We start from the raw sequence: 57,671 nt of genomic DNA on the forward strand, positions 1-57,671 counted from the left end.
GAATAAGAGAGGCTGTTTTATGTACCTATGGGAATAAGGATGGTTACGCTTGTTTTAAGGTATCCTTGTGAGATATAAAATAAAAAAATATAATATTCAAATACTTATGTTTTTAGTGTTGCATTTTGATGTCAGATCTATGTCATAAAAATGCATAAAATATGCTCGCCGTCATATTATTCGTATTAAAAATTAAGTCGTGATTGATATTTTTCTCTGCGTATTTAGTCTGGAGGTGTGGTTACACGAAATGTGTAAGCAGCGGGGTGAAAACATGACATGAATGTTTATGTTTTCGAATCGGTTTTGCACTCGATAAAACTTAATAACCCAACGGGGCAAGACCTCATCTTGCAGGCAGCAGGAGTATTTCATGAACAAAGTTTTTAAACACACACTTTTGGGCACACTGGTCGCTATTGGTTCAACAGGCGCGATAGCAGCTGATCATGACAATGTGGTTGGCGTGTTGAGTGATTATAATGTTGATATCTATGGTGTTGCTGCAATTTCCGCATTTTATCAAGAGGATAACAACGGTTACGATTACGAGAATGAGTCTCGAATTGGATTCCGGGCGGGAAAAGACTTCAATGAAGATGTTTATATCTTTATGCAAATTGAGTCAGGTTATGTGGGTGAAGATGGTACAGGCTCGACACTTGGCGGACGTGATACCTTTATCGGTATGAAAGGCGATTGGGGTCAGGTGCGCTTTGGTCGAATGCTTACGCCTTTGTATGAAGTGGTGGACTGGCCCTATTCAAACCCAGGGTTAGGCCGTGTCTTCGACTGGGGTGCGGACACTAAGTCGCATTATGATCGTAAAGGCGATATCGCACGCTATGACTCACCAGACTTCGATGGTTTTAGTTTCGATGTGTCTGTTGGACGTGGCGATAAAGATGTCAACGGCTCAAACCATTTTGGCGCTGCGGCACACTATACTGTGGCAGAGGCCTTTACGTTGCACGGCGGTTACGAATACAACTCGAACTACTCTGATGACATTGATACTCAAGCCTATTTAGCCGGGGTTGAGATCCCACTTCCTGGCGGATTTAAGGTGTCTGCAGCCTATAAATACAATGATGGTGTATACAAGACAGATGGTGTCAACAAAGATACTGAGGCAGAACAAGAACAAGTGTCAGTAGTCGGTGAATACTGGAGTGGTCCATGGGGCTATCGTCTTGGTTATGCAGCGAATGGTGACTCCGATCTTGATAATAACGCGAATGTTGATGACAGCGAATCAGTGATTGCGGGTCAATTAATGTATTCTCATAACGGTTTCTTACCGTATTTACGCGTTGGTCAACATGATGCCTATAACGCCGACGAGAAAAGTGCCTTTGCCCGTGTGGGGATTGAATACAACTTTTAGTCTACAGCTTTGCCTTTCTATTTTTCGCCGGCCAGGAAGGCCGGCTTTTTTGCTTCCAATAAGGGTGGTTTATGAACATTTATTTACGTCTGATTACTGCTTCTAGTTGTTTATTGATGGTTGGTTGCGCGAGCTACGATTCGTCTAGTGAGTTTGACGATGTGGTGAAATCAATCAAAGAGCGGCACCACTATGTACAAATCGCAACAAAATCGATCACGCCAGATACGCAAGCGTTGGTAGGTGCCGATATTGTTAAAGCAGCGTCCCATTATGTGGGTAATTACGCTACCGGCGATGTGGATAAAGCTGAACTAGCTTCTTCAAAACTCATCACAGAAGTATCTTTTTTTAAAAATTATCAAGAGTTTAATTCGGTAACGATCAACGGAGAAGCCATTCAACTAGAAAATATGCGTGTAACATCAGAGTCTTGCACCGAACATTGTGTAACCACGCAATATGTCGCGTTCCCATTGTCTCCCGAAACCGTGGCGAACTGGCCTGAGTCAAACGTACGCTTTATCTTTAACAGTTCAGGCGGTGGTAATCGTGTGCAGTTTTCTATCCCTAAAGCGTATTTTACCGCCGCGAATCAAGAAGCGGCGCGGGTAGTGGGAAAAAGGATTAATCCGTCCTTGGTTGCTAGTGGTGCTGAAACGAGCGAAAAAGTGGCACAGAAGCCTGAAGCGATGATTGATTATTGGTATCAAAAAGCCAATGAATCTGACCGTAACGCATTTGCCGATTGGGCGTTTGCTAATCGTGATGGTAGTGGCACACTGCCAACCACCCAGAGTCAGCCTTTGCAGATGATGGGGTACTGGTATCAACAAGCGACACCCACCTCACGCAAAGCGATCCTCACTTGGTTGCTTAACCAGTCTTAGCTTTTTATCAAACCTTGAATGTGCTGTGCAATCAAATCGCACAAGGTTGCCAGCGCATTTTGATGAGCATGATCGAGCGGGTAAGACGCATTGAGCCGAAAGCAATGCGCAAACTGTGCGTGCGTGGCAAACATATTACCCGGTGCGATACTGATATGATGTTTGAGCGCAAGGTGGTACAGCGCGGTGGTATTACTGCCTTTGGGCAATGCAATCCATAAAAAGTATCCGCCTTGACTGTTGACTACCTCAACATCTCGGGGCAAGTGGTCAATAAGAAATTGATATGTCGCTTTTTTTCGCTTGGCGAGTGTGCGGCGCAGTTGCTTTAAGTGGTGCTCGTAGTTTCGGTTGTGTAAGTAGTGCGCGACGGCAAGCTGAATCGGGACGCTGGTGGTCACTGTGCTCATCAGTTGGAGCTTTTGTAGCTTCTGGGCTTGATCACCTGCCGCAACCCAGCCGAGGCGAAAGGCATCGACCAGCGTTTTTGAAAACGATGAGCAGTGCAAGACATGGCCACTGCTATCGAAGACATGGCCACTGCTATCGAATGCTTTGGTGGGCAGTGGTTTGTGCTCACCCTCGTAGAGCTCGCCATATACATCATCTTCGATTAAGTAAACCTGATAGCGTTTAACTAGATCGGCTAGACGCGCTTTCTTCTCGTTTGACAGCGAATAACCCAACGGGTTTTGATGATTGCTCATTAACCAGCAAGCGCGAATCGGGTGAGTTTGCAAGACGCGTTCTAAGGCATCAAGGTCAATGCCTTCGGTGGGATGCGTTCTGATCGCCATCGCTTTCAGCCCCCTATTTTCAAGTGCTTGTAACGCGCCGTAAAACGCGGGGCTTTCTACCGCGACCCAGTCACCAGGCTGAGTGACCGCGCGTAAGCTAAGGTTGAGTGCATCTAGCCCGCCGGCGGTAATCACTATCTCATCGGGAGAGACTTGCATCCCCTGTGCCGCATAGCGCTGGGCAATCAGGTGGCGCAGTTGAGCATTGCCCGGAGGGAGATTATCGACCACGCTGTGAATGGACATAAAGCGTACCGCGGTGGTGAGCGAACGGTTTACTTGGTGGCGGGGAGCAAGCAGGGGATCGACATACGCATGCCCATAACTCGCCATGCCGGGGGAGCGGCTGGCTTGCAACACATCGAAAATGTAGTCATTAATATCCACCGATTCAGTAGGATGGATGGCACTGTCTGACCCATTCTGGGTAAGCTCGGCATGGGGGGCGACGCGGTAGCCTGAGCGGGACTGAGAAACAATCCAACCTTGGCTTTCTAGCAGTTGATAGGCTTGTAGCACTGTCATCATACTCAAACCTGAATAAGCGGCCTGTTTTCTAAGAGAGGGGAGCTTTTCTCCAACGTGCCAAATGCCGGTCTGAATTTGTTGTTTTATCTGTTCACTAAGCTGTTGATACTTAGACACGTTTTCACCATAGGGACGGCTGACTTACTGAGACTATAACACTGCATAAAGTAGACTGTTATAGTTTAATCTGATACGTCTGTATATGGGCACATTGATCGTGGGCTTCTACCATGCGCGTTAGTCTAATCACTAAAGTGGACTTCACGTATGTTTGGTCTTGATGCATTTATGTTGGCCCGTATTCAATTTGCGTTTACGGTTTCTTTTCACATTATTTTCCCCGCGATTACCATTGGTCTCGCCTGCTATCTCGCGGTGCTCGAGGGGTTGTGGCTTAAAACGCGCGAGCGTGAGTATAAAACGCTTTACCTTTTCTGGTCGAAAATCTTCGCAGTAAATTTCGGGATGGGCGTGGTGTCTGGGTTGGTCATGGCGTACCAATTTGGCACGAACTGGAGTGGCTTCTCGGAATTTGCGGGCAGCATCACCGGCCCACTGCTGACCTATGAGGTGCTGACGGCTTTCTTTCTCGAAGCCGGCTTTCTTGGTGTCATGCTATTTGGCTGGCAGCGTGTTGGCGATCGTTTGCACTTTTTTGCCACCTCGATGGTCGCGCTGGGGACCGTGATCTCTGCCTTCTGGATTTTAGCCTCCAACAGTTGGATGCACACCCCACAAGGGCATGAAGTGGTTAATGGTCAAGTAGTGCCTGTGGATTGGTTCGCGGTGGTCTTTAATCCCTCTTTTCCTTATCGCTTGGCGCACATGGTCGTCGCGGCGTTTTTATCCAGTGCGTTATTTGTTGGCGCGTCGGCGGCGTGGCACCTGCTCAAAGGGCAGCGCAGCCCAGCCGTGAAGCGGATGTTTTCGATGTCGATGTGGATGCTGTTATTCACCGCGCCCATTCAAGCCTTTATCGGAGATTTACACGGCTTGAATACCTTGGAATATCAGCCCGCTAAGATTGCAGCGATGGAAGGGCATTGGGACAACAGTCATGGAGAACCCACGCCTCTCATTTTGTTTGGCCTGCCGGATATGGAAGATGAAACCACCCACTATAAAGTGGAAATCCCCTATCTGGGCAGTCTGATCTTACAGCATAGTTTGACCGAGCAAATTCCTGCGCTAAAAGAATTTCCTACTGAAGACCGGCCTAACTCCCCGGTAGTTTTCTGGGCTTTTCGCCTGATGGTAGGTTTAGGGCTATTGATGATCACGCTTGGCATATTAGGGGCGTGGCAGCGCTATAAAGGACACCTGTTTGAACATCAGGGATTGCTTCGTTTCGCGTTCTATATGGGGCCAGCAGGCCTAATCGCCATTCTTTCCGGCTGGGTGACCACCGAGGTCGGACGCCAACCTTGGGTTGTGCATGGTCTGCTACGCACCCAGGATGCGGTCTCTGCGCACGGTGATTTGCATATGAGTATCAGCTTGATCAGCTTCTTTGTTGTGTATGGCTTAGTCTTTGGGTTGGGGTATATCTATATGATCCATCAAATTAAATTAGGCCCGGATCAACATGATGACACGCCCCATGAACCGTTAACTGTCTCTGGCCGTGTGTAAGGGGGAAACATGGATTTAGCAATGATTTGGTTTGGCATTATCGTGTTTGCTACCTTGATGTACATCGTGATGGACGGGTTTGATCTGGGTATCGGGATTCTGATGCCGTTTGTCAGTTATCGAGAAGAGCGCGACTTGATGGTGAATAGTGTAGCACCCGTGTGGGATGGCAATGAAACCTGGTTGGTTCTGGGGGGCGCCGCACTATTTGGAGCCTTCCCGTTGGCGTATGCGGTCATTGTTGATGCGTTAACGATCCCACTTACCTTAATGCTGGTGGCACTCATTTTTCGCGGTGTGGCGTTTGAATTCCGTTTCAAGGCATTGCCCGGGCACCATGGTTTTTGGGATACCGCTTTTATGGCTGGGTCTATTTTTGCCACTTTCTTTCAAGGGGTCACCGTGGGTGCAGTGATTGAAGGCTTCCCCGTAGAGGGACGCACCTTTGCCGGTGGCGGACTCGATTGGCTGGCTCCGTTTCCGATTTTCTGTGGTGTTGGGTTAGTCATTGCTTATGGCCTGTTGGGTGCCACTTGGCTCATCATGAAAACTGAACACCAACTACAACTGCGTATGTATCATCTGAGCCGTCGATTAGTGGCGCTGATGGCATTATGCATCGCGATAGTAAGTGTTTGGACACCGTTGGCGTATCCGGGGATTGCAGACCGTTGGTTTAGTATGCCGAACCTTTTTGCGCTCTCACCGGTTCCTCTTTTTACCGCTTTTTGTTTGTTGCGGTTATGGCGTGCGCGTCCTGAGCATGCCCATCACCGTCCTTTTTTAATGGCGTTGTGTATTACTTTACTCGGATTTATTGGCCTGGGAATTAGTATTTGGCCGCACATTATTCCACCCAGCATTACGATCTGGCAGGCAGCCTCACCACAACAAAGCTTGCAGTTTATGCTAGTCGGCGCGGTGTTTATCATCCCTGTTATTTTGATGTACACCTACTGGAGTTACCGCGTATTTAGCGGCAAAGTGAATCCCGATGAGGCTTATCACTAATGGCTGACACCACAAAACCCACTTGGCAGCGATGGCTTTGGTTGGTCGGCATCTGGGTAGCAAGCGTAGCTGCGCTCGGAGCTGTTTCTTGGTTATTTAGGGTCTTGATGCAAGCGGCAGGATTCCAAAGCTAACGGCTCAAGGGAACTACCATGCAGCGAACCAGGGTGTTCTGCACCTTATAAACAGCACTAGACAGCAACCAAGATGGTTCTAATTCGCCCTAGGCTGAAGGTACATATGGCACAGTGGGATGATTTGTGTGTACGAATGCCGATGGTACTATACGCGAGTAGCTTGGCACAGTGACTCGTGAGGCTCCGGTGCCAAGTTACAAGCGTTCATCGGCTTTTCTTTCTTCGCTAAGGTACATTATGATCACACTCGAGCCTTACCAATTAATCGACGCCAACTTCTTCCCATGGAGACCAATCTATTTGGACGTAGCCCAAGCGCTCTCTACCCAGATTTCTACATCTCGCATTGATGTGCTGCATTTTGGTTCAACGTCTGCCAAAGTTGGCGGTAAAGGGATCATTGATTTATCGATTCTGTATTATCCGGGAGAGCGCGAGAACGCTGTGGATCACCTCTACGCGTTAGGCTTCCAAGATCAGCACAGTGATCAGCCTTTTCCAGCGCACCGTCCTCGTAAAGATGCGTCAGTGACTTATCAAGGTGAACGTTTTTTGATACATGCACATGTGATTGAAAAAGACAGTGAAGAGTATCATCGCCAACTCGCGTACAAGCAACACTTGCTCGACAACCCAGATGTCCGGATTAAGTACGAAAACACCAAACATGCAATACTAGCCCAAGGAGTGCGCGATCAAGATGTTTATGTGAAGCATAAAGCACCCTATGTCAAAGATGTATTGGCTAAGTTAAACGTAAAGTGAGTGAAATTTAACCGGCTTGGGTGAATTATCTACACTTGACACGGCACAAGAAAAAAAAGATTGATTTATATTGGAAAATCATTAAATTAGACCGCGTCTATGAGGTGCGCCCCGGTGGTGGAATTGGTAGACACAAGGGATTTAAAATCCCTCGACGTTCGCGTTGTGCCGGTTCAAGTCCGGCCCGGGGCACCATAGCACTCATAGCCTGTGACATCATCATGTCACATCCCTTCCAAGTTCCATTTCTGTTTTATTGAAGCACTCATTCATATTAAGCAACAAATCAGCTGTATTGCCATGATGTTAATAGGCCATTAATTGTGCTTCTTATTCGCTTTTATCGTTCCTTATTGCTCCATTTTCTCCCGTAAACTAGTTAAAAAGAATCCTCATGCGCTCATTAAGCGATATATTCTATTTTTTCTATCATAATCGGCACCGCTGTCTAGATTGCTGACTAATATTGATATGTTGGTTAGTAGTGATAATAAAAAGGGACAGTGTATGCGTTGGCAAACTCTTTCAATCAGAAAGCGGATTTATATCGTTCTCTCCACCATTTTAGTGCTCAGCACGCTGATTGCGATGGTGCAACAAGCGATGTTATCAGCAAACAAACAGCTTGATGATTTAAAAAATATCATTCTGCCTAGTCAGTTACGTGGGTTGGCATTTGAGATCAGTAATGAACTGCAGCCAGCAATTACGGGCTCTAACTTTCTTGCTCATCATTCGGGGTTAATCGATTGGGTGGATAATGGCGGAGACTTATCTAATCTCGCGCCAATTCATCAGGCACTTTCCAACGCGAAAACGCGTCTTGGTGCAGATAATGCGTTTGCGACGATAGACACAGAGCAAGGCAAGTATATTTTTACCTATGATGGTGAGCATCGGAGCAGCTCGATGCAGACCTACCCTTATCGTGATTTCTACCCCAATTTTTTGAATAAAAATCAACCTTATGAGCTGAATATGAATCGCGATGTGAATAACAGCGAATATGTGATTTTTATTAATTATCGGAGTGTCCCTGTCAACGCTGCTACCGGTCAGCCTTATGTGGTGGCGGGTGTCGGCTTTAATGTCAGCAGTTTGGTTAATCTCGTGCAGGGTTTTCGCATTGGAGAGCAAGGGCGTGCGATGTTAGCCGCGCGCGACGGCAGCGTAGAGGTGGCACCAACGGACTCCGCACTGAATGCAGACAACGCCAATCGCTTTCAGCAAGCGGTGACGAAAGGAGCCAATAAACCGGTTATTAGCGAAGTAACTATTGATGATAAAGCATTTTTTGTTGGATCTTACTGGCTAGCAGACTTAGATCGCTTTGTGGTGGTTGAAATCCCCAAAGCACAAATAACGCAACCCATCTTGAATCAGTTTATCCAGTCTTTGTTAGTAACCTTGGTGTTTATTGCCATTGCGTTGCTTGTCACGCACTGGGTGATCAGTAATTTGACCCAACCGATCAAGCAACTCTCAGGTGAAGTCGATGAAATTGCCAATAAACTCGATTTGGGTCATCAGATATCAGTAAAAGATCAGGCCGAAGTCGGACGTCTTGCCAATAAAATTAACGGTCTATTAGCGCGTATTCGTGACGCATTGCAGGCAGTGAACCATACCGTTGACGAGTCGCAATCCGCATTTGGGGTACTAAAACAGCAAGCCCACGAAGTGAATCAGGCAGGGATGGTGCAGCAACAATCGCTGCAAACTATCTCTGCGGCCAGCCAAGATATTACTGAAATTACCACTGAGGTGACGGATTCGGCAAATCACGCCGGCGAGCTGTCTCAGGCTGGGAATGCGGCGCTTAAAGAGGCCTTGAGTGGTATGCATACCAGTTTGCGGCATATTGAGCAACTGGGTGAAAACATGACCTCGAGCCAAACTAGCTTGGATGAGCTCAACCACCATATTGAGAATATTCTTCGCGTGCTTGAAGTGATTAGTGCCATTTCCGAACAAACCAATTTACTGGCACTTAACGCGGCGATAGAAGCCGCACGCGCGGGGGAGCATGGCCGCGGCTTTGCGGTGGTTGCTGATGAAGTGCGCTCGCTGTCACAACGTACCGGTGAGTCGACCAGTGAGATCCAAGAAATCATCAATCAGCTTCGTGCTGCATCCGACAATGTAACCGGACAAATTAATCAAGTGAGCCAAGATAGTCAGAATAGTCTTGATACTCACCAAAAAGCGGTTGCGAATATGGACACCTTGGATAGCAACCTACAAACATTATTTGAGCACAATGCGCGGATCGCTGATGGTGCTAATCGACAAAGCAGCGCCGTGAATGAGATTAATCAAAGTATTGAAGAGTTAGCGCAGCAGGGAAGCCGCACCCAAGAGGTATTTGAACAAAGTGAACAAGCAGTGACCAGCTTTGATCAACGCATGAAGGAGTTAACCCAAAAAGTCAGTGCTTTTAATGGGTTGAGCAAGTAACTATACGAGGTGTCGCACACAAATGCTAACGCCTTTATTGCTTGTGTCTTTGCCGTGCTCCGGTAGGATAGCGCGAGGAGGGCGGCATGAATCTAACCCAAATTGATGCGTTTTGTGCAGTGGCAGACACCGGATCAGTGTCTGAAGCAGCACGTCAACTGGATGTGAATCGCTCACGTTTAAGTATGGCGATTAAAGCGCTAGAACAATCACTTAACGCCGAATTGTTCTATCGCACCGGTAACCGCCTAACACTGTCGGAAATCGGCAAAGCTGTGTACAAAGATTTCGAGAGCATATCGGTCACGGCGGCGCGTATTCGCCGTACTTGCGAGCAAGCGAACGCGGGATTTAATGCCGAAGTATGGATCGCGCGTGATGATGCCATTCCCGATCAACTTTGGCAGGATTGGGCCCATCAGCTTAACAAGCGCTTTACCGCGACCTCCTTTAACCTTGTGCTGGCCTCGAGCGGTGATTTGGCCAACTTGGTTGAAACCCAACAAGTCGACTTTGCGTTTGGGGTCGATTACGAGCGTATTGACGACCCTCGTATCAACTACCAACCGCTGGGTAAAATTCGCATGATGTCTGTATGTAACAGTGAGCATCCGTTGAGTCGACTACGTCGGGTCAGTGATGATCAACTACGTAACGCCATGCAAGCGGTAATGGTCTACCTCAACGAAAAAGACAATCCCGAGCTTCAACCCTTCTCACGCCGCTATATTGGCTTTTCTAGCTTTGAATATATGCTCAATACCATTTTGCAAGAAGAGGCATGGGGCGTGCTACCTGAGCCGCTGATCCGCAAACACCTCCGCGAGCAGCGCTTGGCTGTGATCAAGCATACTTACGGCCTCACGCAAGAAGACTATTGCCTGTTTACGGCGTCTGGTATGGCCGAACACCCTGGGATCCAATGGCTGAACGATAGCATTACTAACTATTTGTTTGATTTCTAGATCTTGTTTAATTTCTAAATCGTCTATTAAAAGTGATTTATATCATTGTCTTAGGCTGCTTTTTCGGGCGTTTTTAACTGACWCGAAAAAGTTTAAGATTTTCTGAGCGCACACATAGCGCTAGAATGCTTGCACTTGATTTCATCAACCCGGCTGATTGTCATCGAGCTTACTTGTTTTCATCGAGCCTACTTATTTTCATCTAGCCCACTTATTTGTCATCGAGCCTAATTATGACTACCTATCTTCGTTATCTGCCTTTTTCTCTCGCGGTCCTCGCGTGCTTAACCCCCTGGGTCACTTCGCCCATCGCTTTAGTACTCGGTTTTTTACTTACGTCTTTGGGCGGGGTACCCAGCGGATTACCGCTCACTAAGATCACTAAAAAGCTCCTCGCGTACTCTATCGTTGGACTGGGGTTTGGTATTCCTTTGCAAGAGGCGTTGGCGGTTACCGGCGACGGGATAGGGCTGATTATTGCCACCATTACGGGCACTCTGGTGTTTGGCACGATACTGGCCAAGCTGATCGGGTTGGATCGAAAAACGGGTCATTTAATTGCCTCGGGAACAGCTATTTGTGGCGGCAGTGCCATCGCGGCCGTCTCGCCCGCCATCAATGCCGATGATGAACAAATTGGCCTCGCGCTGGGCACCGTGTTTGTACTGAACTCGCTAGCGCTGTTTGTATTTCCGATGATTGGGCATGCGTTAGGGCTTGATCAGCATACCTTTGGGACTTGGGCGGCGATCGCGATTCACGATACATCATCGGTGGTGGGGGCGGCGTCTGCCTATGGTGAGCAAGCATTAACCACCGCCACGACACTCAAGCTTGCACGTGCATTATGGATTGTGCCTGTCGCCTTTGTCAGTGCACTGATGTTTCGTAGTCACGCCAAAAAAATCACTATTCCATTTTTTATTGTCTTTTATTGCTTAGCTATCGGCATCAGTGATGTGTTTGTGCAAGCACAACCGATTTACGATGTGATTTTCGCGGTGGCTAAGCAAGTGTTGGTGGTGTGCTTGTTCTTGATAGGCTGCAGTATCTCTATCGCCCAGCTACGTGCCGCAGGCCCCAAGCCCCTGTTTTTTGGCATTGCGCTATGGGTGATTATCTCTTGTTCGTCGCTTGCTTGGCTGCTCTTTACTGCTTAGTTGTCCGGTTTTGCTTCAGGATCACTCGTGCGGTGTGTCCTGAGGCAAACGGAGTACCGCGACCAATAAAAAAGCACTGAGTGCCGCAGCAAACTGCCACCATCCCGTGCTGGTCATTGCGAGAAAAAGCTGCAAGGTAATGGCAGCAAGCAAAATACCTTTCCTCATCTTCTTAGTCCATAAAGAATCTAAATGTGCGCTTAGTATGCGCAATAGTTATATAAGAGCAAAATGCGATTTTGCGCTATCTCATAACTAAAATGTGTTTAGGACACTGAGTGTCAAAAATACTGACAGTTGATTTTTGTTATAAATTATTGAAATTAAATGCCTTTCATTTTCCACCTAACGGGATGATGAAAACGCCAGCAAGTTCGCATTTGTAAAGCGGCGCAGTAGCACCAAGAATGTGTGCGTGTTTTCTACTTTTGGTGTTTTATGTCTCCTCAAAACGTGATCAATGAAAAGTCAGTCTTAGTGTTTTCGGCCCTTCTCGCATTGGGGTTTGCCATCGCTGGCCTGGCGGTCGGGTGGTTTGCTGGCTCTTTAGTGATTATGTTCGACGGTATCTACTCGTTGATTAGCCTAGTGTTAACTTTGTTGTCACTGGGCGCGTCATGGTATATCCACTCGCGCTATGCGAGGCCGATCACACGTGCGCTGCTCACTCCGCTTGTTGTCGCCATTAAAGGTGCCGTGATTATGCTGTTGGTGAGTTATTCCCTTTACGAAGCGGTATCATCCTTGGTCGAGGGCGGACGTGCGGTTAATCCGTCATTGGCGGTGTTATTTGGTATCGTCAACGTGGTGGGTTGCGGTTACGGATGGTGGATGATTGCGCGTAAAAATCAAGCAGGGCAAAGCCAGTTGGTGGAGGCGGAATCGCGCCAGTGGCAAATGGACACCTTATTAAGTCTCGCAGTCACCTTAGGCTTTTTAGGTGCTTGGTTAGTGGCGCATTCACCTTGGTCGGATTATGCGGTTTATGCGGACCCTATGATGATGGTATTGATGTCGTTCTACTTTATCAAAGTGCCGTTCATCATGGTGCGTAACGCGTTAAAAGAGCTCGCACCTGTCACGGTAAAGTGGTATCGCACCCGAACGATGGCAGTTTGACTGCAATACATATGGCGGCATTTAGCCGCCTCTTTATGCCATCTAGGCGGTATATCTATCGCACCGTTATCAACAGCCTGTCGTGCACCCGTCCGAATAGCCAAGTCACTACAACGCGAGTTTAGTGAGGTAGTGATGGCTTAACGTCAGTGAGCGTGCCAGCGGCTTGGGTAGGGTGTCGATTTCGAGGCTATCAAGCAGGTTTTTCACATGCAGCCCGAGTTCGGTATCACCACTGATACTGAGTTGGCGCTGGAAAAACAGCGTATCCGGATCGCAATAGTGAGTCGCCATTTTCAAAAACGCTAACCAACCTCCCTCGATACTGGCGTCTTCCTCCCCAGACAAGCGCACCAATAATTGGTTGTCTTCGTTGAGCGACACGAACCAATTCGCTTTGAGATCGCGCAAACCAATGCGAATGGTACGGCCAGCAAGAAAGTCGAACTCTTCCTCCGCCAGCGGCACGGCAAAAGCGGTATTCATCAATTTAGTCAACACCTGGGCCTGTAGCCCTTGTGGTAACTGAGTGATCGCTTTTAGGCCTGGTGTAATCAGATTGGGCTGAGGCAGTGGCAGAGCAAGGGGTTGTTGTGTGATTGGGTTAACGAGCATTTGGCTTTCCTTTGGTGCCAATGGTTGAGTACCACTAGAGTAGCGAGGTTGGAGGCGCTGCCATTGGATCCGAGTCAAAAATGAGGAGGATTTTTGTGGCAACAGCGTCATTTATCGCGATTTTTATCCTCATGGGGAAGTGAGCTTGATACATATCAACCCCCCACACTGGCAACGCCCTTATCTTAGCCGGACAATCATAAAATGGAATGCAATGTTATGGAGCTCCTTTGTCCGGCGGGCAATATTCCGGCGGTTAAAAAAGCGATCGAGCATGGCGCCGATGCGGTGTATGTCGGCTTAAAAGATGATACCAATGCGCGCCATTTTGCTGGGCTGAACTTCACCGACAGCAAATTGCAGCGTGCCAGTCAGTATGTGCATGACCACGGCAAAGACTTGCACGTTGCCATTAACACCTTTGCTCACCCCGACGGTTGGCACCGCTGGCAATATGCGATTGATAGCGCCGCCGGAAATGGCGCTGATGCACTGATCCTTGCTGATATGGCCTGTTTAGATTACGCCGCCAACACCTATCCCGATTTGGATATACACCTTTCTGTTCAAGCATCCGCCACTAACGCTGGGGCGATCCGTTTCTATCAGCAGCAATATGGCGTTAAGCGAGTAGTATTGCCGCGGGTGCTGTCTATTCATCAGGTTAAACAACTAGCACGCGATACCGATGTTGACTTAGAGGTATTTGCCTTCGGCAGCCTGTGCATTATGGCCGAAGGGCGCTGCTATTTATCGTCTTATCTTACCGGCCAGTCGCCCAATACCGTGGGCGCTTGCTCACCGGCGGCATTCGTGCGCTGGCAAGATACTGAGCAAGGGCTGGAGTCGCGCTTAAATGGTGTCTTGATTGATCGGTATCAAGCCGACGAAAAAGCGGGGTATCCCACCCTCTGCAAAGGTCGTTTCTGTGTCGACGGCAACCGCTATCACGCACTGGAAGAGCCCACCAGTTTGAACACCTTAAGTGTCCTGCCTGAGCTTTATCGCGCCGGGATCAAATCGGTCAAAATCGAAGGTCGTCAGCGCAGCCCTGCATATGTGGAGCAAGTTGCACGGGTATGGCGTCAAGCGATTGATCGCTGTGTCGCAAACCCCGAGGCGTTTGATATTGCACCGGATTGGGCGCATTCGCTCGATAGTCTTTCTGAAGGGGTGCAAACCAGTTTGGGTGCTTACCATCGCAAGTGGCAATAAGGAATTATGATGCAATTTTCTCTCGGGCCAATCCTGTATTACTGGCCCAAGGCTGAGGTTGAAGCCTTTTATCAAGCGGCGGCAGACAGCCAAGCCGATGTGATTTATCTCGGCGAAACCGTCTGTGCTAAGCGGCGAGAGCTGAAAACCAAAGACTGGATCGGGCTCGCGCGTGAGCTGGCTGAGTCTGGTAAACAAGTGGTGCTCTCGACCATGGCGCTGATTGAAGCGCCCTCAGAGCTGACCATGCTAAAACGCTACTGTGATAATGATGATATTCGCATTGAAGCGAATGACGTGAGCGCGGTGCAATTTTTAAGCGAGCGTCGGCAGCCCTTTGTGGTGGGGGCGGCCATCAATTGCTATAACCCGCAAACATTAAAGCAATTTGTTGACCTKGGCATGACACGCTGGGTGATGCCGGTGGAGCTTTCGCGCGATTGGTTGGTGAATATGTTGAACGGCTGTGATGCACTGGGTATTCGCGACCAGTTTGAGGTGGAGGTCATTGGCTATGGTTACTTGCCACTGGCTTATTCGGCACGCTGTTTTACCGCGCGCTCAGAAAACCGTGCCAAAGATGACTGCGAGTTGTGCTGCCTAAAATACCCCAATGGACGGTTAACGGAATCCCAAGAGGGTCAAGCGGTATTTGTGCTGAACGGCATTCAAACCCAGTCCGGGCAATGCGCCAATCTCGTTAACGATTTACCGTCGATGCAAGGGCTGGTGGACGTGGTGCGATTAAGCCCACTGTCGCTTGACACCTTGCAATGGGTAGACAAATTCCGTGCTAACCAAGCAGGCACCCAGCCGCAACCGCTCAACCACGATTGCAATGGCTATTGGCACCATTTGGCGGGCATGGCACAAGTCATCGGGTAGTTGACTTTTCCTTTCAAGGTGCGCGATGAATCACTTCATCAACATGGTTTTTAAGGCATTGTCTACTATTATCGCTTAGCTAAATGGTTGCATCGGGCTATCGGGAATTAGGGCGACTCAACACTCGGATAGGAACACAAGGATGCAGGTGGGGCGTACCTCGGTTGAGGGCTTGGATGTAAATTTTGCCTGAATGTACAAATTGGTGACATGCATCATCAACATGCGCCGCATCTGTTTGCAACGCCTGGCCAAGCGGTCGGGCGTTTTAAGCCAAAGGAGCCAACATAATGATTGATAAACATACCGTGATGCGGGTTGCGCGGCCAACTGATAACTTAGCCGATATTACGAATATGTATTGTGAAGGATTAGGTTTTGAGTTGCTCGGGACCTTCTCTGGCCACAATGACTTTGATGGTGCCATTATCGGTCATCCGCATCACAATTATCACCTTGAGTTTACCCACCACCGCGGCACCCATGTTGGACCAGCCCCCTCACAAGAGAATTTATTGGTTTTTTATTTGCCGGATCACTCGGCATGGCAAGCCGCGTGCAAAAAAATCGAAGCGGCCGGATTTACACCGGTTTCGAGTTATAACAGTTATTGGGATAAAGACGGCTGCACCTTTGAAGATCTGGATGGTTATCGTGTGGTGCTTCAAAATCGCGAATGGGCATGGTGAATGTGAGTTAGCGCGTCTCTCATCAGCTCATAAGTTATTGGCTATTAACATTATTGGCATAACAGATTAGCGCTTTGTGTGATTGTCTATTAACGTTACTCATGTTTAGTTAGCAATAACTAATGATAGCGTCAGTGCGGCCTAGTCAGGTGTTTTAGCGTTCGCACTGATGGATAAAACATAAGGAGAAAGCAATGTCTCAGCAACGCTCAACGTCGGGCGGTCAATGCCCCGTGATGCATGGTGGCGCAACATCGGAAGAGATGGCACACAAAACCTGGTGGCCCAATGCACTTAACCTCGACATTCTTCATCAGCACGACACAAAATCAACGCCGTTTGATAACGATTTTGATTACCCGTCAGCCCTAAAAACCCTCGATATTGACGCACTTAAAAATGACGTTAAGTCGCTACTTACCGACAGTCAGTCTTGGTGGCCTGCAGATTGGGGACATTACGGCGGATTGATGATCCGCATGGCATGGCACTCGGCAGGGAGCTATCGCATTGCTGACGGTCGCGGTGGCGGCGCAACAGGTAACCAGCGTTTTGCACCTTTGAACTCATGGCCGGATAACGCCAACCTCGATAAGGCCCGTCGCCTTCTATGGCCGATTAAGAAAAAATACGGCAACAAAATTAGTTGGGCAGATTTGATCTTGCTCGCGGGCACGCTGGCGTATGAATCGATGGGGCTAAAAACCTATGGGTTTGCGTTTGGGCGTGAAGACATTTGGCATCCAGAGAAGGATACTTATTGGGGCGCAGAAAAAGAATGGTTGGCCCCAAGTGATGCAGAGAACAGCCGTTACTCTGGCGCACGCGATCTCGAAAATCCACTTGCCGCAGTGATGATGGGGCTGATTTATGTTAACCCTGAAGGGGTAGATGGCAACCCAGATCCGCTCAAAACTGCCCATGATATGCGTGTCACGTTTGAGCGCATGGCGATGAACGATGAAGAAACCGTCGCGCTAACTGCCGGTGGCCATACCGTGGGTAAATGTCACGGCAATGGCGATGCGAGCGTATTAGGACCTGAGCCTGAAGCGGCCGACGTTGATGAGCAAGGCTTAGGCTGGAACAACCACCAAGCGCGTGGCATTGGTCGCGATACGGTCACCAGTGGCATTGAAGGGGCTTGGACTACCCATCCCACGCAATGGGATAACGGCTACTTTTATCTCCTGTTTAACTATGAGTGGGAATTGAAGAAAAGCCCTGCGGGTGCCTGGCAGTGGGAGCCTATCGACATCAAAGAAGAAGATAAACCTGTTGATGTTGAAGACCCCTCGATTCGTCGTAACCCCATCATGACCGATGCCGATATGGCACTCAAAATGGACCCGGCCTATCGCAAAATCTCTGAACGCTTTTATCAAGACCCTGACTACCTGGCAGACGTCTTTGCCAAAGCCTGGTTTAAATTAACGCACCGTGATATGGGGCCCAAGTCACGTTACATCGGCCCAGATGTGCCGAGTGAGGATTTGATTTGGCAAGATCCCGTGCCTGCAGGACGTACCGATTATGACGTGGCAGCGGTAAAAGCAGATATTGCCAATAGTGACCTGACGTTGGCAGAGAAAGTGACCACCGCATGGGATAGCGCACGGACTTATCGCCAATCCGATAAGCGGGGTGGGGCGAACGGCGCGCGGATTCGCCTAGCACCGCAAAAAGACTGGCAGGGGAACGAGCCGGAGCGTCTGGCGAAGGTAGTCAACGTGCTGAGTAATATTGCTCAGAAACACCAGATTAGTTTGGCCGATACCATCGTGCTGGCAGGCAACCAAGGCATCGAAGAAGCGGCAAAAGCGGCTGGCGTCCCTGTCGACGTCTCCTTTGCGCCCGGCCGTGGTGATGCCACGCTTGAGCACACTGATGTGGATTCATTCGAAGTACTAGAGCCGGTCGCAGATGGGTTCCGTAATTGGCTGAAAAAAGATTACAACGTTCAGCCCGAAGAGCTCTTGCTTGATCGCGCCCAATTGATGGGACTCACCGCACCTGAAATGACAGTACTACTGGGTGGTATGCGTGTGCTTGGCACCAACTATGGTAGTGCCCCGGAAGGCGTATTTACCGATCGGGTCGGTGAGCTGAGTCATGACTTTTTCGTCAACCTGACGGACATGGCGTATCAGTGGAAACCTGTCGGCCGTAACCGCTATGAGATCATTGAGCGTAACTCGGGGGCAATGAAGTGGACGGCGAGCCGCGTCGACTTAGTGTTTGGCTCTAACGCCATTTTACGCGCCTATGCAGAGTTCTACGCGCAAGATGATAACCAAACCAAGTTTGTGCACGATTTTGTTGCAGCGTGGGTGAAGGTGATGAACGCTGATCGTTTTGATCTGGTCGCTAAGCAATGATTTAATCGTTACAAATTGTGATCACCAAGCCGCCTTTCATTGATAGGCGGCTTTTTATTTGTCTTAAATCAAGTCAGGGCTTGGTTGTTGTCGTGCTACAGGCAGGGTTTTAGTACAGTGAGCTGAGTAAATTCCATCCAATTCTTTTATCTTTACCATCTGACGGAGTGAATTATGCTAGAACTTCTCATTGGGCTAGTTGTAACCGTGGCTGTGGGTTACTTTATTGTCAAAGGTTATCGTCCTGCAAGCACTTTGCTGACCGCAGGGATTATATTACTGATCATCACAGGGATATTAGGGCACAGTGTTCTGCCGGCTAAATTAACGTCGACGGGCAATCTTTTTACTGATTCGCTGGAATATGTGAAATACATGCTGCAATACCGTGGTGGCGGCCTCGGGATGCAAATCATGTTGCTGTGTGGTTTTGCGGCCTATATGTCGCATATTGGTGCCAACAACGTGGTGGTGAAGCAGTTCTCTAAGCCGTTGTCGGTGATCAAGTCGCCCTATGTGTTGTTGGTTGCAGCCTACATTGTCGCTTGTTTGATGTCACTGGCGGTCAGCTCTGCAACTGGCTTAGGTGTGCTTTTAATGGCTACCTTATTCCCGATGATGACTGCGATGGGCATTTCTCGTCCCGCCGCGACTGCAGTGTGCGCGTCTCCTGCAGCGATTATACTTTCACCCACCTCGGGAGATGTGGTGATTGCAGCGGAAAAAGCAGGCTTACCGCTCCACGTGTTTGCGGTCGAAACCGTATTGCCGGTCTCTATTTGTGCGATTATTGTGATGGCCGCCGCGGCGTACTTTTGGAATAAATACCTGGATAACAAAGAAAACACGCCGATGGAGCGTGTGGACGTCTCCGAGATAGAAACTCACGCGCCAGGTTATTACGCCGCCTTACCTTTTCTGCCTATCATTGGAGTGTTTTTATTTAACGGTGAAACCATTCCGGGCCTCTATCTAGATATCTACACCATTGTGGTGCTCTCTATCTTTTTAGGTGCGCTCGTCGACTTCGCCACCAAACGTTTTAATGGTCGCAAAACGTTAGAAGATCTGGATGCGTGTTATGAAGGGATGGCGGATGCCTTTAAAGGCGTGGTGATGCTGTTAGTCGCTGCAGGGGTATTTGCACAAGGCCTTATGTCAATTGGTGCGATTGACAACTTACTCGGCTTAGCAGAAAGCGCTGGGGCAGGCGGTATTGCATTGATGATGCTGCTTACTTTACTCACCGTCGCAGCCGCTGTTGCCACTGGCTCTGGAAATGCACCTTTCTATGCGTTTGTTGAATTAGCACCGTCTTTGGCAGCGAAAATGGGCCTCAATCCTGCATTTTTGATTATCCCTATGCTGCAAGCCTCTAACTTAGGCCGAACCATATCGCCGGTGTCTGGAGTGATTGTGGCGACATCTGGGATGGCAAAACTCAGCCCGTTTGAGGTGGTTAAGCGCACCTCGGTGCCGGTCCTCTGCGGGTTAATTACCGTGATTATTGGCACCCTTGTATTGGTGCCGATGATGGCGTAACGTCGCAAGGCATGAAACGCTCGCGTGCAAGTGCTCGCGGGCGTTTTTAATCGTATCGCACCATAGACCAATACAGTTTTGGAAGCAAACAACATGACTGCCCCGACCAAAATCACCTTTTTCTCCACCTTAACGCCCATGGTGGCCGCCGGTGTTAAAACCATCACCATTCGCGATGAATCTGAAAGTCACTATCAACCCGGTTCGCGCGTCGCGGTACATCAGCTAGAAACTGATCATTATGTATGTGACATTGTGATCGACAGAGTTGCTCCGCTAGCGTTCGAGGACATTAATGCCCGCCATGCTGAACAAGAGGGGATGTCGCTTACCGAGCTGAAGGCGCTGATTTTGCAAATCTACCCAGCGCGTCCCCCGTTGTTTGTGATTGATTTCCACCTTGCTTAAACACCCGCTATTTTACTGAGCGGCTCGCCTATAAAAAACGCCCGATAATACGGGCGTTTGACTACTATGAGTGGTTGATTAAACAATTTTGGGTTGGCCGTCTGATGCTGTTGCACCACCGTCTACGGGCAAATTGACACCAGAGATAAACGACGCATCGTCACTGACTAGAAATGCCACGGCAGAGGCAACTTCCTCTGGTTCTGCTGGGCGTCCCAGAGCGATACGCTCATTAAACTTTTCTCGAACTGAGTCAGGCCAGCCATTGGTCATGTTGGTTTTAACCAAGCTTGGACAGACCGCATTGACACGTACTCCTTGTAAACCGTGGTCCAGTGCCATGGCACGCGTTAGATTCGCGACAGCGCCTTTTGCAGCACAGTAAAAAGCAGCGCCCCAATCACCGCCTAAACCCGATACGGAGGCCGTGTTTACCATAGAGCCTTTTGTTTTAATCAATTCAGGCATTGCATATTTTGCGCAAAAGACTACGCCATCAATATCAACACCAGACACTTTTTCCCAATCGGCTAGAGTGCCGTCAATAACAGAGCCAGGAGTATGCACGCCTGCGTTATTTATCAGTATATCAAGTTGCCCGAAGTGGTTAACAACGTCTTGTATCATTGCTTCTACTGCTTTTGGATCTGACACATCGACAGAGAGTTTCAAGACGCGATCAGCATCGTATTTTGCTGCTGTGTCATCTAGAGCTGTCTTGTTCCAGTCTGCAATCGCAACCTTTGCACCTTCTTGATAGAGGCGGTCGGTAATCGCTGCACCAATACCGTTGGCTGCGCCAGTAATTAACGCCACTTTTTGGTTAATACCTTTCATTGTGTTCTCCGTTTTTGTCTATTGAATTAAGCAAATACCGGATCCATGCTGCCGGCTTCTCGGGGGGCCATCAGCTTAAAGTTGTCGCTGTAGTCCACAGGAATGGCGATAACAGCTGGGCCTTGAGTATCTATGGCTTGTTTAAGTTGGGTGACTAAATCTTCTTGTCGTGTGACCGCATAGCCCTTGGCGCCAAAGGATTCGGCATAGGCTTTAAAATCAATCGGACCAAATTTCACCCCTGAATAACGCTGGTACTTTTTAACTTCCTGCATTTCCACCATGTTATAGGCGTTATCGACCCAGATGATGTGCAGCAAGTTACACTTGAGACGCACTGCCGTTTCTAGCTCCATACTTGATTGCATAAATCCACCGTCTCCGGACACGGATACCACTTTGCGGTCGGGGTTGAGCAAGCTCGCGCCAATTCCCCACGGCAAGGCGACGCCCATGGTTTGTTGGCCATTAGAGACCAATAGTTGCCGAGAGCGGAAGCAATTAAGATAGCGCGCAATCCAAATATGGAAGCTGCCCATGTCTAAGCACAAGGTGGTGTCTGGAGTGATCACATCCTGCATGGCTTTAATCAAATGCAGTGGATGCATGGCAAAATCTTGGTGTGAACGACTGTATGCTCGAATAGCTTGGCGCTGGTGGGCGACTTCCTCAAGTAAATCAACTGTTGATGCGGGCATCAGCCATTGATGGTCGAGTTGTTCGGTGAGCGCATTAAGGGTGGGCTCAATCTGGCCAACGAGCTCCACGCTAGGGCGGTAATAGTGCTCAATTTCTGCTGGTGCCACATCGATATGGACAATATCGGTGTGTTGCGTGTTCCAAAGCTCTGGATCATATTCAATTGGGCCAAAACCAATGGTGACGATCAGATCAGCGTTCGCTAACAAGAGATCACCGGGTTGATTATTAAATAAGCCGACCCGACCCGCAAAGCGCTGATAGTAGGTGATGTCGACGGTACCAGCGGCTTGGTAGGTCCCGATGACGGGAAGCTGGGTACGATTGAGTAGGGCGCGAATAGCTGCGGCATTTTCAGGACGGCTGGCTTGTAACCCCAGTAAGAATACCGGATTATGCGCCGCTTTGATTTTGTTGGCCGCTTCGCGGATAGAGCGCGTATCAGCCATCCCTAATGGTGCCGGGAATGAAGGCGCGAGCACGCCACTGTCGACCGGTTGGTTAAGAATATCCATAGGTAAACTGACAAACGCGGCACCCGGGCGACCGCTTTCCGCTGCACGAAAAGCGTTGGCAAGGATTTCAGAGGTCGCTGAACCGGCTTGGACTTCGGCACTGTATTTGGTAACCGAATTGAAAATGCTGACGGTATCTAGGCTTTGGTGGGTTTGTTTTTGTTGATCGGCACGTTTCACCGCACCACCTAAAGCAACCACAGGATCGCCTTCAGAATTAGCAGTCGCCAGTCCAGTCACCAGGTTCGTGCAGCCCGGGCCGGACGTTGCCATGGTGACGCCCGCTTTACCGGTTAAGCGGCCAATAACACCGGCCATAAAGGCGCCATTCGCCTCATGGCGGACCGGGATCATTTTGATATTGGTATCTTCAATCGCATCAAAGAGGCGATCAATTTTTGCGCCAGGTATACCAAAAATATACTCGACGCCTTGGCGTTCTAAGTGGGTTGCGACCAGTTGTGCGCCTGTGTCCCAATGCGTTGTTGTTGTCATGTTGGGCTCCTCGTGAGGTTAGCTCCCTATGGGAGGTGATATTATTTTTCTGCTTGTTCGATAGCGGCGTGAATATTGTCTGGTGTTAAGTTCGCGCCCAAAAATTCCGCATTGGTGGGGAGGTCAATCACCAACTTGGAGACGCGGCCGATTTGCAAGGTGCCGCATGCCAACTCGTAGTCTTGGACATGGCCGCCGCCTGCGCGAGTGTCAGTGATAAAGTGCTCGTGATAGCCTGCGACATTGATGCCCTGGGTATATTGCGGGCTACGGAAACCAGCAATTACGCCATTAACGTGATCAAAACGAAATTCTGGTTGGGCACCGATGGCCTCGAGCATGGGCTTGTATGGCGGTGTTTGCTTGGGCACGGTGCGCGTACGCACATGCTCGAAGGCACCATCAATTCGAACGGCACAGAACAGATTGTCACTTGGTACCAGTGTGTCGATTACGTCGTGCAGCTCTTGGCGCGACATGGGATGATCAAACTGTTGTGTAATGTCTGGTTTGAAAAAGGTCATAACGGCGAATGGTGTTTTTTGCTCAGGATCCGCGAGCCTTGCCGATCCATCGCCGCGTAGTTGAAAAATCGTCTGATCAAAGGCGATGAGTTCACCGTCCAATTGGTTAAAGGTCCCTAGGCCAAAGTCGCCATGTTCGAGTAGATCGGCCATGGTGGTCTCGCCCTCATACACGCCATCAATCAAGGCACTCATCAATGAGGTTTGATAAATCTCACCTTCTCCTGTTTGTTGGTGATGCTTGAGATAGGCGGCGGCGACATGTTCTGCACAGTGGCAGGTTTGGGTGCTCATAAAGCGTCCTTATAAACCGAAGTCAGTTAGGTTAAAACCGAATCTTGATGATGCGAGGTTGAAGAAGGAGACACCAATACAAATAACGTTGGTTTTGATATCTAAAAGATATGGCACATGGAAAACGTGGTAAGATATTGAATCCAAACAGTTGATAATGCGCAGCATTAAGGCATGACGATGGAGTTTAGGTATTTACGGTATTTCGTCACAGTGGCCGAGTGTCAGCACTTTACGCGCGCGGCTGAGAAACTGGGTATTGCTCAGCCGCCACTGAGCCAGCAAATTAAAAAGCTAGAACAAGAGATAGGTGTGCCCTTATTAGAGCGCCTACCGCGAGGTGTGTCGTTGACACCAGCAGGAGCGGTGCTTTATCAAGATGCGGTAAAAATTCTCAGTCAGTTAGATCAAGCCGTGCAGCGCACAAAGCAGGTTGCCCGCGGGGAACGTAATCAAATACGCCTCGGTTTTGCCAGCTCGACGGTCGTCAGCCAACAAGTGTTAGCGCTGGTGCGAGGGTTACAAGAACATCATCCCGATATCGACTTTCAGCCGGTCGAGCAGCCCATGCCATCATTAGTGGAGACACTTCGTCAACAAGAGGTGGATTTAGCTTTCTTACGTTTGCCTTGTTATGCCAGTGAACATGTGGCGCATACCGCCTTATTTGATGATCCCTTTAAACTGGTTGTCGCGGCTGACCATCCTCTCGCGACATGTCACAGCGTGACGTTGTCACAGCTCGGCAATGATCCGATCATTCTCTTCCCTCGTGATATCGGGCCTGGGCTCCATGACGCGTTATCTGATGCATTAAAAAGCGCAGGATTGACACCATCTTCTGCATCGCTTGCGCCACAACTCCATTCCGCAACCGCAATGGTATCCGCGGGTTTTGGCGTGGCCTTGGTTCCCGCTTCGCTAACCACCCAGTTGAGCGACCACGTGTCTGTGCTGTCGCTGGTAGAGATGCCTTTGAGTAGCCAAGTGGTGCTGGCTTGGCAACGCACGAATACTGCCCAAGTGGTGCGTCGCTGTATTGCAACGGCACGCGAATGGGCGAATGCTCAATAAGCCACCCAGATCGTCATCGTGTTCAACGCTAACGCGCGGCGTGTTGTAAAAACTCGAGTTGCATACGCTCTTGCTCGGACATTTGATAGGGTGTGTCCGACAATTGGTCAATGTCAAAGACGCCCAATGAATAGGTGTCTTTCGGACTGATACCAAATTGTGCTCGCTCGCCGGGGGAGCCTGACATGCGTTCAATCACGATATTTTTTAGCTGCCACTGCTTATCGAAGCCGAGTAACGTTTGCTTAAACGCTTTTAATTCAACAGTGTGATCGCCTTCCTGAAGCCGTTTTTTGGTGGTGAGAAACGCAACGGGTTCGTCGTTTTGGGTGAACAGATTGGCGCGAAAACGATAGATTCCGCCCTTATCGACATTAAGTTGTAAAGGGATAATCATATCGGCATCACGACCAAAGACGGGGTTTATTTGCGCTAACTGGGCAATCGGCTGATATAACCTAAAATCGGCAGTGAGCACATCATGCCCAGAATCAAAGTCTAGGATCGCCTTGAGACGTAACTCCATCGGCCAGCTTTCGTCTGGCTCAATCTGCCATGTGTCTCCCGACACGGTCTTTGTCTCAATCACCTGGTTGGTCCTGACATCAATAATCTCTAAGACGGTTTGATTAACAGGTAAAGAGGCAACCAATGACGCTTGGATCGGCTTGGGATAAAAATAGCGGTATTGACTTAATTTGAGCGCTGCTTTCTCGGTGCCATCAAGTATAGGAACGGGTGTACTGATATGCCGATTCCAGTGCAAATAAGGGCTTTGCGGCGAGGCGATGGGCATTGAATAAGGCGGATGTTGGATTTTTTCTGCATAATCCGATGCAATGTAGCTAAGCGAGTTTCGCATGCTAACCGGTACAATATCTGGCTCAGTGAGTTGGGTTTGTTGTGCGAACGTTGTGACCTCTTCGTCTGTTGTTTGGCTCGATGATGACGCACTCTGTTCGTTGGTACGCACTATCGTGTTGGTCGCCAGCGCCATAGACGCTGGTTCTGGTGTATCAAGCCACAAATAGCCGGTAATGCCGATAGCACTTATCAGAGTGACTGCCAGGATCAGTCTTGTCATTGCAACCCCTAATTAACGTGTAACGAACAAACTATCATGAGTGAGAAAAGTGAAGAAATCCGACAAGCTGCTTCCTCACCATAAAAAAGCAGCTTTGCCGATTTTGTCACAGTGTGTTGTGCTTATTGCGGTAGGGCGTACACGATCTCTGACAATGTGTCACGGTCCGAATCACGGACATATCGATATTTTTTGCCAAACCAACCATCCTTATCAAAGGTTTCAACTGAGATGCGTGATTGATCGCCAAGCTTGAGCTCTGGATCGGTGGCGGTAACTTTACCTCGATGCGCTGACTTAAAGATCGTGAGGTGGCTGTATTTATTCCCCATTAGCAACGGGTAGTGCATGGGGATAAAGCGTCTCACTCCTTTATGGACATAATCTAACTTGCCATCGAACTCAATCGCGGTCGAACAGCTATCAAATGCATCGACATCGGCAGCGCCACATGCAGAATGCGCGGCAACCACACCGTCATCACTGCCTGGAATAAAGGAAGATGTCGCCCCCAAGAAGTCAGAGCCATTGCCAACAAAGCGAATACGAGGGACACGGTTGTCAGGCCAGTTCGATAGTTGGCGTGCGTTAGCGACTTTTAAATCGTTCAGAACGCCAATATTGTCTTTGTTCGGTAACTGACCCATCCAAAGCGATACCGCTTTTTTCATTGTGTGATTAAGCCAACCGCCTCCCTGTGCCACATTGACAGCAATGTCTGCCATTTCGACACCACCACCGGCACCGGCAAAATCGAAAGTCCCTACAATATTGAGCGGCTCAAGACCTGCGTTAATCAGCCAATTTTCTTGGTTATCTAACAGATAGCGTGCAACCAAATCGCCGGTAGAGTGGGTGACTAAAAGGCAGCCGGACAAACAGGTTTCTTGCTCTGAAAGGGTTTTTAGCGCAGGCCAAAGATAATCGGAGGCGATTTTTCCTTCAATACGCTCATTGGCCGGCCAATCTATACGTGCATCAGCGTACTGCAGCCAGTAATCTTGCCAATAGTTAGCGCCATCTTGCACGACTTGATCGTGATCGGGGCGGCTTTGTAGTTGATCAGGCTGAAAACCGTGAATCAGTACCACCTTATAGGGGCCGATTGCGGCGAAGGCTGAAGCGGAAAATATGGCCGCCAGCATGAGTAATGCGCGATATATATTTTTCATTATTGTAGCCAACTTGTTTTGAGTAAACACTCAGTATTATATAGCGGATTGTACAATAAGTGCCACAATGATAATTAGGTCAACAATCACAGAGTTAAACGCAACCGTATTGCATTATATAAAAAAGCGCCACCTAGGGTAGCGCTTGATAATATTATCGTTACTTCGTTACTTAGTTACTTAGTTACTTAGTTGCTATTGAAAGTAAACACGAACATCGGTTTGGCTCCGGCTGCCGTCGCCAGCGAGTAGCAAGTACAAATGTTGCTGGTTGCGTAAGTCGATCTCAATGTATTGATTGCTGCCGGGTCTTTCAGAGGCTGCCTGATTTTGCGCTTGCGTTGGCCAATACTCTTCAGCCGCAAACACGTTCAAATCACCTGCATCACCGTCTGCCATGACCCACACTTGCGCTTTGGTTGCGCCTTCAGGCACATCGGCATACAGGTAACGGCGTTGATAGACGCTGATGCTATTGGGACTTGCGACGTTAAGCTGAGTCGGACGTAAATCATCGGTGCCAGTCGGTGTTTCAGGCTGCGGCTCTGGCGTTGGCTCGGGATCGACTTGGCCTTCCGCATTTACCGCGACAGTGACATCGGTAAAGTCCCCGCGTCCGGTGACACTTAAGGTATACCGGCCTGGCTCCACATCGTTCAGGGTCACGGTTTCATTACTGGTTTGGTTCCACTCGGTGGTGTCAAAGTCATAATAGTGCGCCTGGCGGTCTTTGGCGACGTAGAGATCAGCATTGCCTTGGCCCGCGATGCTAAAGGTAAGCGCAGTGGCGGCACGGTTCAGGTCGATCTGATAGAGATATTCACTGTATGCCTGCCCGCTAATGGTGACGGTTTGTCCCAGGGATAGGGTTGTAACGTCTGGGTGCTCAGGCTCAGGCTCAGGATCTGGATCTGGACGAGGAGGCTCGCCGCCCTCTGAACTATCCAGCGTCGTCAGCCATTGCGAAAATGCGGGGCCATACTGTGCACCATACTCTTTGACTAAGCTTGCCCATTGTTCAAATTGTCCAGTTCGTCCGGCTGCGAGCAACGCATCTACCGCTTCTGGGTGCTTTTCAAACAAGAAGCGTACGGCCAAATACCCCCAACGATACACACGATTAACATCATGTTGGTAGGTGGTAGCAAACACGTCACTGAGTGAATAACCGCCTTCTTTGCCCAAGTGAATTGCTTCGGCATAGTCATCGCCATGAGCCATGTATTCAGCAAAGCCTTCCAGCCACCACACGGTATGACCATGACGCAGCACGTCGTTGAAGTCGCCGTACATGTTAAAACGGCCATCAAGATAATGAACGTACTCGTGTTCGAGGTTCCAAATGGAGAGCGATTTACCCTCGTCATTGCGGTAGGCAATAAAGCGAGCTTGGTTGTCAGGGCTTGCTGGGTCGCCCTCTAAGTACTGGCCGCCGTTATCGGTCGAGTTACCAAACAAGAACGATGAATAGGTTTTGTAGTCCGACGGGTTATCAAATACCACCACTTCAACACTGTCGTTTAGATCATCAGCCACCGCTTGATAACCGGAGCGAACGGTTTGATGAAATGCGTTTTCTTTTTGATGCAGGCTTTCACAGGCTTGTTGCGACTGCGCTTGTGTCATGCTTTGTGAGCGGATCACGGCAGGACCATCACATTGATAACGATAGGGAACGATTTTGGTGGCTAACGTCGATTTGGCATTGGTGAGGCCTAATTCTTGGATTTTATCAGGGGCAAACGCGTCGACCATTTCAACCAGTCCGACCCAAACGGCATCGTTGGCGCCACCCAGAGGAAAACGAGGCAGAAGATCACGGTAGTGGGTCAGAACCCGTGCACGGATACTTGGCTGAGGTGCCATGAGTAATCGGCCCATCTCGCGGACTGTATTCGACACCAATAAAGCACCGTTTTCAGTTTGTGATAACTGAGGGTTATCAATGACAAACTGGTAGAGACGATCGATCAAAGACAAGTCAGCTGCAAGCACATCGTAGAAGGCTTGACGCGATTGGTGACCTGCCATGGCGACAAATAGATTGTTCAGCGCGTTGACATAGCCACGCTCTTGTAAGCGCGCTTGATTCAGGTTTTCCAGCAGTCGCAGTTGTAGGTTAAAGGTTTGTGGTAATTGCTTAATGCTATCGGCCATCAACGTCAGGCCATGTAATGCATCGGTTTGCGCACGGCCATCTTCGGTTGCAAAAGGGGATTGTAGAAACTGGACGATGGTATGCGCCAATGCTTCGTCAAGCTTATCAGAATAATCAGCTTGGTCTGTGTCACCATAAAAGCGGACGTAATAAGCTGCGCGAATATATTCAGTGAGGTTGGCGATTTGGCGTGCTTGCGTTGCTTGACCTTGATATTGCGTGACGGTTTGCTCTAGTCGCTGAGCGACTTTGCGGACAAAGGCTTCTTGGTAAACGGAATCATAACGGCTTGATTGGGTATCGTACCAGCTTGTAAAGCAGCTGCGATCTGCATTCGCAATCACTTGGATAGGGCTAGCACTGGCTGCTAAATCGGCGACCTCGCATGACTCGCTAGCCCATGCACTGGTGCTACTTAGCGCGGCAAGCGCGATAAGTGCCGAAAGAGGCTTGGGACGGGAAGGAAATTCATAAGACATTTCAAGCTCCTAGTTTAATTTGGGCGGAGCTTTTATAACGATTTTCTCGATATTTTTGGCGAATTAAGCCCAAATATTAGGGCTTAGTTCCACTTTGTTTGTCTTATCAGCTACTTATTCATCATTACGTTTCTTTTTCACGCAGGTGCAACTTGGCAATACGTTTGGTCACGGTATAGACGCGCTTGAGCGATTCGGTCCACTCCATTTCAATACTAAACAGTTGAAGACGATTGGGGTTATGCTCGACCAAACGCTCTGCTTGATGAGCCAGTACTTTATCCAATAGCGCGTTAAGGGTACRTTTGGTGTTTAGTACCCGCTTAGCCCGTTGCGTATCCCCACGTCGAATCGCATTCACGCTATCAAGTAACGCATGCGTCACCTTATCTTGGATTTCATCAAGCGTAGATTGCATTTCAGGGCTGATGCTAATCTCCGCATGAAGTGATTTATCCATGATGGGAACTAAGGTGTCTTCAATCAGATCAGCAATGCTTTCGAGTTGGTCGGTCACACTGATCAGCATGATTTGACGATCACTTTGTACCTGTGAAAGTGGCTCTTTACGCAGTCGTCCTAAGTAAAACAAAATATGCCCATGTAGAATATCTACTTGTTGCTCTAGAGTCTCTATTTTCCCCAGCGCCTCCACGGCAGCGCTTTGTTCTTGCTGCGTGGCCAGTTTTGAGGTTAGAGGCGGTAGGGCATTCATCATGTTACAAACTCTACGCCCAACGCGACCTATCTCAAGCTGTGCCTGGTCCATGGCAATGTCTGGCGTCATCAATAGTTCTTTCGACAAGTATTTCGGTGCGACAATCGGCCGTTCGCTGATCGTTGGTTTAGGCGTTTTTGGTATGATTTTTTTCGCCAGCCAAACAAATCCTCCCACGAATGGCAGCATAATAAGCGTATTCACGACGTTAAATAACGTATTCGCATTCGCGATTTGGCGCGGGAGCTCAGCTCCTAATCGTTCAACGCCGGTTAAATCAGGGTGAATCGGCGAAAGCGCGACACTCCAATCACTGAGCGTGCTGATCATTGGCAACCAAATGAATACGCCAATAATGTTAAAGAGAATATGAACACTGGCGATTTGCTTGGCTTCGCGAGATTTGCCGATGGCGGCCAATAATGCGGTGACGCAGGTCCCGACGTTAGCCCCCATGGCAAGTGCGATCCCACTTTCCAACGAAATAAAGCCTTGTCCCGCTAATACGATCACAATCCCGGTGGTGGCCGACGAGGATTGTACTAATGCAGTAAACAAGGCTGCAAGCAAGATAGCGAGGAAGGGGTTTCGCATTTGGGCCATGGCATCAATAAATGGCTGATAGCCGCGCAGGGGTGACATCGCCTCACTCATCATATTCATCCCCGTAAAAATAAGACCCAAGCCAAACAGCATCTTGCCGTATTGCTTGGTTTTATCGGCCTTGGCGGTAAATTGAATAAAAARGCCAATAGCGACCATCAGATACGCGGCTTGGGTGATTTTAAAGGCCACAATCTGGGCCGTTACCGTGGTGCCAATATTGGCACCCATGATCACGCCTGTTGCTTGTGTCAGTGACATCAAACCTGCAGAAATAAAGCCAATTAATAGCACTGTGGTGACAGAGGAAGACTGGATGGTTGCGGTCACACCGGCTCCTGTGAATACACCAGCCACCCGGTTAGTCGTTAGTCGCGCTAACAAGGATTTGAGTCGACTCCCTGCGGCATTTTTAAGCGCATTGGACATCTTATCCATGCCGTATAAAAACAGAGCAAGACCTCCGAGCAGCCCCATGAGCATGGTCGGGTAATGAATCGACGATGTGTTGACCTCAGCGGCCCAGACAGCGGTAGGGATGAGGAGAAGGAGCAGCGCGAGGTGATGCCAGCGTCCGATAGTGGGAAATACCTTTTTTTGCATCCAATCTATCCATAACTTAATTGTTACCAATAATCATTAACATAGATGTAATAAATCAGTAATGCGAGAGATAGGTACCATTATCGGCGAGAATCGCGCGGGGATCACAATACGTCATCGCTTCACTGGCAAGGGATGGGGCGCATGATCAGTAACAGACAAATGAAGCGGCTGGCATGATGCCAGCCGCCATGGAAACTAGCCTTGGCAACGACCTTGGTAGCGCCAAACCCATTGGTTGGACATAGGATCAATGCCCCAATTGTTTTGTGAGGCTTGGAAAAAGTGTCCTTGATACTGAACCTGTACGCCGGCCGAGTAATAATTGTATTGACTCCAGCTAGGCATATTGGCGCAGCGATTTTTTTCTACACCGCGGTCATCAACCCGGGCTAAGACATTCGTGGTGTAGTTACCATTACTGGTTACCGTGACATAAATGTCTTGGCCTTGAACTTGGCTAAAGCCACAATACTCATCGTTGCCCGAATTGGTTGAACGACAGTCATGATCATTCGCGCTTGCCGGGCGACCGACAGCGGCATATAAATCGACATCGCCTTGGCCGCGATAGGTTTGTAGCCAAACCGTACCGCGTGGTGCGGATTGAACCACAAACTGCTGTGTGCTTCCCGCTGTACCTTGAATTTGCACGGGCTGCTCTAAGGTGAGCGGTTTTAGCTGCGGCTCGGGTTGTGGTTCAGGCTCAGGCGTCGGTGTGCCACCGCCACCTTGGCAGTTTTGCATCTCGATACCGACTTCTGCAAAGGCCTGACTCACTGCCCCCGCAGGGTAGTTAAGGTCTTTAGCTGCTTCGCAAACCCCATTCGCGCCTTGTTGGAAGCTCGCGTTAGGACGCCAGTAAAGTTGGTTAGCAGTTGCAAATGCGCGGAAGGCCTTTTTGATATTCCACTGTTCGCTGGTGGCCAAATGATAAAAGGCTTTGTTATAAATCCCCGAGCTTAAGTGGACATCAATGCCTTGATAGTAACGATCAACGTGACCAATAGAGCGACCGTCTTTACTGGGGTTAATGAAATAACGCATGGCTTCGCTATGCTTCATCACATCTTCACCCATTTTCCAGTTAAAGTCGCCGAATACATACTGGCCTAGCGCTGCGGCAGCGATATCTGAAAAGGCTTCATTCATGCCACCAGACATTCCGCGATACTCTAAGCCAGAGTTTTGCTCGGTAAAACCATGACTGACTTCGTGTGCAATCACATCCCAAGTGGTAAGCGGGTACATGCTGCGATTTCCGTCACCAAATGTCATCTGGCGACCATCCCAAAACGCATTACCGTAGCCTTGACCATAGTGAACACGCATTGTGAGCTGCTGGCGAATAGGGCGAACACCTAACCAATCTTGATACATGTTGAAAACTTGCTGACCAAAGTACTGCGCATCATTCATCGGGGCATAGGCGCCGTTGACTTGGCGATAGGTATTTTGAGGGCAATTAAATTGATGAACTTGTCCGCCCCATTCACGGTTGTTCATATTAATGGTTTTCACGTCGGGGCTGTCCATTTGGCAGCGACTATTCACCTGGAATCCACCGAGCTGCGTGTTCGGACCAAAGTTAAACCGACCACTTTTTTGGTTCCCTCCTGGGCCACTCGCTTCTAGGTGAGCGATGCCTTCCCAGCTATCTAAAACAGTGCCGGATTTCGCATCGATAATTTTAATCGGGCGTGACGGATGGCCATTATCGCTGGCTAAATAGTCGACTTTATACACCAGGCGCGCAGTTTGCTGCTCATCAAGCCAAATCAACAACTGTGTGTTCGCATCTGGTTGCTTAAATTGCCGCGCATTTGGGGTCGATTCGCCCTGTGCAATGGCAATAGCCTGTTGCTGATTCAACATCGGCAGCGTGCTGCCAATATCAGACTCAATACCGGTGACGACCTCGCCTTTTACATCCGGCGCAAAATTGCGCGCCGATGTGTTCTCAACCACCGAGTAACCATAAACAGGAATACCGTAATGAAGTTGTTGTTTGCGAACCAGAGATTGGCCACCAATGTTAAGGCGAGATTGCTCTTGGTAACTTAATGGAGAGCCATTCACCATGGCACTGCGAGATTGCTCAGGTGCGAGTGCTTCGCTCAAATCAATACTGGTCGCATCGACAATATTGGCGGCATAAGCGGGCAACGCAAGTGGAATAAATAAGGCAAGTAACGTTTTACGCATAATATCCTCGTTAGATAGGAAAGATCCTGGTTACTATCCACAGCCATTGCTAGAGTAAAATGTGATTGGAGTCATAGTGTCGATCCGGTTCAAAATCTGTCTAGAAAAATGGTACCTGGCTTCCATTTTTCTGTTGTTTTTGCAGCGACGCTGGATAACGTAATGAAAACAAAGGAGTGATGCTGTGTATCGCCGAGGATGGCTGGCTTTGATGTTGATAGGATGTTTATGGACCGTTCCGGCCGAGGCGAGTGATCAGGCGTGGCAATCGCCTGGTTATATCCTTGACGCTTTTTACCGAATAGCAATAAAAAGCGAATATATTGAAGGGGAGCAGGGCATCCGAAAGTGGCAAGCGCCGATTCGGTATCATATTGCCCATCCAATCAATAACAGTGAGCTACATGATAATTTAGTGGCGTACCATCTTAGTCATTTGCAATCAATCACTGGGGTAGCCTTTACCCCAACCGAAAGGCCTGAACGCGCCAATCTATCGATCGTATTTACTAATCATGCCCGTTTTTTAGACGATGCACGCAAACAGTTTGCGACGGACGATGTCTCGCCATTAGAGAACGCGATATGTGCTGCCAACATTAAAGTGGATAGACACGGGGTAATTCAGTATGCGGCGGTGGTGATCCCCGTCGATCTCGCCCGATCAAAAGGTAAGCTGGTGGCGTGCGTGGTGGAAGAGTTGACGCAAGTCATGGGGTTACCCAATGACGATAACCGAGTCTATCCGTCTATTTTTAACGATCAGAGCTCGCAGCAGTTACTGACTGGACTCGATAGCCTACTGTTGCAGCTGTTATATCTCGATGCCGTAAAACCAGGGCAAAACTGGGAAACCACCCAGGCAATTATTCGGCCCGTGATCACGAAATGGGCGCAAGATGGCACCATTAATAACGCCCATCGAGCAGTAAAAACCGGAAAACTCTATCCGCTACTCGGATGGTAGCCTGGCTGAAGATGCCAACGTGTTGATGATTGGTCTGCCCGATAATAAAAATTGTTGAAAGTGATTTAGACATTTCGCCAACTTAGACGACACTTAAAGGGTGGACTGATAATGTCATAACGATTTGGGGAGGCGACATGGAGTCGATTACAGTCAAAGATTATATGAACAAACGACCGGTTACATTCTCGCAGGACATGCCGTTGTCTAGTGCGCTCGAAAAGTTACTTCGTAGCCAGCAAACGGGAGGACCAGTCATTGATGCAAATAAGCGTTTGGTGGGCTTTATATCCGAGCAAGATATGTTGCAGCAGTTGTTACGAGACAGCTACCACTGTCAAGACTCACACACCGTCTCAGATTGCATGACGCCCAACGCGTTAGCGGTGGAATCAGAAGACAGTATCATTAAACTGGCCGAAATGATGGCACCGACCAAACCTAAACTGTATCCGGTCGTCGATGAAGGTAAATTAGTTGGGATCATCACGCGTCGTGACATACTGCGCGCCATTGGGATGCAGATGGGCGAATGTTTAACCCATCCTGTGTGACCACAGAACGATACGCACGCACCCTACTGAGCCGTCAGTAGGGTGGTTGGATTGAGCACCCTCTCTCGTTTTTCGTCTATTTTTTAATCAGCATACTCTGCTGTTATCCTGCCTTTTAATATTGATATTTCAATAACTAAAGCGATGATCGTGATAGATCGTGCGATTTTTGATGCCAGATTTAAGGTTTTCTGCTATTGTGCTGCCCATTGGCAAGCTGGTGGCCTGCCGTGCGGATACAGAGGTTAGCCCCTGTCATGCAGTGAATACGATAAGCAGGATGCGGGAATATCGTGGGTGTGGAGGCCAGCATTGACTTTACGACAATATTAAATGAGGTAGAAACAAAGGTTAAATTGGACGATCAGGGAGGACGAGGTGAGAGAAACAAAGAGGTTATATGTATCAACTCAATTCAATTGGTGCACTAGAATCATTCTTGATTGCTATTGGTGTACTTTTTCTAGGCCATTTCGTTAATTCAAAAATTCCCGCATTACGCAAGTTTAATATTCCCGAACCTATTGTTGGGGGGTTAATCATTGCTTGTGTGATTTCAGTTTTACATTATAACGGTATCAACTTTAAATTTGATCTACCGTTAAAAAACACCTTTATGCTAATGTTTTTTGCCACCGTTGGGTTGGCAGCCAATTATAAACAGTTAGTCAAAGGTGGGCTAAAGGTTTTCTGGTTTTTAGCGATCGCGTCTGTCTATATTATCATTCAAAATGCGATTGGCGTTAGTTTTGCCTCGCTGCTAGGCCTTGATCCGTTAATGGGCTTAGTCGCCGGTTCAATTACGCTATCAGGTGGCCATGGTACTGGCGCAGCCTGGGCACAGATATTAACCGATGAATATGGGATTCAAAGCACGCTTGAGATCGCAATGGCCTCAGCCACACTCGGCCTCGTTATTGGCGGGATTATTGGTAGCCCTGTTGCTCAGCGTTTGATTAATAAACACCAACTCGAATCTGAGTATGGACGTGGGACAACAACGCACGAAAAATATCCTGAATTAGTCACATATAATGAAAATGAAGAAGATAAAGTCACTGCTAAAAAAGTGATTGAAGTCTTGTTTATTTTGTTATTGTGTATTACAGGTGCAAGTCATTTATCTGAATGGGTTAGTCAGTTCAACATTCAGTGGCTTATGATCCCTGACTTTGTTTATGCGTTATTCTTGGGTGTGATCATCACCAATACGTTAGAGCTGTTTAATTTACGCAAGCTTGAATCAGAAACGGTTGATATGGTGGGGACGGTCTCTCTGTCTCTATTCTTGGCGATGGCTTTAATGACGCTGAAGTTATGGAATATTCTCGACTTAGCCGTGCCCTTTCTGATTATTCTGGCGATTCAATCGGTAGTGATTGGGTTGTTTAGCTATTATGTCACCTTTAAGCTAATGGGAAGCGATTATACCAGTGCGGTCATTGCTGGTGGGCACTGTGGTTTTGGCTTGGGGGCGACACCGACGGCAGTCATGAACATGGGCTCGATCGTTAACCGCTTTGGGCCAGCGCCTCAAGCCTTTATGGTCGTTCCTATTGTCGGTGCGTTCTTTATCGATATCGTGAATCTCATTATTCTGCAAGGATATATTTTTGTGATTCAGTAACCCATTGCGGGTACGTCGCGGTAATTAAAATTAACGCCCAGCCATTCAACGGCTGGGTGTTTTTATAGTGATACATCCGTCCTTGACTCTGGAGTGGGCTCCAACCCTTATACTGTCCGTAAATGATAAACACAACGACCAACAAAGGAGTCGATTATGTGTAAACACTGCGGACACCACCATTGTCACCAACCCCATCACCAAACCGTTTCTCAGTCCACAGAGGCGGTGACAAACACATGTCAAGAAACACGTTGCTGTTCGAGTCATCAAGATGGCGAGGGCAATGCAGGTGACGACGATCCTGACAGGCATCGCTTTTCCTCTTCTGTGACCCATGAATGGGCGGTGACGGGAATGGACTGTCCAAGCTGTGCCGCCAAACTAGAGAAGGCGATTCACGCCACACCGGGTGTTGAAAGTGCGACAGTACTGTTTGCGACTGAAAAGTTACGGGTGTCTCTCTCCCACAATGCACCCGCTGATACGCTTGCGGCGATTCAGTACGCGGCCAAAAAAGTGGGCTTTCCACTGCTGGCATTAAATCAACCCGCTATAGAGCCTTCTGGCTGGCAAAAGTGGCGCGATGATGCACTACTGTTTGGATTGATTGGCAGCATGCTCATCGCCTGGGGCCTGCATTATTGGTCTCCCTCACTGTCAGACTGGTTATTTACCGGCGCCACCGTGGTCGGATTAACGCCTATCTTACTCAAAGCGGGCAGGCTGGCACGTCAGGGATCCCCGTTTTCCATTGAAACACTGATGAGTATTGCCGCACTCGGTGCCCTCTACCTAGGAGAAACGACGGAAGCGGCCATGGTGTTGGTACTGTTTCTCATTGGCGAGCGGCTGGAAGGCTATGCCTCGACGCGTGCCCGTGACGGTATTCAATCATTAATGGCGTTAGTGCCAGAAACTGTGACGCGAGTGGGCAAAAACGGTGAACGTGAAGCCGTTGCGGCGAGCACATTAACGCCCGGTGATGTGATTGAGATTAGCGCCGGTGAGCGTTTGCCGGCGGATGGCAAGTTGATGGAAATGGCGGCGAGTTTTGATCAAAGTGCCCTGACGGGAGAGTCGATTCCGGTCGATATTGAAGCGGGCGACACCGTGATGGCAGGCAGTTTAGCCACCGATAAAACGGTGACACTGACGGTGACTTCTGCCCAAGGTGAAAACGCCATTGACCGAATCCTGCATTTGATTGAGCAAGCCGAGTCAAAAAAAGCACCGATTGAACGCTTTATCGATAGATTCAGTCGTTGGTATACCCCGACGATGATTGGCGTAGCCGTGTTAGTGGTTGTCGTTCCACCCCTCTTTTTTGCTGCCAGTTGGCAAGAGTGGTTATACCGTGGCCTAGCACTATTATTGATTGCATGCCCCTGTGCGCTGGTGATTTCCACACCAGCGGCTATCACCTCGGGCTTGGCCACGGCAGCACGTCGAGGCGCGTTAATTAAAGGGGGAGCGGCGCTAGAAAGCTTGGCAAGTATCAACGCGGTATCCTTTGATAAAACGGGCACACTGACAGAAGGTAAGCCCATGGTCACGGATGTTTGCGTGTGGCAAGGCGATGAAACCACGCTGTTGCAACTGGCGACAGCGATCGAACGCGGTAGTCATCATCCATTGGCTAAATCACTCGTGCTCTACAGCACGGAACGCGGTCTTTCTATCCCCGATGCGACAGGGCTTCAAGCCAATGCAGGCCGAGGCGTAGAAGGGACAGTCGACGGCCAGCTTGTTCGGATGGTTGCGCTCGACAAACTCCCGGACGCCGCGCTCGAGCATGCGCAGTATCAACAGGCCAGTCAGATCGCGGCACGCGGAGTCACCGTTGTGGTAGTGATGGTCGATGAGCGCCCTTATGGCATGATTGGCTGGCGCGATAAATTGCGCGAGGACGCACGTGAGGCGATTGAGCAGATCCGCGCGATGGGGATCCATCCTGTGATGCTGACAGGGGATAACCCGACAGCCGCTGCTGAAATTGCCGACGAGTTAGGGATTGATTATCGTGCTGGACTATTACCTGAAGACAAGGTTGCGGCGGTTGAAGCGTTCGCGAGTCAGTATCGGATCGCCATGATTGGCGATGGCATTAATGACGCTCCTGCAATGAAAGCCGCTCAGTTGGGGGTCGCGATGGGTAGTGGGACGGATGTTGCGCTTGAAACCGCCGAAGCAGCATTGAGCCATAATCGTTTAATTGAGCTGCCTCGCGTTCTTCAGCTCGCGCGCGCGACGCAAGCCAATGTGCGGCAAAACATCACGATTGCGCTAGGACTAAAAGGGGTGTTTTTGGTCACCAGTGTGTTAGGGATCACCGGTTTATGGGTGGCTGTACTGGCAGACAGTGGGGCGACAGCGTTGGTGACACTGAATGCATTACGCCTGTTGCGTGATTAGGACCAAAAATGAGGACACCCTTTGTCTGCTTTTGCCTTTATAAAGTGATATTGATCTCTAAATCCTGAAATCTGTAAGAGATGATCGTGCAATATGTCGATTATGGTCACATAAAAAGGAGCAGATTTGGGTATCCTAAACACATAATCAATAACGAGTTCAGGCCTACCTCGGTAGGCCTTACATTATTTTAAATGCTGATGATAGCATCCAGCGAGGAGACTGATTATGTCTGATACCCCTGTATTCCACCTTGGCGTCACAAAAGCCGATCTACAAGGCGCAACCACTGCCATCATTCCTGGTGATCCTGCTCGCGTTGAAAAAATCGCGAACTTGATGGAAAACCCAACGTTTCTCGCCTCACAGCGTGAATATACCTTGTACCTCGGTTGGCTAGATGGCAAATCCGTGGTGGTTTGCTCAACCGGCATTGGTGGACCGTCAACGTCTATTGCGGTAGAAGAATTGGCGCAATTGGGCGTGAATACCTTCTTGCGTGTTGGTACTACAGGCGCTATCCAGCCTGACATTAACGTCGGTGATATGATCGTGACCACCGGCTCTGTACGTCTTGACGGTGCCAGTACTCACTTTGCACCGATGGAATTCCCAGCGGTGCCTGATTTTGATGTTGCGACCGCGATGAAAGCCGCCGTTGATGAAGAGGGTGCTACCGTACATACAGGGGTGACCGCATCAAGTGATACCTTCTACCCTGGCCAAGAGCGTTATGACACCTTTAGCGGTCGCGTTGTGCGTCGTTTCCAAGGCTCAATGCAAGAATGGCAAGAGATGGGTGTGTTGAACTTTGAGATGGAATCGGCCACTTTGCTGACCATGTGTGCCAGCTCAGGCTTACGTGCTGGTTGTGTCGCGGGTGTGATTATCAACCGTACGCAAAAAGAAATCCCAGATCACGCGACCTTAAAAGAAACGGAAGCACGTTCGATCAAAGTGGTGGTGGAAGCGGCCCGTAAGCTACTATAAGCTAGCGCGATATCGTTATCCTTGAACGCGGTGCCCTGATGAGCACCGCGTTTTTTATTGCCGACAAGGTTGTCGAACGTGTCGTATCGCCTTGCGTAAGCGATTAACTTGTTCTTACTTCGATAGTACCGCCAGCGGCAATAAACCAATCGTAAAGATGGGTGCGTAAGTTGGCCAGCTGGTCAGGGCCGATCAAAGCTAAACCCAGATCTGTACCCCGTGTAATATCGTGATGACGTAATGGTCTAAAGCTGACCAGCATCGCACGTGCTTGCAAGCCACCCAGTAAATCGCGCAAAGACTCTAATTTATACAGGGTGTCATCACCGTCGCTAGACATGCCTTTTGTCTTGCACTCAATGATATGAAGCTTATTGTTAACCACCATGGCGACATCCAACTCATTGCGGACTTCTCGCTCGCCAATTTGGCGATAAACCTGCATAGAAAGCGCACTGTCTTGGATGGTCGGTAATTCTTTTTGGATAGAAGTGACCGTGTGGTGCACGTAGCTTTCCAGCCATTCTCCGTTGGCAAAACGTCGGGCTTCCTCACAGCTAAAAGTGAGCACACCATTTTCGTAGCGCGCTAATCCCGCATCCGATAAATCGTCGAGCAGCATCCCAAGTTCGCGATAGCCTTGCTGTTTTTCACTCAATGCAACATCCAGGCACTGTTCTTTTCGGCAAGTGGTCGCTAAGTAATTTAAAGTGGCTAAGCCTGGGCCTAATTCATACGCATTGCTCGCCCATTTTTCTCCTAACCGATAAATATCATTGGTGAGGCAGCCGGTTTCCTCTTCATCGTGATCTGCGCAACGGGCACCAAAAATCGTCATGTACTCGGTCAAACTAATATGATCTTCAACCTGTTGCTGTGGAAGACCGTCGGGATAGAGCCAGCACAATTCGTCGCTGTAGGGCTCAATCACATAACAGGGCCATTGATAGGTTCTAAACACTTCGTAAGCAGACAATAATTGGTGGCGTAGGCCACAGCTCGCATTAAAAAGAATGTCTTCAGAAGATTGGGTGAGCTGTTCGGCAAGACGCTTTACTTGGCTTTTGACTTCTCGGATATTGATATCATCCGAGATTTCAAAAAACTCCGTTTCAATGCCTTTCGGTGCTAACACACGAGTGAGTCGCTCAAACTCGAGATCTTGTTCAAGCGTACCAATCAATACCAACTTACTGACAGGCAATTGTTGATGTAAAACCGGGGTAACGAGTCGGACTGGATCCGAATCAATGATTCCTACATGAATAGCCATAAATGCTCCAGGCGGGCTATGCGGCGACAACAAGCCGCTAAATGATAAGTATAGTTGCCAGACTCAACAGATGACATGGATCTAATATCCGTCTTCAACGTCAGGCTTTCAACCGTAGATCGCGTAAATAAGTGTAATTTGACAGAGTGCTGACCTTGAGGCGTCAGTGTCAGTGTTTTAACCGCAAGCCCAGCCAACGACGGCTCGATAGCTGGGCACGTGCGTGTGAGGAGGCGCTAAGTCCGGCTTTGTTTGAGTGCTTGCTGACGCAATGTCGCAGTGAGCATATTTAACTCAGGGATCATACGCTGAATTAATGTTAACTGTTGCAGCACCATGCTTAACGGTGTGTTATCGACCCTATCATGAGCGGCGACGTTAGGCTCTGGGGTGTCGTGATACACAACGTCTGGGTGAGTGTCTGCCAGGTCGCCGGAGAGGGTTTTATCACCGGTTGATGCCACTTGAGTGGGTTGCTCGGTCGGCAGCTCGCGCCGGAGTCGTTCGGTTAACGCATTGAGTGATTGGTGAATGTCACGATGCAGTTGCGCCACTTTCTGATGATTAACCTCATCGTCCATGCGACGGCGGTGAGCCCCAAGCGCAGAAATATAGCTCAACATCGCATTGTTCAAACACAAAAACCGGAACGTCTCTTCAATGTTGGTGCGATAGCGTCCTGGCTCGACCAACATGTTACTGATGGCGGTGGTGAGCTCGGCATCGGCATTGTGTGCATGGCGACGTGCGATTCGGTAGGCGAGATTATCGCGTTTACCGACACGATATTGTGCGATCACATGGGCAAGGTAATCACGATTGGCTTGTAACGCCTCGGTCATGATCCCACGCAACCGGTGCGCTTGCCAATCGGGGAGCACGTAACGAACGGCGGCGACAGCAATCAGGCAGCCGATCACGGTATCTCCCAGCCGTGGCAAGATAACCGCAAAGCCCTGACCAAATTGGCTAAAGCACATGAGTACCAGCAGGGTGATAAACAGGGTCGCGAGCGTATACTGCACGGTACGAAAAGCGAAAAAGAGTACCCCCGTGATCACCATTAACGCTAACTGGCTGCTCGGATCGGGGAACAAATACAAAGCGGGCACACCTAATAGCAACCCACCCACGGTCCCTAGGATCCGTTCTTTGAGTTTGTTTCGCGTCGCCGAGTAGTTCGTCTGACAAACGAATTGAATCGTCATTAAGATCCAAAACCCATGTTCAAGCGATAGCCCTTGAATCACCCCGTAGCCGGCGAGTAGTGACAAAGAGAGGCGCACCGCATGGCGAAAACGTAGCGATTTGAGTGTCATCTGACGACGGATCCGATACACCATTTCGCCCAGAGAGCGCGCATCGGGGTCGGCCAGTTCGCTTTCTTGTGTGCCATCATTGGCAGCTAAATTACTAAGGCTCGCCAACTGCTCCTCAACGGTCTCTAGGTTTTTATAGAGAAAATCGAGCTGATGAAGTAAGGCCATGCGCGAGGCATCTTGGGTTTGTTCAGCCAATAAATATTGCATCGATTGCTGAATGGCCAGTAACGCTTGCTGACCCGCTTTTGGGTGCTGGTAGCGCGCCCCGATCGATAACGCTTGTGCAACATCGCGACAGGCACTGGCCTGGGCATTGAGCAAGGCTTCAAAGCGAAACAAGATATCAGAATGGAAAAACTGCGCGGCAAGATCTTGATAACGATAGTGCGAAGAGCTGACACGTTCATGGATATCTTGGGCAATAAAATAGGTTTGCAGCAACGCTTGATGCCGTTTAGTCAATCGCCCCCGTCGTGCACGGGCCAGCAAAGATGCCTTGGCTTGGTTGAGTGCGGCGACGACTTGGGCATTTCGGTTAGCCGCGGCGATGCGGGTCGGCTGGGGGACCAATTCTGTCACAGGGTGAAATAGGTTCGATTTGGTTTCCATATAGGTCGCGGTTTGGCGAAATACCGCCGCGAGCCGATGCTGTACCGGACGATGAGGCCAGATGACAATCCATATCAGCGACAAAAGGCCATACCAGACTGCCCCTGACAGCAGCATCATCGGTTGTAACCACATATCACTGCCTTGCTCCATGCCTAGCATGGTATAGACCGCCAACAGTAACGACGCAAACGCAATGGTGCCATAGCGTTCACCGATGGCCCCTAACATGATAAAACCAAAACTCGACACGGTGAGGCCGATAGCAAATAACCATGGCGTGTCATATAAGAGTTCGACGGAAAACGCCGCCACAGTAAAACAGACCAAGGTGACGCCAAGTGCGCGTACTCGGCCCCAAAAATGATCGTCCACTTCTGCCAGTGCCGAGGCGATGACGCCAAGGACGAGCGGGGTGACAATATCGGTACGTCCAGCGTAACTGGCATACAAGGCAACGCCCATCAGCGCAATCAGCACACGAATGCTGTCATTAATCCGGTGATTGGCCCAATACTCACGCAACGTGAGTGGCACGGTGGGAAAACGTGGCAGAGAAAAAGACATAAATAAACGTTATCGGCCAACAATGCTGGCAAGATACCAGAAACGGCCCGAGAAACTAACCCTGAATGCGTCTTTAAGCACCGCTTTTATCGTTTGGTTGCGGTAGGTCAATTCCTCAAGAGAATCGACGCTGAGAACAGGCTTTGTGGGCGATTGAATTGATTTATAGGATGGTGAGCAGTAGCATGCCAAGCATCTTTTAAAGGCCGCGCCTATCCCTCATTGGCTGACTAACGTATTGATATGAAACTCTCTGCAAATCGCTGGGCACAATGGCTTGTTTATGGCGATCATTATAGTTTACAGCTAGAAAATGATGGCTTACTGCTCGAATCTCGCCACCATCGTCAATATATTCCCTTTTCTGCCTGGAATGGGCAGCTCACCATTTCGCGTGGGCTACTCTGGGGAACCATCTCGTTGACTGGCTTCACAGAGCAAGGAGATGCTTATCCATTTGATGTGTTTGGCCTGCCTTGGCGACGTGCTAAACAGGCCGGTAAAGCCATTCATGCGCGTTATCAAGCCTATGTCGCACGCTATCAAAAACAGTTAGCGCTCATTCGACCGAGCTTGCTGGCTGACTATGAGGCGCTGGTGAACGCGCCAGGATACGTTCGCATGGCGCAATTACGCACTGCCCAGCAAACGTTATTGGATACGCTAGAAAGCGAGGGGATCCCAGCTGCTTTCCTTTCCCAGTTAGATGAAGGCGTCGCCACCACGTTGATGCCGGTGTTGCAAGGCGATACCCATTGGCTGAAAACCCGTAATCAGCAATGGCAAGCGGCGATGCTCAACCAGTGGCAAACCTGGTTTGATCAGATTGAATCGTCACCACTGAATCCGGCGCAGCGTGAGGCTGTGCTTACCGATGAATCTCATACCTTGGTGGTGGCGGGGCCCGGTAGCGGCAAAACCAGCGTACTGGTGGCACGCGCTGCCTACTTAATTGAAAGTGGGCAAGCCAAGCCTGAGCAGCTTTTATTGCTTGCCTTTGGCCGTGATGCCGCGACTGAGCTTAAAACCCGGATCAAGACCAAAACCGGCCATGAGGTGAATGTCACCACTTTTCATGGCTTTGCCCGCCAGCAACTTGCTGAGCACCAAGGGCAGGCCCCTATCATTTCCTCGCTGGCCAGTGATGAGACCGCCAAAGCCGCCTGGCTGACTCAAGCACTCGCCGAGCAGTGGCAGCAGCCCAACACACATAAAGCATGGGAAAAACTGCATCAGCAGCACGCACTGCCGATTGATGATCAGGCCGAGCTCAGCGCGTGTGCCCATGAAAGTCGGTTGCACAGCTGGGTTTGGTCGCGTCTCTCTCGGGTGATCCAAGCCAATACCACCAAGCGTGCGCTGACCGATAAACTGGCAAGCTTTGAGGAGCAGATCGGGTTAAAAAACGAACTGGCGGTGATTTGGCCGTTGTATCAAGCTTATAAACAAGCACTAAAAGCGGAGAACGCCGTTGATTTTGATGGACTGATCGTAAAAGCGACCAAGTTGTTCCAACAGCGAAAATTCGCCACGCCCATCCAGTTTGTGATGGTCGATGAATACCAAGACATTTCGCCGGCACGATTGGCGATGCTCGAGGCCTTGTGTCACGGCAAAACGGACAGTGAAATCTTAACGCCACGCGTCTCCTTATATGCCGTCGGGGATGATTGGCAAGCCATTTATCGTTTTGCCGGTGCCGATGTCAGTTTAACCACGGATTTTGCTCAGCGCTTTGGAGACAGTGAAATTTGCTGGCTGACCACCTGTTATCGCTATCCAGCAGCGTTGGGGGATATTGCGCAGCAGTTTATTTGCCAAAACCCCAAACAGCTCACTAAGCAATTGGATTACGCGCGCGACAAAGCATCGGCGAAAACGCCCAAAGCGATTAAAGTAATCACTGACGATAAGTTAGAAAAGACACTGGCAAGCCTTGCCAAAAAGCACGCCAAAACGACGCAACCCGTGACTGTTATGCTGATTGGTCGCACCCACTCTCGATGCCCTAACGATCTAGAAACTTGGCAGAAAACGTATCCCTCACTGGCCCTTCGCTATACCACCGCGCACGCCAGCAAGGGGCAAGAAGCCCACTATGTGTTTATTCTCGGCATGGATGAGGGAGTGTTTCCGGCCAAGCAACGCTCGCTGTCACTCGATGAGGCCTTATTAGGGAAAAATGAAGAGCCAATTGAACACGCGGAAGAACGGCGATTATGTTATGTCGCCCTGACGCGTGCCCAAAAACAAGTGTGGCTAGTACATCAAAAAGGCCATGCCTCACCGTTTGTGGAGGAACTGAAAGGAAACCTTTGAGGCGGTCTCCCACACTGTTAGCCATAGACGGCGTTAGTTATCGACAGACAGTGTGGGAAAAAAGATCACAAACGCTCGTCTAAGTACGCTTGATAATCAGGAATTTGGATATCGACATCCTGCCCGAATAGCGGCGACGTGATCATAAAGCGGGCGGTTGAGCGGTTGGTGGCAATTGGAATATTCCATACGGAGCCGACGCGCAGTAGCGCTTTAACATCTGGATCGTGTGGGACCGCATTGAGAGGATCCCAGAAGAAAATCATCACATCGATTTTTTGTTCAGAAATCATCGCCCCGAGTTGCTGATCCCCGCCCATCGGGCCGCTCATCAAAGGTGTTATTTTTAGCCCTGTTTCTCTTGCAAGGATGTGGCCCGTGGTGCCGGTGGCATAAAGCGCGTGCTGGCTCAGTATTTCTTTATTTTCTTTTACCCAGTCGCTCAAGGCATCTTTATAGTGATCATGTGCCACTAACGCGACGTGTTTGCGTGCAAGCATGGTGCGAGACGTTTGTTTCATAATCGATTCCATCTAAAACAAGGCGGTTAACGCCAAACTGCGAATGAACAGTGTATTGAAGCCTACGCCAATCTTGCATCGAATTATAGCGTACACCTGACAAACGCCGAACATAGGCTGTTAGAGTTATCACATTATCAATAAAAACTCTCCAAGCACATGAAATGAAGTCTGTTTTTACAGCCAGTTGTTAATCAAGCACGCAAAAGTGGCGCGACAGTCCATCGAAGTGACAACAAAAAGGCTACAGTTAACTAACTAGGCAAGGGAAACGCCTCGTTATACAGGAGAGTTTATGAGCAAGGAGTACGCGTATGTGGGTGACACTGGATTTTGAAGCATCCGGTTTGTCGTTAATGTCTTACCCGATTGAGGTAGGATACGTATTGCCAAATGGCGATAGTCAAAGTTTTTTAATTGATCCCTCCACCGCCAGTGGCCATTGGCATCACTGGGACCACGAAGCTGAATCCCGTATTCATGGTATCTCGCAAAAGACATTAGCCACAGAAGGCACCAGTGTATTGGCAGTATGTCAGCACCTTAACCAAACGCTCGCACCGTTTGAGCATGTATTGTGCGACAGCCAGTGGGACCTATTTTGGATGGGGCGGCTTTATAAAGCCTGCTATATGCGTCCTTCATTTACGTTAATGGAGGTAAACCAGTGGCTAAAAAAGCACAGTGATCTCGACCGACGTGATTTTAGTCGCGAAATGAAAGCATTGGGACCCGCCCCCCATCGTGCCGTCGAAGATGCATTACAAATTCGTCGTGCCCTTGAGAGCCTGTTAAAATAGTCGGCTTTTCAGCGCACGAGTAGGCTATCATGACAGCACCATCAACCCTGAGGTTTGCGCAATTTAACCTGTCTTTGGCAGGGCGCAAGGCTGGCGACATTAAATCACAGATGCAGGCACCAACGCCGAGTCGGCAAATTAAAAACCTCGCGGCCACCTTACAGCGCGTGCGACCTGATGTGGTGGTGCTGTGTGAATTTGATCACCCAGGCGATGGTGGCGATGATGGTGCACTGGCCGCATTTTGTGAGCGCCACTTAGCTAAATCGCAAGACGGCGACCCCCCGATTGATTATCCGTATCGCTATTTGCCTGCCACCAACACGGGTTTAAAACTCACGGTGCCGGTCAGCGCGCATCCACGTTTAACGGATGCTCAGCAGTGTCATGGCTTTGGCGACTATCATGGTCAGTTTGGCTTTGTGATCATATCGCGTTACCCCATTGAAGACACCGCGATTCGCACTTGGCAACACTTTGCGTGGCATCAGCTGCCTCACCATCAAATTCCGTCTGACTACTACACCGAAGCGGCGAAAAAAAAGCTACGTCTAGCTTCGAAAAACCTGGTCTCTGTGCCGATCAGTATCGGCGATCAGCAGATACGCTTGGTAGCGTGTCACCCCACGCCGCCGGTGTTTGATGGGCCTGAAAAGCGTAATTGGCGGCGCAACAGTGATGAAATTCACCAACTAATTGGCCTTTTGGATAACGCGGATTGGCTGGTGGACGACAAGGGCGTCCACGGCGGGCTTTCTTCCGAGATACCTTTTGTGGTGATCGGCGATTTAAATGCGGACCCGAGCTACGGCGATGGGGATAAGCAAGCCATTGGTGCCTTGCTTAACCATCCGCGTGTGCACCCTGATGTCGCCACTGGTGCGCAGGTGCCAAAAAGTGAGGCGGCCCAGTCTCACGCGTTTCGCTTTATCGATGGCAAAGGGCGGGCAATCGCTACCCATAACGGCGGGCTGCGCCTCGATTATGTCTTGCCTTCGCGAGAGCTTACGGTGTTAGCCTCCGGCGTATTTTGGCCTGCCCCTGATGATACCGACTACCCACTGATTTGTGATAAAAACGGCCAAGAACACGCGCGTGCCCACTCGGATCACCGCCTTGTTTGGGTCGATGTGGCGCTCAATTAGCGAGGCTGCGAGTCCAGCGCTACGCCTTCACGTTGACACGCGACTTCAGCGAGCCGTTTAGCTTGTTCATCCGGTTTTAAAAAACAGCAAGTTGAGCAATAGCTGTGATCATCGACAGTAAAGATCCGGCAACAGCCGCCGCGCAAACGGAAGCTATGGGTTTGCAGCACGGTTTGGGTGTCGTTCGGATCGTAGACGGTGACATCGTGAAAACCACTGCGCTTGCTATAAAGCGGGGTGCCGCGTTGATGAACGATCGACAGCGCGGCTTCACGCGCGGCCTGCTCACAATCGCGATGCTTCCCGACCATTAAGAAAGCAATACAGATTGAATCCGCGATCACTTTCCATAGTGGCCCCTCACGCATACCACTTTGCTCGGCAATCGCATCGACGATGGGCGAAAAGTGATGCAATAAAGCACCATGCAAAATCGCTCGCCAGTCCTGGTGATCTTGCCGTCTCCATCCCTCAAGGGCGCTGAGATAAAAATGCGGCTTGTGATAAACAAGCTCTTGGCCATTGGGTTTAGTGACGCGGGTAGGTTCGTATTTCACCTGCCAATTATCCAAGTCCAGTGATGGTATCTGCCCGCCCTGTAGCCAGCTTGCCAGCACCGGCAGCAGAAACTCATACGCATAAGCCCCGATAAAAAGGGTACCTTGGGCACGGCTATCCGCATCGCCATAGGTGGCGTTCACTGCAGAAAAACAATGCGCCAGCCCTTGCGCGGTGGTGAGCTGCTTACGGAGCGAAACGCCTTTCACCGCATCAGGCACCATAGATAAGCCCAGGGCTGGCGGAAAAGAGGGCAGTGTCACTGTGGCGGGTAATGGTAATGCATCAACGGTAGGGTTAGCTGCGCTCATCAACACTCCTTTGAGTTGGCGCCTAAAAAGAAGAATTTACCACGTGATATAACCAATTGTAAGAGTGATTCGTATTTGGTTTAAGAGTGTAGCTTGGCGAGAAAAATGTAGCTTGGCGAGAAAAAATGTAGCCTGGCGAGAAAAGATGATCGGTGCAGCGGAGCCGACTGCACCGATATAAGGGGTATGCGCCTATCCCGGCTGGACCTGATAGCGCCCAGGCTTGTGATTCATCGCCAGCACGAGGTTAGTGGTAATCGCCGCGGCGACAGATAAGGCAATTAGCCATGGTTCAACGACCATCAGTGACAACACCACAATCGAGCAATCCAGCGCCATTTGCACTTTCCCGGCGCGGATGCCGAATCGTTGCTGTAAGAACAGCGCTAAGGTGTTAAACCCGCCCAAACTGCATTGATGCCGAAACATCACCAGCATGCCCATACCAATGAGGCCACCGCCAATCAAAGCGGCATAGACGGGATGAATACTTTGAATGGTGAGCACGCGATGTAAGTGATCAGCACAGAAAGACACAATGCTGACGGCGACCAAGGTACTTAAGGTGAAGCGTTTACCCATTTGGGTGTAAGCGAGCCAATAGAAAGGTAGGTTGATCACGAAGAAAAGCTCACCAAAACTAAAGTCGGTGACACGTTGTAAAAAGAGTGCCAGCCCAGCGGTACCGCCGGTGAGTAGGCCTACTTGGTTGAAAAAGAAGATGCCAAGTGACACCAGACTACTCCCAATGAGTAGCGCCAATGCGTTTTCACGCTTGGAATGATTTCTATCCATACTTGCGTTCTATCCCTATTAAAACGACCGCTACACCATACGCTGCTTTTCAATGAGGTCGAGTCAAACATCCGTTTGATAACAAGTGAATAACAAATCAATGCGTACATTATCATTTACGTTGTGGGCGAGATCACGACAAAAATACGTCGCTACAGACCAAAGTCTAATCTACATTGTCTACAATCTTATTCTATTCTGGCTGTATTAAAGTTTTTAGGCGGTATTTATGTCTTTATTGTCGACAAATGACCAGACTCTCGATCAACACACGCAATCGACTCCGGCTGAGTCACGTGAGCCCACCAAGTCAGCGAGCCTGACCGAGCAGCTTATCGAGGCGATTGTCACCGGCACCTATCCAGCAGGCACCAAGGTATCGGAAGCGGGATTAGCCGCCGCGTTTGGCGTCAGCCGAGGTCCACTGCGCGAGGCGATGATGCGGGTCGAAGCCTTAGGACTGGTAGAGCGGGTGCCTCATGTGGGCGCGAGAGTGGTGACGCTGACACATCGCCAATTAGCCGAGATCTACGCAGTGCGAGAAGCCTTAGAGGGCATGGCGGCAAGACTGGCGTGCGCGCACATCACCGATGCCGAGATCGATCAGTTAAGTGAGGTGCTCGCCACCCACCATGCCTATATCGAGCGGGTGGAGGGGGCGGCCTACTTTCATCAACAAGGCGACTTTGATTTTCATTATTGCATCATCAAAGCCAGCCATAACCAGAAACTGATCAATCTGTTATGTGGTGAGTTATACCACTTGCTGCGTATGTACCGCTTTCAATCGCCCCGGGCGCATTCTCGCCCCCAGCAAGCGCTGCAAGAGCACATGCAAATTTTGGCGGCAATTCGCGAGCGCGATGCCGAGCTGGCGGAAATGCTGATGCGTCGTCACATTCAGCGCAGCCGCCAACTGATTGAACAGCGAATAGCAGATTGAATAGCAAATAGCAGATTGAATAGTCACTGACGAATTAAAAATAGTGCGGCGGTGATCCCCGCTAAGCCACGAATTTACAAGGAGAATACTATGAGTGCAGGTGCGCGTTTTCGCCAAGCGGTGAGCAGCAATATTCCGCTGCAAGTCGTCGGCACAATTAACCCCTATTGCGCCATGATGGCAGAGCGGGTGGGGCATCAAGCCATTTATCTATCCGGAGGCGGGATTGCTAACGCCTCTTACGGCTTACCGGATTTGGGGATCACGACTCTCAACGATGTGTTGGAAGATGTCCGCCGGATCACCGCAGCAACCGATGTGCCCTTGCTGGTAGATATTGATACCGGTTTTGGCGGTGCGCTCAATATTGCTCGTACCATTCGCGAAATGGAACGCGCCGGCGCGGGCGCGGTGCATATGGAAGATCAAGTGGCGCAAAAGCGCTGCGGTCATCGTCCCAACAAAGAAATTGTCAGCCAAGCTGAAATGGTCGACCGCATTAAAGCGGCGGTGGACGCGCGCACCGATCCTGAGTTTGTGATCATGGCGCGCACCGATGCGTTGGCGGTGGAAGGCATGGACAGTGCCGTCGCCCGCGCCAGAGCGTACGTAGAAGCGGGCGCGGACATGATTTTCCCCGAAGCCATGCAAACGCTCGAGCAGTACCAAGCCTTTGTCGAGCAAGTAAAGGTGCCGGTATTGGCCAATATCACCGAGTTTGGTCAAACCCCACTGTTTACCAGTCAAGAACTAGCGAGCGTGGGGGTCAGCATGGTGTTGTATCCGCTCTCTGCGTTTCGTGCTATGAACCAAGCCGCCCTCAATGTGTATCAACACCTGCTGGATGATGGCCACCAGAAAAACGTGGTCGACGCCATGCAAACCCGTGATGCGCTCTATGACTTCTTGGAGTATCACGCCTACGAACAGCAATTGGATCGCCTATTTGGCAAAGAGTGATCACAGACGCACACCCTCGGTGTTAAAACGTCGGTTACACCACTGGAATTATCGCCACGTTCACGGATTCATGCAGCGGTTGAATCTGATGGCATCAAAGGAAAGGAGCCAATCATGACAAATGTCGCCGTCGCACCCAAAGACAAATCACTCTCCGGCGCGGGCCTTCGCGGCCAAAGTGCCGGCATCACCGCCTTGTGTACGGTCGGGCAAACCGGCACTGGATTAACCTACCGGGGTTATGACATTACCGATTTAGCCAATCACGCCCAATTTGAGGAAGTGGCGTACCTGCTACTCAAAGGTCAACTCCCCAATCGCCAAGCACTGGCTGATTACACAGAAACCTTGGTTGGCAAGCGGGGATTACCTGACGCCTTAAAAGCGGTGTTGGAACGGATCCCGGCCAATGCGCACCCCATGGATGTGATGCGTAGTGGCTGCTCGATGCTGGGTAATTTGGATCAAGAAACCGATTTTAGTGAGCAAGCGGATAAAACCGATACGCTGTTGGCGATGTTACCGGCCATTATCTGCTATTGGTATCGCTATTCGCATGATGGCGTGCGGGTCGATACCTATCAGCCAGAGGTGAAAAGCATTGGTGGTTACTTCCTCAAAATGCTGACTGATGAAACCCCGTCGCCACTGCATGAATCTGTGATGCATTGCTCGCTGGTGCTGTATGCCGAGCATGAGTTCAATGCTTCGACCTTTACCGCCCGAGTGTGCGCGTCCACCTTGTCCGATTTGCACTCTTGCATTACTGCGGCCATCGGCAGTTTGCGCGGCCCATTACATGGCGGTGCCAACGAAGCGGCAATGGCGATGCTGGAACAGTGGCGCACACCTGACGAAGCCGAAGCAGGGTTAATGCAAATGCTCGCCAATAAAGACAAGGTGATGGGCTTTGGCCATGCAATTTACCGTGAGTCAGATCCCCGCAATGCCCTTATCAAACATTGGTCGAAACAGCTTGCCGAAAACGCACCAGACGCTTGGCTTTATGACGTGTCTGAGCGGGTTGAGCAAGTGATGAAGCGCGAAAAAGGCTTGTTCCCCAATGCCGATTTTTATCACGCATCGGCCTATCACTTTATGGGGATCCCAACCAAATTGTTTACCCCGATTTTTGTGATGAGCCGAGTAACGGGCTGGGCGGCGCATGTGTTTGAGCAGCGCGCCAATAACCGCATTATTCGCCCAAGTGCCGATTACGACGGCCCTGAACACCAAGATTGGCTACCTATCGATCAGCGCCCCTAATCGGCGCGCATTCACCCGATTGAAATTACAGAAGGAATTGACCATGAGCAACAACGTAGAACTGAACCAGCGCCCCGACCCCGATGCCTTATTGGTGCAAATTGCTGACTATGTCGATAGCACGCCGATTGCCTCGGCAGAAGCCTACAACACCGCACGCAACTGTTTGATGGATACCCTTGGCTGTGGCTTGCTGGCGTTACGTTTCCCTGAATGCACCAAACACCTGGGTCCACTGGTGCCGGGTACTACAGTGCAACATGGTGCGCGTGTGCCGGGCACCTCTCATGAGCTTGATCCGGTCACTGCCGCGTTTAACATCGGTTGTATTATTCGCTGGCTCGATTTTAACGATACTTGGCTCGCCGCCGAGTGGGGCCATCCGTCCGATAACCTAGGTGGAATTTTGGCCACCGCCGATTACTTAAGCCGTGTGGCCGTGGCCGAAGGCAAACCGCCGCTTACCATGCGCGATGTATTGACTGCGATGATCAAAGCGCATGAGATCCAAGGCGTGCTTGCTCTTGAAAATAGCTTTAACCGCGTCGGGCTCGATCACGTTTTATTGGTGCGCGTGGCATCAACGGCGGTGGTCACCAAAATGCTGGGCGGTAATCGGGATCAGATCATTGATGCCGTTTCACAAGCGTGGGTGGATGGCTGCGCGCTGCGCACCTACCGCCATGCGCCGAACGCCGGTTCACGCAAATCGTGGGCGGCGGGCGATGCCACTTCTCGCGCGGTGCGTCTGGCGATGATCACCATGAAAGGCGAAATGGGAATGCCGTCGGTACTCAGCGCGCCCAAATGGGGCTATTACGATGTGCTGTTTAACGGTAATCCCTTTAGTATCAAACAAGACTTTGCCAGCTACGTGATGGAAAACGTGCTGTTTAAGATTGCCTTCCCTGCTGAGTTTCATGCTCAAACCGCGGTGGAAGCGGCCGTTACCTTGCATGCACAGGTTAAAGACCGGGCTGACGAGATTGAACGTATTGAAATCACCACCCATGAATCGGCCATTCGCATCATTTCTAAAGAAGGGGAGTTGGCCAACCCGGCCGACCGTGACCACTGCCTGCAATATATGGTGGCGGTGCCGCTGTTATACGGCAATCTGGTGGCCGAGCACTATGAAGATGCCTTCCATCACGCCGACCCGCGTATTGACGCGCTACGGCAAAAAATGGTGATCAAAGAAGACCCACGCTATAGCGCGGAATACCTAGAAGCCGAAAAGCGCTCGATTGCCAATGCGATCCAAATCTTCTTTACCGATGGCAGCCACACTGAACAAGTCGCGGTGGAATACCCGATTGGTCATCGCCGTCGCCGTGAGGAAGGGATCCCTGTGCTGGAGCAAAAATTCCGCTCCAACTTGGTAACTCGGTTCCCGCAAGCACAGAGCGATAAAATTGCCGCCTTATGTAACGACCAGGCCGCGCTGGAGAAAACCCCGGTGCACGAATTTATGTCGCTGTTTGTGATTAACTAAGCACGTTCTCAACACGTTGCTTGCTAACTCATCGCTCGCTGATCGCGGGCGATAAGGAGCCGCTTATGCAAGAAGCCAGTTATCAACACCACGCGGATTGGGCTAGCCGTGATCCCGAGGGATTTTGGCAGGCACAGGCCAAACAGCTCGATTGGTTTACCTTTCCTCAAACCATGCTTAGCAAAGACGACAATGGCATTGAGCGCTGGTTTGCCGATGGCACTATGAACACCGCGTATATGGCACTCGATGCCCATGTCGAACAAGGCCGGGGCGAGCAAACCGCGCTGATTTACGACTCACCGGTTACCGATAAAAAAACCACCTACACTTATGCGGCGCTGCGTGACTATGTGGCGAAAGTGGCGGGCATGTTGGCAGGACTAGGGGTTGAAAAAGGGGATCGCGTGGTGATTTATATGCCCATGATCCCAGAAGCAACCGTAGCGATGCTCGCTTGCGCACGGCTTGGTGCTATTCATTCGGTGGTGTTTGGTGGCTTTGCCCCGAACGAGCTGGCGGTACGGATTGAAGATGCGGAGCCCAAAGCGGTGCTCACCGCCTCATGCGGGATTGAAGGCGAGAAAACCTTGGCGTATAAGCCGATGGTTGATCAAGCCATCATGGACAGCCGCTACAAACCCGACCATGTGGTGGTCTATCAACGTGCGATGTGTCGTGCCAATTTAGACAATCCGCGTGATGCCGACTGGGCAGCATTATTGGCTGAAGCAAAGCCTGCAGCACCGGTGCCCGTCAAAGCCACCGATCCTTTATACATCCTCTACACCTCTGGCACCACCGGCAAACCCAAAGGCGTAGTGCGTGACAATGGCGGTCATGCCGTGGCGATGAAGTACAGCATGAGCGCGATTTACAACGTCAAACCCGGCGAGGTGTTTTGGGCCGCGTCGGATGTCGGTTGGGTGGTGGGGCACTCGTATATTGTGTATGCCCCTTTGCTACATGGCTGCACCACGGTGATGTTTGAGGGCAAGCCCGTCGGTACACCGGATGCGGGTGCCTTTTGGCGCGTGGTTGATACATATAACGTCAGCATCTTGTTCTCGGCGCCTACCGCCTTTCGGGCGATTAAAAAACAAGATCCAAACGGTGATCACCTTGCGCGCTATCCGATGACATCCTTACGCACCGTGTTTATGGCGGGCGAACGGCTTGATCCACCGACATTGGAATGGGTGGAAGAAAAGACCCAGCGACCCGTGGTTGATCACTGGTGGCAAACCGAAACTGGCTGGGCGATTGCAGGCAATCCATTAGGGTTAACCTGCTTTGCGACCAAGCCCGGCTCGGCAACCATGCCAAGCCCTGGCTATCAAGTGCAGATCCTTGATGAAATGGGCGAACTGGCGGCGCCAAACCAACAAGGATATATTGCGATAAAACGGCCCCTGCCGCCTAGCTGCCTGCCCACGGTGTGGCGTAACCACGATCGCTTTGAAGCCGGCTATCTCAGCCAGTTCCCCGGCTATTATGTGTCTGGTGATGGGGGTTACATGGATGAAGATGGCTACGTGTTTGTGATGGGACGGATTGATGATGTGATTAACGTCGCAGGTCACCGTTTATCGACCGGCGAAATGGAAGAGGTGTTAGGCAGCCATGAAGCGGTCGCCGAATGTGCGGTGGTGGGCATGCACGATGAGCTTAAAGGCCAATTGCCGCTCGGCTTAGTGGTGCTGAAAGACGGCTTTGTCTCAGTGAGTGGCGAGATAGAACGGGAATTGGTGCAGCGTGTGCGTGACAGAATTGGCGCAATTGCTTGCTTTAAACAAGCAGTTATCGTCGATAAATTACCCAAAACACGCTCAGGTAAAATCTTGCGCCGTATTATTCGCCAAATGGCGGATGGCGAGTCGTATCAAGTCCCCTCGACCATTGATGACCCTAGCAGTTTGGAGGCGATTGCCTCGGCGTTGTCATCGTAAGCTTTGTTATTCAAGCTTTGTTATTCAAGCTTTATTATTTAGGCCTTGTTATTCAGGGCTTGCTATTTAGAGCTTGTCATTTTGGAGCTTGTCATTCTGAGCGTGACAATAGGTGCGACAACGCGTGGTATCACAGCAATACCACGCGTTAAGATAAGAGCGCGCTTATTGAGTGATGCGCGGGCTTATTGAATCAAACACGCAAACCCTTTGAGGTAGAAACCTTCTGGATAAGCACTGTGAGT

The 57,671-nt window shown here is 49.9% G+C and carries 46 protein-coding genes, 1 tRNA gene and 1 pseudogene (1 of these 48 running past the window's edge); 31 read left to right on the plus strand and 17 right to left on the minus strand.

The features are described from left to right. Nucleotides 1-373 precede the first annotated feature (373 nt). Nucleotides 374-1,387: a porin gene (locus BZG81_RS10390; RefSeq protein WP_077669353.1), complete on the plus strand. Its 1,014-nt coding sequence runs from the start codon at nucleotides 374-376 to the stop codon at nucleotides 1,385-1,387. 71 nt (nucleotides 1,388-1,458) lie between these two features. Then, nucleotides 1,459-2,277, plus strand: a complete 819-nt coding sequence (locus BZG81_RS10395) for a DUF2057 family protein (protein ID WP_077677309.1) — start codon at nucleotides 1,459-1,461, stop codon at nucleotides 2,275-2,277. Here BZG81_RS10395 and BZG81_RS10400 read toward each other — a convergent pair. Next, nucleotides 2,274-3,719 (minus strand): aminotransferase-like domain-containing protein, encoded by a 1,446-nt coding sequence (locus BZG81_RS10400; protein WP_077677310.1) that lies wholly within the window; start codon nucleotides 3,717-3,719, stop codon nucleotides 2,274-2,276. The genes BZG81_RS10395 and BZG81_RS10400 overlap by 4 nt on opposite strands. Before the next feature lie 150 nt (nucleotides 3,720-3,869). Here BZG81_RS10400 and BZG81_RS10405 point away from each other — a divergent pair, with 150 nt between their 5' ends. The 8 genes from BZG81_RS10405 (at nucleotide 3,870) to BZG81_RS10440 (ending at nucleotide 11,729) form a co-directional block, all read left to right on the plus strand. Then, nucleotides 3,870-5,234: a cytochrome ubiquinol oxidase subunit I gene (locus tag BZG81_RS10405; RefSeq protein WP_077669355.1), complete on the plus strand. Its 1,365-nt coding sequence runs from the start codon at nucleotides 3,870-3,872 to the stop codon at nucleotides 5,232-5,234. A 9-nt stretch (nucleotides 5,235-5,243) separates the two neighbouring features. Then, nucleotides 5,244-6,245: a cytochrome d ubiquinol oxidase subunit II gene (gene cydB, locus BZG81_RS10410; protein ID WP_077677311.1), complete on the plus strand. Its 1,002-nt coding sequence runs from the start codon at nucleotides 5,244-5,246 to the stop codon at nucleotides 6,243-6,245. Next, nucleotides 6,245-6,379 carry a DUF2474 domain-containing protein gene (locus BZG81_RS10415; RefSeq protein ID WP_077669357.1) on the plus strand — a complete coding sequence of 45 codons (135 nt, stop codon included), beginning with the start codon at nucleotides 6,245-6,247 and terminating at the stop codon, nucleotides 6,377-6,379. The genes cydB and BZG81_RS10415 overlap by 1 nt, the downstream gene beginning before the upstream one ends. Nucleotides 6,380-6,619: 240 nt before the next feature. Further along, nucleotides 6,620-7,147, plus strand: coding sequence for a GrpB family protein (locus tag BZG81_RS10420; protein WP_077677312.1), 528 nt, complete (start codon nucleotides 6,620-6,622; stop codon nucleotides 7,145-7,147). Between the two features lie 108 nt (nucleotides 7,148-7,255). Next, nucleotides 7,256-7,342 (plus strand) — tRNA-Leu (locus BZG81_RS10425). Between the two features lie 312 nt (nucleotides 7,343-7,654). Further along, nucleotides 7,655-9,604 carry a methyl-accepting chemotaxis protein gene (locus BZG81_RS10430; protein WP_198533646.1) on the plus strand — a complete coding sequence of 650 codons (1,950 nt, stop codon included), beginning with the start codon at nucleotides 7,655-7,657 and terminating at the stop codon, nucleotides 9,602-9,604. 86 nt (nucleotides 9,605-9,690) lie between these two features. Further along, on the plus strand, nucleotides 9,691-10,569 hold the full coding sequence (locus BZG81_RS10435) for a LysR family transcriptional regulator (protein ID WP_021023944.1): 879 nt from the start codon (nucleotides 9,691-9,693) through the stop codon (nucleotides 10,567-10,569). A 233-nt stretch (nucleotides 10,570-10,802) separates the two neighbouring features. Beyond that, entirely contained in the window at nucleotides 10,803-11,729 is a 927-nt protein-coding gene (locus BZG81_RS10440) for a YeiH family protein (RefSeq protein WP_077677314.1), read from the plus strand. Between the two features lie 21 nt (nucleotides 11,730-11,750). Here BZG81_RS10440 and BZG81_RS15605 read toward each other — a convergent pair whose 3' ends face one another. After that, nucleotides 11,751-11,897, minus strand: a complete 147-nt coding sequence (locus tag BZG81_RS15605) for a hypothetical protein (RefSeq protein WP_158011433.1) — start codon at nucleotides 11,895-11,897, stop codon at nucleotides 11,751-11,753. 270 nt (nucleotides 11,898-12,167) lie between these two features. Here BZG81_RS15605 and BZG81_RS10445 point away from each other — a divergent pair. Further along, nucleotides 12,168-12,800, plus strand: a pseudogene (locus BZG81_RS10445) (cation transporter); the annotation flags it as partial. Between the two features lie 156 nt (nucleotides 12,801-12,956). Here the strand turns inward: BZG81_RS10445 and ubiT are convergent. Further along, nucleotides 12,957-13,463: a ubiquinone anaerobic biosynthesis accessory factor UbiT gene (gene ubiT, locus BZG81_RS10450; RefSeq protein ID WP_158011841.1), complete on the minus strand. Its 507-nt coding sequence runs from the start codon at nucleotides 13,461-13,463 to the stop codon at nucleotides 12,957-12,959. 219 nt (nucleotides 13,464-13,682) lie between these two features. Between ubiT and ubiU the strand changes: the two genes are divergently transcribed. The 6 genes from ubiU (at nucleotide 13,683) to yqfB (ending at nucleotide 20,580) form a co-directional block, all read left to right on the plus strand. Next, nucleotides 13,683-14,678: a ubiquinone anaerobic biosynthesis protein UbiU gene (gene ubiU, locus BZG81_RS10455; RefSeq protein WP_077677317.1), complete on the plus strand. Its 996-nt coding sequence runs from the start codon at nucleotides 13,683-13,685 to the stop codon at nucleotides 14,676-14,678. Between the two features lie 9 nt (nucleotides 14,679-14,687). After that, the gene (locus BZG81_RS10460) at nucleotides 14,688-15,563 is read left to right on the plus strand and encodes a U32 family peptidase (RefSeq protein WP_077677318.1); all 876 of its coding nucleotides are present in this window, start codon (nucleotides 14,688-14,690) and stop codon (nucleotides 15,561-15,563) included. 290 nt (nucleotides 15,564-15,853) lie between these two features. Further along, entirely contained in the window at nucleotides 15,854-16,252 is a 399-nt protein-coding gene (locus BZG81_RS10465) for a VOC family protein (RefSeq protein WP_021023952.1), read from the plus strand. A 194-nt stretch (nucleotides 16,253-16,446) separates the two neighbouring features. Then, complete coding sequence (gene katG / locus BZG81_RS10470; RefSeq protein WP_077677319.1) at nucleotides 16,447-18,630, plus strand: catalase/peroxidase HPI; 2,184 nt, start codon at nucleotides 16,447-16,449, stop codon at nucleotides 18,628-18,630. A gap of 174 nt (nucleotides 18,631-18,804) precedes the next feature. Next, nucleotides 18,805-20,172, plus strand: coding sequence for an anaerobic C4-dicarboxylate transporter DcuC (dcuC, locus tag BZG81_RS10475; RefSeq protein ID WP_021023954.1), 1,368 nt, complete (start codon nucleotides 18,805-18,807; stop codon nucleotides 20,170-20,172). Nucleotides 20,173-20,265: 93 nt separating this feature from the next. Continuing rightward, nucleotides 20,266-20,580 carry a N(4)-acetylcytidine aminohydrolase gene (gene yqfB / locus BZG81_RS10480; RefSeq protein WP_077677320.1) on the plus strand — a complete coding sequence of 105 codons (315 nt, stop codon included), beginning with the start codon at nucleotides 20,266-20,268 and terminating at the stop codon, nucleotides 20,578-20,580. A 78-nt stretch (nucleotides 20,581-20,658) separates the two neighbouring features. Here the strand turns inward: yqfB and BZG81_RS10485 are convergent, their stop codons facing one another. The 3 genes from BZG81_RS10485 to budA are packed head-to-tail and all read right to left on the minus strand — an operon-like array spanning nucleotide 20,659 to nucleotide 23,944. After that, a complete protein-coding gene (locus BZG81_RS10485; protein ID WP_077461064.1) occupies nucleotides 20,659-21,417 on the minus strand; it encodes an SDR family NAD(P)-dependent oxidoreductase in 759 nt (252 codons plus the stop codon). Nucleotides 21,418-21,443: 26 nt separating this feature from the next. Further along, nucleotides 21,444-23,126, minus strand: a complete 1,683-nt coding sequence (gene alsS / locus BZG81_RS10490; protein WP_077677321.1) for an acetolactate synthase AlsS — start codon at nucleotides 23,124-23,126, stop codon at nucleotides 21,444-21,446. A gap of 41 nt (nucleotides 23,127-23,167) precedes the next feature. After that, on the minus strand, nucleotides 23,168-23,944 hold the full coding sequence (gene budA / locus BZG81_RS10495) for an acetolactate decarboxylase (RefSeq protein ID WP_077677322.1): 777 nt from the start codon (nucleotides 23,942-23,944) through the stop codon (nucleotides 23,168-23,170). Between the two features lie 180 nt (nucleotides 23,945-24,124). Between budA and BZG81_RS10500 the strand changes: the two genes are divergently transcribed. After that, the gene (locus BZG81_RS10500) at nucleotides 24,125-25,018 is read left to right on the plus strand and encodes a LysR family transcriptional regulator (protein WP_077669364.1); all 894 of its coding nucleotides are present in this window, start codon (nucleotides 24,125-24,127) and stop codon (nucleotides 25,016-25,018) included. A 28-nt stretch (nucleotides 25,019-25,046) separates the two neighbouring features. Here the strand turns inward: BZG81_RS10500 and BZG81_RS10505 are convergent, their stop codons facing one another. The 5 genes from BZG81_RS10505 to BZG81_RS10525 form a co-directional block, all read right to left on the minus strand. Then, a complete protein-coding gene (locus BZG81_RS10505; protein WP_077677323.1) occupies nucleotides 25,047-26,102 on the minus strand; it encodes a hypothetical protein in 1,056 nt (351 codons plus the stop codon). A 122-nt stretch (nucleotides 26,103-26,224) separates the two neighbouring features. Then, nucleotides 26,225-27,274 (minus strand): hypothetical protein, encoded by a 1,050-nt coding sequence (locus BZG81_RS10510; RefSeq protein ID WP_077661219.1) that lies wholly within the window; start codon nucleotides 27,272-27,274, stop codon nucleotides 26,225-26,227. Between the two features lie 195 nt (nucleotides 27,275-27,469). After that, nucleotides 27,470-29,911 (minus strand): M9 family metallopeptidase, encoded by a 2,442-nt coding sequence (locus BZG81_RS10515; protein ID WP_077677324.1) that lies wholly within the window; start codon nucleotides 29,909-29,911, stop codon nucleotides 27,470-27,472. Between the two features lie 124 nt (nucleotides 29,912-30,035). Beyond that, nucleotides 30,036-31,835: a Na/Pi cotransporter family protein gene (locus tag BZG81_RS10520; RefSeq protein WP_241827384.1), complete on the minus strand. Its 1,800-nt coding sequence runs from the start codon at nucleotides 31,833-31,835 to the stop codon at nucleotides 30,036-30,038. A gap of 198 nt (nucleotides 31,836-32,033) precedes the next feature. Next, the gene (locus tag BZG81_RS10525) at nucleotides 32,034-34,040 is read right to left on the minus strand and encodes a M4 family metallopeptidase (RefSeq protein WP_077677325.1); all 2,007 of its coding nucleotides are present in this window, start codon (nucleotides 34,038-34,040) and stop codon (nucleotides 32,034-32,036) included. 184 nt (nucleotides 34,041-34,224) lie between these two features. Between BZG81_RS10525 and BZG81_RS10530 the strand changes: the two genes are divergently transcribed. From BZG81_RS10530 to udp, 5 genes are all read left to right on the plus strand, one after another. Then, a complete protein-coding gene (locus BZG81_RS10530; protein WP_077677326.1) occupies nucleotides 34,225-35,007 on the plus strand; it encodes a DUF2927 domain-containing protein in 783 nt (260 codons plus the stop codon). A gap of 137 nt (nucleotides 35,008-35,144) precedes the next feature. After that, nucleotides 35,145-35,561 (plus strand): CBS domain-containing protein, encoded by a 417-nt coding sequence (locus BZG81_RS10535; protein ID WP_025744667.1) that lies wholly within the window; start codon nucleotides 35,145-35,147, stop codon nucleotides 35,559-35,561. A 400-nt stretch (nucleotides 35,562-35,961) separates the two neighbouring features. Then, a complete protein-coding gene (gene gltS / locus BZG81_RS10540; RefSeq protein ID WP_077461076.1) occupies nucleotides 35,962-37,188 on the plus strand; it encodes a sodium/glutamate symporter in 1,227 nt (408 codons plus the stop codon). Between the two features lie 156 nt (nucleotides 37,189-37,344). Then, nucleotides 37,345-39,603, plus strand: a complete 2,259-nt coding sequence (locus tag BZG81_RS10545) for a zinc/cadmium/mercury/lead-transporting ATPase (protein ID WP_077677327.1) — start codon at nucleotides 37,345-37,347, stop codon at nucleotides 39,601-39,603. Between the two features lie 228 nt (nucleotides 39,604-39,831). After that, nucleotides 39,832-40,593 (plus strand): uridine phosphorylase, encoded by a 762-nt coding sequence (udp, locus tag BZG81_RS10550; RefSeq protein WP_077661226.1) that lies wholly within the window; start codon nucleotides 39,832-39,834, stop codon nucleotides 40,591-40,593. A 103-nt stretch (nucleotides 40,594-40,696) separates the two neighbouring features. Here the strand turns inward: udp and BZG81_RS10555 are convergent, their stop codons facing one another. Further along, nucleotides 40,697-41,866, minus strand: coding sequence for a Card1-like endonuclease domain-containing protein (locus tag BZG81_RS10555; RefSeq protein ID WP_077461079.1), 1,170 nt, complete (start codon nucleotides 41,864-41,866; stop codon nucleotides 40,697-40,699). A gap of 236 nt (nucleotides 41,867-42,102) precedes the next feature. Beyond that, the gene (yccS, locus tag BZG81_RS10560; RefSeq protein WP_077677328.1) at nucleotides 42,103-44,364 is read right to left on the minus strand and encodes a YccS family putative transporter; all 2,262 of its coding nucleotides are present in this window, start codon (nucleotides 44,362-44,364) and stop codon (nucleotides 42,103-42,105) included. A 243-nt stretch (nucleotides 44,365-44,607) separates the two neighbouring features. Here yccS and helD point away from each other — a divergent pair, with 243 nt between their 5' ends. After that, a complete protein-coding gene (gene helD / locus BZG81_RS10565; RefSeq protein WP_077677329.1) occupies nucleotides 44,608-46,683 on the plus strand; it encodes a DNA helicase IV in 2,076 nt (691 codons plus the stop codon). Nucleotides 46,684-46,748: 65 nt separating this feature from the next. Here helD and BZG81_RS10570 read toward each other — a convergent pair whose 3' ends face one another. Next, nucleotides 46,749-47,204, minus strand: a complete 456-nt coding sequence (locus BZG81_RS10570) for a methylglyoxal synthase (RefSeq protein WP_025744664.1) — start codon at nucleotides 47,202-47,204, stop codon at nucleotides 46,749-46,751. Nucleotides 47,205-47,518: 314 nt separating this feature from the next. Here BZG81_RS10570 and BZG81_RS10575 point away from each other — a divergent pair, with 314 nt between their 5' ends. Both BZG81_RS10575 and BZG81_RS10580 read left to right on the plus strand, forming a co-directional pair. Next, entirely contained in the window at nucleotides 47,519-48,004 is a 486-nt protein-coding gene (locus BZG81_RS10575; protein WP_025744663.1) for a hypothetical protein, read from the plus strand. 29 nt (nucleotides 48,005-48,033) lie between these two features. After that, a complete protein-coding gene (locus BZG81_RS10580) occupies nucleotides 48,034-49,149 on the plus strand; it encodes an endonuclease/exonuclease/phosphatase family protein (RefSeq protein WP_108743483.1) in 1,116 nt (371 codons plus the stop codon). Here BZG81_RS10580 and BZG81_RS10585 read toward each other — a convergent pair. Further along, a complete protein-coding gene (locus BZG81_RS10585) occupies nucleotides 49,146-50,018 on the minus strand; it encodes a (2Fe-2S)-binding protein (RefSeq protein ID WP_077677330.1) in 873 nt (290 codons plus the stop codon). The genes BZG81_RS10580 and BZG81_RS10585 overlap by 4 nt on opposite strands. 192 nt (nucleotides 50,019-50,210) lie before the next feature. Continuing rightward, nucleotides 50,211-50,813: a YitT family protein gene (locus tag BZG81_RS10590; protein WP_077677331.1), complete on the minus strand. Its 603-nt coding sequence runs from the start codon at nucleotides 50,811-50,813 to the stop codon at nucleotides 50,211-50,213. 229 nt (nucleotides 50,814-51,042) lie between these two features. Between BZG81_RS10590 and BZG81_RS10595 the strand changes: the two genes are divergently transcribed. The 5 genes from BZG81_RS10595 to BZG81_RS10615 all read left to right on the plus strand — a co-directional run bounded on the left by BZG81_RS10595 (nucleotide 51,043) and on the right by BZG81_RS10615 (nucleotide 57,426). Beyond that, the gene (locus BZG81_RS10595) at nucleotides 51,043-51,756 is read left to right on the plus strand and encodes a GntR family transcriptional regulator (RefSeq protein WP_077647309.1); all 714 of its coding nucleotides are present in this window, start codon (nucleotides 51,043-51,045) and stop codon (nucleotides 51,754-51,756) included. A 90-nt stretch (nucleotides 51,757-51,846) separates the two neighbouring features. Then, nucleotides 51,847-52,716 (plus strand): methylisocitrate lyase, encoded by an 870-nt coding sequence (gene prpB, locus BZG81_RS10600; RefSeq protein WP_077677332.1) that lies wholly within the window; start codon nucleotides 51,847-51,849, stop codon nucleotides 52,714-52,716. Nucleotides 52,717-52,830: 114 nt separating this feature from the next. Next, nucleotides 52,831-53,982, plus strand: a complete 1,152-nt coding sequence (gene prpC / locus BZG81_RS10605; RefSeq protein ID WP_077677333.1) for a bifunctional 2-methylcitrate synthase/citrate synthase — start codon at nucleotides 52,831-52,833, stop codon at nucleotides 53,980-53,982. 43 nt (nucleotides 53,983-54,025) lie between these two features. Next, nucleotides 54,026-55,477 carry a bifunctional 2-methylcitrate dehydratase/aconitate hydratase gene (locus tag BZG81_RS10610; RefSeq protein ID WP_077677334.1) on the plus strand — a complete coding sequence of 484 codons (1,452 nt, stop codon included), beginning with the start codon at nucleotides 54,026-54,028 and terminating at the stop codon, nucleotides 55,475-55,477. Nucleotides 55,478-55,542: 65 nt separating this feature from the next. Next, nucleotides 55,543-57,426 carry a propionyl-CoA synthetase gene (locus tag BZG81_RS10615; protein ID WP_077677335.1) on the plus strand — a complete coding sequence of 628 codons (1,884 nt, stop codon included), beginning with the start codon at nucleotides 55,543-55,545 and terminating at the stop codon, nucleotides 57,424-57,426. A 185-nt stretch (nucleotides 57,427-57,611) separates the two neighbouring features. On the opposite strand, the gene BZG81_RS10620 is transcribed toward BZG81_RS10615, so the two are convergent. Continuing rightward, on the minus strand, nucleotides 57,612-57,671 hold the 3' end of the coding sequence (locus BZG81_RS10620) for a class I SAM-dependent methyltransferase (protein WP_077677336.1). 1,128 nt of this gene lie beyond the right edge of the window; the window shows 60 of its 1,188 coding nt (coding positions 1,129-1,188); its start codon lies off the right edge, out of view; the stop codon is at nucleotides 57,612-57,614.

The organism is Salinivibrio sp. MA607 (assembly GCF_001996245.1).
Taxonomy (GTDB): domain Bacteria; phylum Pseudomonadota; class Gammaproteobacteria; order Enterobacterales; family Vibrionaceae; genus Salinivibrio; species Salinivibrio costicola.

What these genes read in the sequence shown, in the direction of transcription:
- BZG81_RS10485 (WP_077461064.1), bottom strand. Translation starts at nt 21,417, where the DNA reads ATGAAAGGTATTAACCAAAAAGTGGCGTTAATTACTGGCGCAGCCAAC.
- katG (WP_077677319.1), top strand. Translation starts at nt 16,447, where the DNA reads ATGTCTCAGCAACGCTCAACGTCGGGCGGTCAATGCCCCGTGATGCAT.
- BZG81_RS10435 (WP_021023944.1), top strand. Translation starts at nt 9,691, where the DNA reads ATGAATCTAACCCAAATTGATGCGTTTTGTGCAGTGGCAGACACCGGA.
- udp (WP_077661226.1), top strand. Translation starts at nt 39,832, where the DNA reads ATGTCTGATACCCCTGTATTCCACCTTGGCGTCACAAAAGCCGATCTA.
- BZG81_RS10440 (WP_077677314.1), top strand. Translation starts at nt 10,803, where the DNA reads ATGACTACCTATCTTCGTTATCTGCCTTTTTCTCTCGCGGTCCTCGCG.
- BZG81_RS10395 (WP_077677309.1), top strand. Translation starts at nt 1,459, where the DNA reads ATGAACATTTATTTACGTCTGATTACTGCTTCTAGTTGTTTATTGATG.
- BZG81_RS10555 (WP_077461079.1), bottom strand. Translation starts at nt 41,866, where the DNA reads ATGGCTATTCATGTAGGAATCATTGATTCGGATCCAGTCCGACTCGTT.
- BZG81_RS10610 (WP_077677334.1), top strand. Translation starts at nt 54,026, where the DNA reads ATGAGCAACAACGTAGAACTGAACCAGCGCCCCGACCCCGATGCCTTA.
- BZG81_RS10590 (WP_077677331.1), bottom strand. Translation starts at nt 50,813, where the DNA reads ATGGATAGAAATCATTCCAAGCGTGAAAACGCATTGGCGCTACTCATT.
- BZG81_RS15605 (WP_158011433.1), bottom strand. Translation starts at nt 11,897, where the DNA reads ATGAGGAAAGGTATTTTGCTTGCTGCCATTACCTTGCAGCTTTTTCTC.
- BZG81_RS10465 (WP_021023952.1), top strand. Translation starts at nt 15,854, where the DNA reads ATGATTGATAAACATACCGTGATGCGGGTTGCGCGGCCAACTGATAAC.
- yqfB (WP_077677320.1), top strand. Translation starts at nt 20,266, where the DNA reads ATGACTGCCCCGACCAAAATCACCTTTTTCTCCACCTTAACGCCCATG.
- prpC (WP_077677333.1), top strand. Translation starts at nt 52,831, where the DNA reads ATGACAAATGTCGCCGTCGCACCCAAAGACAAATCACTCTCCGGCGCG.
- ubiT (WP_158011841.1), bottom strand. Translation starts at nt 13,463, where the DNA reads ATGCTCGTTAACCCAATCACACAACAACCCCTTGCTCTGCCACTGCCT.
- BZG81_RS10545 (WP_077677327.1), top strand. Translation starts at nt 37,345, where the DNA reads ATGTGTAAACACTGCGGACACCACCATTGTCACCAACCCCATCACCAA.
- BZG81_RS10535 (WP_025744667.1), top strand. Translation starts at nt 35,145, where the DNA reads ATGGAGTCGATTACAGTCAAAGATTATATGAACAAACGACCGGTTACA.
- BZG81_RS10585 (WP_077677330.1), bottom strand. Translation starts at nt 50,018, where the DNA reads ATGAGCGCAGCTAACCCTACCGTTGATGCATTACCATTACCCGCCACA.
- BZG81_RS10515 (WP_077677324.1), bottom strand. Translation starts at nt 29,911, where the DNA reads ATGTCTTATGAATTTCCTTCCCGTCCCAAGCCTCTTTCGGCACTTATC.
- ubiU (WP_077677317.1), top strand. Translation starts at nt 13,683, where the DNA reads ATGGAGCTCCTTTGTCCGGCGGGCAATATTCCGGCGGTTAAAAAAGCG.
- BZG81_RS10575 (WP_025744663.1), top strand. Translation starts at nt 47,519, where the DNA reads ATGTGGGTGACACTGGATTTTGAAGCATCCGGTTTGTCGTTAATGTCT.
- BZG81_RS10510 (WP_077661219.1), bottom strand. Translation starts at nt 27,274, where the DNA reads ATGAAAAATATATATCGCGCATTACTCATGCTGGCGGCCATATTTTCC.
- BZG81_RS10580 (WP_108743483.1), top strand. Translation starts at nt 48,034, where the DNA reads ATGACAGCACCATCAACCCTGAGGTTTGCGCAATTTAACCTGTCTTTG.
- gltS (WP_077461076.1), top strand. Translation starts at nt 35,962, where the DNA reads ATGTATCAACTCAATTCAATTGGTGCACTAGAATCATTCTTGATTGCT.
- alsS (WP_077677321.1), bottom strand. Translation starts at nt 23,126, where the DNA reads ATGACAACAACAACGCATTGGGACACAGGCGCACAACTGGTCGCAACC.
- BZG81_RS10420 (WP_077677312.1), top strand. Translation starts at nt 6,620, where the DNA reads ATGATCACACTCGAGCCTTACCAATTAATCGACGCCAACTTCTTCCCA.
- cydB (WP_077677311.1), top strand. Translation starts at nt 5,244, where the DNA reads ATGGATTTAGCAATGATTTGGTTTGGCATTATCGTGTTTGCTACCTTG.
- BZG81_RS10430 (WP_198533646.1), top strand. Translation starts at nt 7,655, where the DNA reads ATGCGTTGGCAAACTCTTTCAATCAGAAAGCGGATTTATATCGTTCTC.
- helD (WP_077677329.1), top strand. Translation starts at nt 44,608, where the DNA reads ATGAAACTCTCTGCAAATCGCTGGGCACAATGGCTTGTTTATGGCGAT.
- BZG81_RS10615 (WP_077677335.1), top strand. Translation starts at nt 55,543, where the DNA reads ATGCAAGAAGCCAGTTATCAACACCACGCGGATTGGGCTAGCCGTGAT.
- BZG81_RS10505 (WP_077677323.1), bottom strand. Translation starts at nt 26,102, where the DNA reads ATGACAAGACTGATCCTGGCAGTCACTCTGATAAGTGCTATCGGCATT.
- prpB (WP_077677332.1), top strand. Translation starts at nt 51,847, where the DNA reads ATGAGTGCAGGTGCGCGTTTTCGCCAAGCGGTGAGCAGCAATATTCCG.
- budA (WP_077677322.1), bottom strand. Translation starts at nt 23,944, where the DNA reads ATGAGCACCCAAACCTGCCACTGTGCAGAACATGTCGCCGCCGCCTAT.
- BZG81_RS10525 (WP_077677325.1), bottom strand. Translation starts at nt 34,040, where the DNA reads ATGCGTAAAACGTTACTTGCCTTATTTATTCCACTTGCGTTGCCCGCT.
- yccS (WP_077677328.1), bottom strand. Translation starts at nt 44,364, where the DNA reads ATGTCTTTTTCTCTGCCACGTTTTCCCACCGTGCCACTCACGTTGCGT.
- BZG81_RS10390 (WP_077669353.1), top strand. Translation starts at nt 374, where the DNA reads ATGAACAAAGTTTTTAAACACACACTTTTGGGCACACTGGTCGCTATT.
- BZG81_RS10570 (WP_025744664.1), bottom strand. Translation starts at nt 47,204, where the DNA reads ATGAAACAAACGTCTCGCACCATGCTTGCACGCAAACACGTCGCGTTA.
- dcuC (WP_021023954.1), top strand. Translation starts at nt 18,805, where the DNA reads ATGCTAGAACTTCTCATTGGGCTAGTTGTAACCGTGGCTGTGGGTTAC.
- BZG81_RS10415 (WP_077669357.1), top strand. Translation starts at nt 6,245, where the DNA reads ATGGCTGACACCACAAAACCCACTTGGCAGCGATGGCTTTGGTTGGTC.
- BZG81_RS10595 (WP_077647309.1), top strand. Translation starts at nt 51,043, where the DNA reads ATGTCTTTATTGTCGACAAATGACCAGACTCTCGATCAACACACGCAA.
- BZG81_RS10500 (WP_077669364.1), top strand. Translation starts at nt 24,125, where the DNA reads ATGGAGTTTAGGTATTTACGGTATTTCGTCACAGTGGCCGAGTGTCAG.
- BZG81_RS10405 (WP_077669355.1), top strand. Translation starts at nt 3,870, where the DNA reads ATGTTTGGTCTTGATGCATTTATGTTGGCCCGTATTCAATTTGCGTTT.